Genomic DNA, 57,671 nt, shown 5'->3' on the forward strand with positions numbered 1-57,671 from the left:
CTTTATCGTATATAAACAAAAACTTTCGCGATTTATGCAGTTTGTCATTCAAAATGCATACGAAATGGAAGTTCGGGAGCGGCGCAAAGGAAAAAAACGGCAGCAGCTTATAACAATTCAAACGATAAATGCAAAGTTGGATTCGTTGGCTGCCGATATTTTATACAATCAAGCGGATCAGTTGAAGATTTTAGCAAAAATAGAAGAAATAAACGGCCTTTTGGTTGATTTTTTATCTTAACGGATCGGCTTACGGAGAAACGATATGTTTGAGGATGATATAGAAAAACTGAGCAACGAAGAACTTTTGGCACTGGAAGACGCCGTTGACAGCAATCAGCCGGAAACTGCGGATTTCGATTTCCCCGCCCCTCTTTACAGGCTTTTACTGGAATATTCGAGCGAAAGCTTGTATGCAACTGCCCCGGAAAACTGTACGCCGGAAAGCGGCGATTTTGTTATCGTTCCGACCAGATACGGTAAAGACTTGGCCAAAGTGTTGGGCATATCGAAAAAACCGCTGCGCACACGTCCGCAGGATATTGTTACAATCGAACGCAAAGCTGTTGCGGAAGATTTAGCCCGTGCCGAAGAGCTGCGGGAAAAAGAAAAAGAGGCGCTCCGTATTTTTAAAGAAAAAACGGCCGCCCATAAACTTGATATGAAACCTATCAGCGTTCATTTTTTGTCGGAGGAGCAAAAGGTTTTGTTTTTTTTCAGTTCCGAAAATCGCGTAGACTTCCGTGAATTGGTAAAAGACTTGGTTTCCGTATTTAAAATCCGCATCGAACTGCGCCAAATAGGGGTACGGGACGAATCTCGCTTAACCGGCGGTTTGGGCGTTTGCGGGCGGCCGTTTTGCTGTCATGCCGTTTCCGACAAACTGCGTCCGGTATCTATCCGTATGGCAAAGGAGCAAAACCTTTCCCTTAATTCCATGAAAATATCCGGCCAATGCGGCAGACTTTTATGCTGCTTAGCCTATGAATACGATTGGTATACCGAAGCACGGAAAAAAATGCCTTCGGAAGGCTTGCGAATCTTTTACGACAATACCAATTTTCGTATAAGCGAATCGACCCCGCTTACCGGTATGGTAAAAATGTCCGGAGAAGACGGGCGCGTTTTGGAGATTCAAGCATCCCGATTTAAATACATTGACGGGCGCTGGCGTTTAACGGATTGATTTGTTTAACGGATTGATTTTATGTAAGCACCCACACAGAAGCTTTTTGTGCGTTGCAGCCCTGTCCGCGCCAGTCCGAATAGAATAAAAAAGACGAAAACCCCGCCTCTTTTGCAAAATTCAATATGGTTTCGGCCGGCGGCATAAAAACGGGAGTTTTGCTGCGCACGGGAACAAGCTGCGCCGCGCCCCTTTCCAGATTTTGTGTAAGCAGGGTGCTGCCGCTGTGCTCGTCTTTTTCCAAAACGGAAACAAGTTTTATGCGGATACTTTCCCGCACGGCAGGAAAACCGGGTATATGCAAAACAAGGGCGCCGCCGAACGCCAAAACGGATCGGCAGTCGCAAAAAAACTTACGAAGTAAAATTTCATCGCCGATAAAGTATAGACTGTCTTCAAGAATATAAATACAGTTATAAAAGTCTTTTGCCAAAAACCGCCCTATTTCCACAGGGGCCATTTGAAAAAAACGTACACCGGCGTTCGGCGTTCGGCGGCGGCGCACTGCCGTATTAATAAATTCACGGGAAGCGTCGGTACCGGTTACATCAAAACCTTGACGGGCAAGGGTGTGCTCAAAAGCACCGCTCGCACAATCTATCCGCAATACTTTAACCGGAGAACTATACTGTTCCAAAAAACGATTGAAAAACGACACTTGTTCGTCCGATACGGGGTACAACTCATCATAGTATTCAACAAGATTTTCTAAGAATTCCATCCGTTCCATTATACTACAAATATGAAAAAAAAGCTTTATTTCCGGTGGTTTTTTTTATACTTTTCTGATATAATCGGCAACAGGACGATATAAAAACCGCACTTGACTATATCGATATTTTTTTATATATTTTCATAAGAGGTGCAAGGTGACGACAATCACAGTGTGTATGGGAAGTTCTTGCTTTAGCAGAGGAAATTCTTTAAACGCCGAATTTTTGCAAAAATTTTTGGCGGAAAAGGGCTTGGAAGACAAAGTGTCTATAAGGGGAAACCTGTGCGACGGAGAATGTAAAAACGGTCCCAATATACGCATAAACGGAAAGGCTTTTCATCATGTTTCTCCGGAAGCGCTCGAAGACCTGTTGCGGCATGAGTTGGGATCCGAATTATGAATTTTTTATATCCCGTATATACGGAAATTACCGAATGCCAAGACTGTTATAAGTGTGTGCGTCAATGTCCCGTAAAAGCCATACGTGTGGAAAACGGTCATGCGATGATTATACCGGAAATGTGTATTATTTGCGGAACCTGTGTTATAAAATGTCCGTCAAAGGCAAAACGGGTACGCAGCGACTTACAACGGGCTAAACAGCTGATTTCTTTGAAAAAAACGGTTATCGTATCCTTAGCGCCTTCGTTTGTTTCCGAATTTCCCGAATGTACGCCGTATCAATTGAGTGAAGCAATTAAAAAGCTGGGCTTCACCGGTGTTTCCGAAACGGCTATCGGCGCCGATCTCGTATCGGCTCAAGTTGCCGAAGATTTGCGCTTGTCAGCAGAAGGTAAAACCGCGCAAAAGCTGTTTTTATCGTCGGCATGTCCGGTCGTTGTGGAATACATTAAACATTTTATGCCCGATTTTACCCCCTTTATTACCGACCGTTCTTCGCCCCTGCTCGCCCATGCCCGATTTTTGCACGAACAGTACGGTCCGGAAAGCGCAATTGTTTTTATAGGTCCGTGTATGGCAAAAAAACGGGAATCGGATGTTTTTAAACAAATAGATTTGGCTCTTACCTTCGACGAATTGCGCCGCTGGTTTGCCGAAAAAAACATAGATCCTGCAAAAATACAAAATACGGCACAAACCGAACAGGCTTTTATTCCGTTTCGCGCCGCTCAGGGAGCTTTTTTCCCCATAGATGGGGGAATGATCCATGCCGTAAAACAGTACGATATCCCCGACAATATCCGTACTATGACGGTAACCGGCGTCGATGAGATACCTGCATCTCTTGCGGGCTTGCATAACGAAAAGCTTGAAAATCCCTTGTTTATAGAACTTTTATCTTGTACGGGGGGCTGTATAAACGGGCCGGCAAGTTCAAAAAAAAGATCGACGGCGATAAAACATGTCAACTTGGTCGATTATGCACAAACGGCTAAAAATCGGCTTCATAAAGCCGAAATGAAAAACGGTCTCGATTTATGCGGAACGCTTCCGGCAAACAGGGTGTTTGCAAGCAATGCGGACGAACAGGCAATCAGAACGGCGCTGCATTCGGTAGGAAAGTATTCGGCGGAAGACGAGTTAAATTGTGCAAGCTGCGGCTATGATACGTGCCGGGAATTTGCAAAAGCGATACTCGAAAATCGTGCCGAAAAAACGATGTGCGTGTCTTATATGCGTAAGTTGGCACAAAAAAAAGCAAACGGCTTAATTCAAGCCATCCCGAGCGGTGTCATTATTTGCGACACACATTTAAAAATTATCGAATGCAATAAAAATTTCGCACGTCTTATGGGACAGGATATTGCCGATATGTATGAAGCAAAACCGGGGTTGGAAGGCGCCGATTTAACGAAAATTATCGATTTTTCACGTTTTTTTGAAGACGTATTGGCAAAAAACGGTCCCGATGTTATAGAACGGGAAGTTCGGACGGGAAAAAATATTTTTCAAGTAACGATTTTTGCGATAGAAAAAGAAGCCTGTGCCGGAGGAGTTGTCGAAGACATTACCGCCCCTCAAGTCCAAAAAGACCGCATAGTCAATCAGGCAAAAAAAGTTATTACAAAAAATTTATCGGTTGTACAAAAAATCGCTTTTTTAATGGGCGAAAATGCGGCGGAAACGGAATCCATGCTGAATTCCATTATCGATTCGTTTTCGGATGATACGGAGAAAAAATAACGGACATGGAAACCTTTATTGAAGTCGGTCATTATCAAGTGTGTAAGTACAACCAGCTTGCGGAAGGAGATGTTTTTTTGTCGCATAAAAACCCTTCGGACGGCAGGGTTATTACCACTTTGTCCGACGGACTCGGTTCGGGCATAAAGGCCGGCGTTTTAGCGACATTAACCGCAACGATGGCCACCAAATTTATAGAATCGGACATACCCATGAGGCGGGCGGCAAACATCATTATGGATACGCTTCCCGTATGTAAAGAACGCGGCATAAGCTATGCAACCTTTACGCTGGTAGATATAGAGCCGAGCGCCGCCGTGCGTATTATGGAATACGACAACCCTCCCTATGTACTTATCCGTCAACAAACCATTATAGATCCGATAAAAGAGATGACGCCGATAGAACGGAAAAAAAAGTCCACTGCGCCCCGAAAGGATGCCGTATTGCAGTATTCTCGTTATGACGCCCGGCCGGGAGACCGTTTGATTTTTTTTTCCGACGGAGTTACGCAATCGGGAATGGGAACGGCCGCTCTTCCGTTCGGCTGGGGCTCGGTAAACGCACAAAGTTATATTTTACAAACCGTCCAAAAAAATCCGCTTATAAGCGCACGCGACCTCGCCCGTTCTGTAGTACAGCAAGCGCTTTTACATGACGGGCACACGCCGAAAGACGATATAACATGCGGTGTTATTTACTTCCGCAGTCCGCGCGATATGCTTGTGCTTACCGGCCCGCCGCTGCATCCGGAAAGCGATATCGAAATAGCGCGGCGCTTTACCGCGTTTGAAGGAAAACGGATTATTTGCGGAGGAACAACCGCAAACATTATATCGCGGGAACTGAATAAACCGGTAAAAGTTTTGTTAAAAAATTTCGACCCGAAGGTTCCCCCCGCTTCGGAAATGGAAGGAGCGGATATGGTAACCGAGGGTATTATTACAATGGGGGTTGTTTCCGAAATCCTTGAAAAAGGGGCGCGTACCGAACAAATGAAACCGAATCCGGCAACGCGGATTGTCGATATGTTTTTGGACAGCGACCGCATAAACTTTATTGTCGGAACGAAAATTAACGAAGCGCATCAGGATCCGAATATGCCTGTGGAACTGGAAATAAGGCGCAATGTGGTAAAAAAAATTGCATCCCTGCTTGAAAGCAAATACTTAAAAGAAGTGACCATAGATTATTTTTAGAAAAAAGGAGAGGGTATGAAAAAAACGACTCTTTCAATTTGTACGGGAACCGCCTGTTATGTTATGGGCGCCTCCGAATTTTTGGTTTTGGACGACCATTTGCCCGCCGATTTAAAGGATAAAGTGGAAATCACGGGCGTCACCTGCCTCGATAAATGCAAAGACGCTCAATGCGGAAAGCCGCCCTTTGTTTTAGTGGACGGAGAACTCATCGCCGAGGCGACGGTTCAAAATATTTTGGAAAAAATCAGGGAAAAACAATGCTGAACATCAACAACAACGCTGCAAATATAAAAAGAGAGATTCTTATACGTATTGCAAAATTACAGCTCGAAGGAAAACTGGAAGAAGGGGTACACTATATTCCGCGCGAAATGGTGCCGCGCAACAGCACTCCTATGCGCTGTTGTATTTTTCATGACCGCGAAATTATGCGCTTGCGCGTTATAGCGCGATTGGGCTGTTCCGTTGAAGATTACGACGAAGAAAAAAAACTTGCCGAATTTGCAAAGGAAGCTTTGGAACGCCAAAAGCCGACATGGCCGATGTTAACCGTTTTGGATGAAGCGTGCAATGCTTGTGTAAAAACCCGCTATATGGTAACAAACGCCTGTCAAGCTTGTTTGGCGCGCCCCTGTATGATGAACTGTCCCAAAAAAGCGATTGAAATAAAAAGCGGCCGTGCACACATAGAAGAAGAAAAATGTATAAACTGCGGACTGTGCCTTCAAAACTGTCCGTATCATGCGGTTATAAAAATTCCGGTGCCCTGTGAAGAGGCCTGCCCGGTAGGCGCCATTTCCAAAGACGAAAGCGGCAAAGAGCGTATCGACTACCATAAGTGCATTTTTTGCGGAAATTGTATGCGTGAATGTCCCTTCGGTGCTATGATGGATAAGGGACAGCTTGTAGATGTTATAAAACATATTATGAACGGAAAAAGAGTTGTCGCCCTGTATGCGCCGGCTGTCGCAGCCCAATTCCGCGCCGTACCCGGCCAGCTTGAAAGCGCTCTCAAAAAAGCCGGCTTTACACGTACTTGGGAAGTCGCCATCGGAGCCGATATAACCGCCGACCGCGAAGCCGTCGAATTTGAAGAACGCATGGAACACGGACACATTTTAATGACCACATCCTGCTGTCCCGCTTACGTCCGTGCGGTAAAAAAACACGTTCCGCAGCTTGTGCCCTGTATTTCCGATACGCGAAGTCCTATGCACTACACAGCCGAACTGGCAAAAAAAGCCGATCCCGATTGTATAAGTGTTTTTATCGGCCCCTGTTTGGCAAAGAGGCGAGAAGGCTTGGATGATGAATTTGTAGATTATGTGTTGTCGATAGAAGAAATCGGCGCCCTGCTTATTGCAAAAGGTATAGATATCGCAAAAGAAGAAGCGGCGCCCGGCACTATTATTCCGACCGCTTCGGGGCGCAGTTTCGCCGCTGCCGGAGGCGTTGCCGAGGCTGTGCGCATACGCTTAAAACATCCGGAAAAACTGCGTCCCGTCGTTATAAACGGTTTGGATAAAGCGGGAATGAAGCAATTGGCTTTATACGGTAAAATACAAAGCGGAGAAACGCCCCATAACGAAACGACGCCGAACCTCGTTGAGGTAATGAGCTGTGAAGGCGGCTGTATTGCAGGCCCCTCGGTTATTACAAATCCGAAAGTCGCCGCAGCACAGTTAAAAAAATATGTTGAAGACGGCGCCGCAAACACGCTGAAACCTCTTCAAAACCCGCAGGGAGACGAATAAAAAGCGTATAAGCCGAACCGCTGCCGCAAAACAATCCGCTTCTCATTGACCGTACAAGCGCATACACGTATAATGGGCATATGAAAGAAACGGAGATATGCCCCTGCGGTTCGGGGAAAACCTTCAGCACCTGCTGCGAACCGATTATAAGCGGTAAAACCGCCGCCCCCACCGCCGAACGCCTCATGCGTGCCCGTTATTCGGCTTATGCCGTACATAATATAGACTTTATCGTTTCAAGCTGTGTGCATGAAAAAGGTGAAAATTCCATTGATACCGAAGAAACGCGGCGATGGAGCGAAGAATCGGAATGGCTGGGTTTAACGATTTTACGCACGGAAAAAGGCGGTGAAAACGATACAAGCGGTATCGTCGAATTTAGTGCAGCCTATAAGCGCAAGGGATTAAAAGACGTCCATAAAGAAAGGGCCGAATTCATAAAAGAAAAAGGTACATGGTTGTATAAAAACGGATCGGTTACACCGGTTACGATTATGCGCGACGGTAAAAAGGTCGGACGCAACGAAAGCTGTCCGTGCGGCTCGGGAAAAAAATACAAGCACTGTTGCGGGCGTTAAACCGTAACGCTGCCCGCCTATGGGAACAAACGGAGAAAACAACCGCGCCGAACGCTGCGGACAATGAAAACATATGCAAATAAAAACGGGATTTCATGCAATAGAAGAATATCTTCGCAGTTTGGAAGCGCAAAAGCACACGGACGGCTTACAGGGAACCGAAATCCGGTATGCCAAAGCAGGCCCGCGTGTAAAAAAAATCATCGATTTTGCATACAAAACGGGCGTTCCCGTCGTCAAAACGGACAATGCGCATTTGGATGCATTGGTGCGCCCTTTAAGCGAACCGTCCCGCGATCATCGCGGCATTGTACTCGTAATCGGCGGCGAAAACCCGAAACAAAAAGCCATCGATTTTGACTCCTTTATCGCGGAGTTGAGTGCGGCTTGCGAACGCGAAAAAAGAGGCGCCTTGGTTATGATTTTGGACTCGGTAACCGACCCGCACAACGTGGGTGCGGTTATCCGCAGCTGCGACCAGCTCGGCGCGGAATTGCTTGTGCTTCCCGAAAAACGGGGAGCAAGCGATTCGGCGGTTATAGAACGCTCAAGCGCAGGGGCTTCGGCATGGGTACCGACGGCCGTTGTTACCAATTTGGTGCGTGCCGTCGAAAAGCTGCAAAAAGCGGGATTTTGGGTGTACGGCGCCGCCGCCGACGGAACGGCCGCACACAGCCTCGATTTAAAGGGAAAGATTGCTTTTATTATGGGAAGCGAAGGTTCGGGGATAAGCCGCCTTTTAGCAAAAAAATGCGACGGCTTTATATCGATTCCCTGCTGCGGCAAACTGGACAGTTTGAATGTTTCCGTAGCGGCGGGAATTTTACTGTACGAACGCCGTCGGCAATGTTTGACAAAGGGATAAAAACTGCGGCATATATGCAAATATACAAAACTCGGCGCGGCGGTACAAACTGCAACAAAAAAAATCAAAAAGTGTCTAAGCACATACCGGAGGAAAGATGAACAATACAGCGCACAAAGACCTTGAACTGACAATCCGTGAAGAAGCCGAATTGAAAATTCAGGAAATAAAACGCAAAGCGAAAGAAGATATTGAAAACATAAAATACGAAATGCAGCTTAAACTTTTGGCGGACAACAAAAAGGCTATAGACCGCGCATGCAAAAAAGAAAACAAAAGGCGTTACCGTGAAGCAAAGCGCGAAGAATACCGCAACAGGACAAAACGTTATTCAATCGGCGAAGAAATATTCAATTCAATTACGCACGGAATCGGCGCGGGCCTTGCAATCGCAGCCTTGGTTTTACTGATTGTAAAAGCGGCTCTTCGCTCCCCCGAAGGGCAAACGGCTTATTACGTAACAAGCTGGACGCTTTTCGGCGCCTCTTTGGTTATACTTTACCTGATGTCTACGCTTTACCATGCACTTACCCCGCCGAAAGCAAAAAGCATTTTTTCCGTATTCGACCACGCATCGATTTATATTTTAATTGCGGGAACCTACACACCCTTTTGCATTGCCTCTTTAAACGGAGCGCTCGGCTGGACCTTGTTCGGCATTATTTGGGCTTTGGCGATAACGGGTATTACCCTGTATTCGGTATTCGGCAGTAAACTGCGCGCAGCTTCGGTAATTACCTATATTCTTATGGGATGGCTTATCATTTTCGCATTTAAATCCATGTACGGCGTACTTCCGCGTATAAGCATTATATTTTTAATCGGCGGCGGCCTCGCATATACGGCGGGGGTTTTGTTTTATGCAATGAAAAACCGTAAGTGGATGCATTCGATTTGGCATTTGTTTGTTATGGCCGGAAGCGTTTTGCACTTTTTTTCGGTGTATTTTTCGATTTGACGTATAGTTGAGGTGTTATGAATAAAATAGTTGTACTTGACGGTTTTCCCGCAAACCCCGGAGATTTATCTTGGGACGAATTCAAAAAACTCGGCGATTTGACCGTATATGAAAAAACCGAAAAAGATAAAATTATCGCACACATTGCAGACGCAGCCTATATTTACACAAATAAAGTACCGATTACACGGGAAATAATGACAGCCTGTCCGCATTTGAAATTTATCGGTGTGCTTGCAACGGGCTATAACACCGTCGATGTGGAAGCCGCTGCGGAAAAAGGCATTACCGTAACGAATATACCCGCATACGGAACGCAAATCGTTGCTCAGCATGTTTTTGCCTTATTATTGGAAATTTGTCATCATGCGGCACATCACAGCGAACAAGTATATAAAGGGCGCTGGTCTTCATGCAACGATTGGTGTTTTTGGGACTATCCGCTTATAGAGCTTGCCGGAAAAACAATGGGAATAATCGGCTTCGGAAAAATCGGCCAAAACACGGCAAAACTGGCACAAGCGTTCGGAATGAACGTCCTTGCCTATAACCGAAGCCAAACGGAACAAGGCCGTGCAATAGCGCCCTACGTTTCCCTCGACGATCTGTATAAAAATGCCGATATTATTTCTTTACATCTCCCCCTGTTTTCTTCAACGGAGGGTATGATTAACCGCCAAAGCATTGAAAAAATGAAAGACGGCGTTATAATTATCAATACGGCACGCGGTGCGTTGGTAAATGAAGCGGACATGGCGCAGGCGCTGAACACCGGCAAGGTTTTATACTACGCAACGGACGTTGTTTCCGTCGAACCGATTTGTACGGACAATCCCCTGTTGCAGGCAAAAAACTGCATTATTACACCCCATATTGCATGGGCGGCAAAAGAAACCCGCCGGCGGTTACTTGCAATTGCAGCCGATAATTTAAAGCAGTTTTTAGCGGGAACACCGATAAACACGGTCGGTACGGGTTCTAAAAAAGACTAGTATACGGTGTGTGGTGTGTGCTACACACAAAAAAGCGTCGCTTCGGCATCGCCGGAAGCAAGTTTTTCAAGGATGCGCGGCCTGGCCCCGTTTGCCAAAATCATCGGGATACCGCACCGGGTTGCTTTTTCGGCGGCTTGCAGCTTTGTTTCCATTCCGCCCGTACCGAAAGCGTTTGTGTTTCCGATACTGATATGTTTTTTCAAATCGTTTATATCGGTGACGGTTTTTATCAATTGCGCATTAGGATTTTCTTTGGGGTTTGCCGTATACACGCCGTCGATATCGCTGAATAAAATCAATAAATCGGCCGCCCATAACTCGGCGGTAAGGGCGCTTAGATTATCGTTGTCTCCGATACGGATTTCTTCAACACAAATAGAATCGTTTTCGTTTATAACGGGAACAACGCCCTCATCCACGAGGGTAAACAGCGTATTGCGCATATTAAGCGTGCGGTAGCTGTCGGTAAAATCCTCTTTTGTAAACAAAAGCTGCCCGATATGCAGGCCGTGCTTAAAAAACGCCGTCCGCCATTGATGCATTAATTCCACTTGTCCTATCGCACACAGGGCTTGGCGGTAATGAATATCTTTTTTGCGCGTCCACCTGTTTAATGTGGACATACCGGCAACTTGAGCTCCCGAAGACACAAGAACCAGCTGTTTGCTCTTTGCCGTTAAATCGGCGCATTGAAAAGCAAACTCGTCCATAAAGGCGGTATTGATTGTACCGTCGGCTTTTGCCAAAGTATTGGAACCTATTTTTATAACGATTTTACGCGCATCGGCTATAACATCGGCGATATTCATCTGATTTGTCCTTCACCGTCTATGCAGTATTTTGTTGTTGTAAGCGCATTTAAGCCCATAGGGCCGCGTATATGCAGTTTTTGGGTACTGATTCCCCATTCGGCACCGAAGCCGAATTCGCCGCCGTCGGTAAAGCGGGTGGAAGCGTTTACATACACACAGGCGGCATCAACCTGCGTTTGAAAAAGCCGCGCATTGTTTCTGTTTTGTGTAACAATCGCTTCCGAGTGTCCGGTATTATATGTGTTGATATGAGCAATCGCTTCGCCGATCGAATCGACGATTTTAACGGCAAAAATATAGTCTAAAAATTCGCAGCCGAAATCTTCGGCTTGCGCATGCCGAATAACCGACGAACGGACGGCCGCATCCGGACTTTTTTCGGCGGCGCTTTGTACAATCGCAAACGAACGATTGCAGCAGCGCAGCTCGGCTTTTCCGGCAAAAAGGCCGACCATGCGCGGCAAAAACGTTTCGGCGCAGGATGTATGCACAAGCAGGGTTTCCGCTGCATTGCATACGCCGGGACGCTGCAATTTTGCATTTTCGGCGATTGCAAGCGCGGTTTCGATATCGGCACTTTCGTCTATAAACAAGTGGCAAACGCCGCTTCCCGTTTCGATAACCGGAACGCTTGCTTTTTCGCATACGGTTTTAATAAGCTCTTTTCCGCCGCGCGGAATTACAACGTCGATGCTGCCGCGGGCCTGAAGGATTTGTTCAACTTCATCGCGGCCGCCGACTGCCAATTCCAAGGCGCCGGGAAGGGGCAGCGCGCCCTTTAAGGCTTTTACCAAAGCTTTATTCGATTCCAGAGCGCTTGAACTTCCGCGCAGCAAAAGTGCATTGCCGCTTTTCCACGCAAGAGAAAAAGCTTCAACCGTCACGTTCGGCCGCGATTCGTAAATAATGGCGGCAACTCCTATGGGAACCCGCGTCTTTTTTATTTCAAGTCCGCAGGCGTTTTTCCAGCCTTCGGTTATTTCGCCGACGGGGTCGCTTTGTGCAATAACGGTATAAATGCTTTGAATCATTGCCGAAATGCGCTCATCCGTTAAAACAAGGCGGTCGACAAGGCTTTCGCTCATACCCGCATCGCGCGCTTTTTGAACATCGATTTTATTTGCGTTCAGGATTTCGGCACGGGCTGCATCTAAAGAAGCGGCGGCTTGCCGTAAAGCATTATTTTTTTGTATTGCGGAAAATGAAGCAAGTCGGACTGCGCTTTCACGCAGGGATTTAAAAAGAGATTCGGCAATCATAGGCTGCCCTTTATATCAATAATTGGCTAAAAAGCACATACCGAGCAAAATATACATTCTGCCGATATGCTCGGATTTAGGCATGGAAGGAGAAATCTTTTGCAAAAACTGCCAAAAGACACCGAAATCGGGATCTATACGCAGCGCATATTCACCGAAGTCGTCTTTTTTCGACTGAGGTCCGAACAGCAAATATACGGTATCGTGGAGCAAAAGCATGAATTTTTCATATACGGCCGCATATTTTTTTTCTTCCAAAGCCGCACACACGCCGTCGAGCTGAAAAAGCACTTGCTCTTTTAAAGCTTCATCGCATTTTTCAACCCAGGTTTTTTGCACAAGCAGGGTTAAATTTTTGTGAAAACTTTTAATAAGCTTTTTTTCGGTTTTATCGCGCATTTCCGAAGGGTTTTCGGTAAGCTGTTCGAATATGGAGGCGGAATCGAAAACTTCGGCAACAACAAAGGCGCTTTTTTTTACGGCTTCTTCACCGTGTTTTGAAAACAAATCTTCGATAGCACAGGCAGCTTCTTTGCCTATCATTTGAGCCAATAAATCTTTTTGCATATGCTGGGCGTTCGGCATACTTAAGGGTGCCCTTTTACGGCGTTTTTGTCAAGAGTGTAAAGCGTTTCATGTTCATAAAGCCGATTTATACGGAATGAGCAAGTTTTTTTGCACAAAGAGCACAACTTGATTTTACATACCGCGCGATTTTTCCATACATGCTTTTATCGCTTCCATAACGGCGCTTCTGAATCCCCCTTTTTCCAAAATGCGGACAGCCTCGATAGTTGTTCCGCCGGGGGAACATACCATGTCTTTTAATTCGCCCGGATGCTTGCCCGTTTCCAATACCATCTTTGCGCTGCCTAAAACCGCTTGGGAAGCAAAAACATAGGCTGCCTGTCTGGACATACCGCCGGCTACCGCAGCATCCGCCATAGCTTCGATAAGCATAAACACATAAGCGGGAGAACTTCCGCTTACACCGACGACCGCATCTATCATATATTCTTCGACACATTCGGTTTTTCCGAAGCTTTCGAATAAAGAACGGACAGTTTTAAGTTCTTCTTCGCCGACAGCCTTATTGCAGCATACGGCGGTCATTCCTTCACCCACCGTTGCAGGCGTATTCGGCATAGTACGGACAATTTTTACCGGTTTACCGAACCAAGATTCAATTTGCGCCAATGTTTTGCCCGGCGTAATCGTAACGATAATGCTGTTTTGCCGAACGTTGTTTTTTATTTGTGCAATAACCTTTTCGTAAACCTGCGGTTTTACCGCCAAAACAATAATATCGGCCGTTTCTACAAGGTGTATGTTATCGCGTGCCGCCGCAATCCCCAATTCTTTTTGCACGGCTAAAACGGCCTGTGTATGTATGTCATATGCATAAACGCAATCGGCTTGTAAAAGCCCGCTTTTTACAATACCGGCAATCATAGCACGCGCCATATTACCGCAGCCGATAAAACCAACCTTCATATTACCCTCCTGGCTTATCATAAAACACGTTATAAAGCATTATAACATAATTTATAAAATTACGGAACTTTCCTTCTTCTTGACCCGATTTTTATATTTGTATACTATATATATGTATGAAAGTTTTTACATTAGGCGAGCAAGTGCTTAGGGAAAAAGCGCTTCCCGTAGAACACATAAACGACGATATCCGCAGCCTTACCGAACGTATGTTCGTTACGATGAAAGAGCATAACGGTATCGGTTTGGCAGGCCCGCAGGTAGGAGAAAAACTGCGGCTTTTTGTTGTGGAAATCGACGACGGAATAAAGCGCGTTTTTATAAATCCGCAGATAATCGAAACGTCGGCCGCAACGTCTTTTTACGAAGAAGGCTGCTTATCCGTTCCGAAGGTGTACGAAAACATAGAGCGTCCGGAAAAAATACGGGTTCAAGCTTTTAACGAAAGCGGCCGCCCCTTTACCTTGGATGCCGACGGTCTTTTAGCGCGCGTCATTCAGCACGAATACGACCATTTGGAAGGAGTGCTTTTTATCGACCGCGGCGATCCCGAGTTTAAACAAAAAACAATTGAAAGTTTTCAAAAACGTGCCGAACGAAAAGCTAAAAAAGAAGCCGAAAAAAAAGCGCGCGAAGCGAAAATAGCGGCAAAACGTGCCGCAAAAGAGGGCACAGACAGCGGCGCACACAGCGCTCCGGAAAAGGCGGCCGTTTAGTGTTAAAAATCGTGTATGCGGGCAGCCCCGAAATATCGGCAATTTTATTGCAGGGACTCATCGATTCCAAACAAACACATATTGCGGCGGTTCTTACCAATGCGCCGGCACCGGCCGGACGCAGTAAAACCGCACGGCAGACTCCCGTCGCCGCCCTTGCCCGCGAACAGGGCTTATGCGTTTTGGAACCGGAAAAACTCGATGCTCACATACGGGCGCGCATAGAAGCGCTGAAGCCCGACCTTTTAGTGTGTTTTGCCTACGGAAAAATATTCGGACCGAAGTTTTTGTCGCTTTTTCCGAAGGGCGGCATAAATGTTCATCCGTCGCTTTTGCCCAAGTACCGCGGTTGCGCGCCCGTGCCGGCGGCAATCCTTGCAGGCGAAACAAAAACGGGTGTAACGATTCAGCGCTTGGCAAGGGAAATGGACTGCGGCGATATTTTGGCGCAAAAAGAAATAGCCCTTAACGGGACTGAAACGGCCGCCGAACTTTTAAGCGATGCGGCGGCTTTAAGCATTCCCCTTGTTTCGGATGTAATCGCTCAAATTGAAAAGGGGTGCGAAAAGCCGATTGCGCAAAACCCGAAAGACGCTTGTTATTGCAAAACCCTTGTAAAAACCGACGCCCGTATGGATTGGACAAAAAGCGCGCTGCAGTTGTGCGCCCAAGTGCGCGCCCTTCAACCTTGGCCGGGAACCTATACCTGTACAAGCGACGGTACAAAGCTGTATATCCATAAAGCCTGCGTCTATGAAGCAAGCGGCGCAAGCGATGTTTGTTCGTGTACGGCGGTACCGGGAACCGTTATCGGTATAGACAAAAACTGCGGAATTCTGGTACAAACAGGAAAAGGAATTCTTGCCGTACAAGTATTGCAAAAAGAAACAAAAAAGGCTATGAACTGGAAAGATTTTTTAAATGGCTGCCGCAATTTTACGGGAACACTGTGTACTCACCCTGCACAATAAGGAATAAAAGATGAAAGCAAATTGGTGGAAAAAATTGCATTCTTTCGGTATGGATATGCAAACAACCGAAGAAATAATACGGACAAATCGAAAATTGATTTTTACCGTCGTTGCCGTAACATGCGGTTTTATGATTTTAGCGGTTTTAGCGGCATTTTTTGTAAGCGTAAAAAGCCCCGAACGTGTTATGGTTCCGGATGTCGTCGGCAAAGAATTGACAAGCGCCCTGCAGGAAATGCAGGTAAAAGAATTATATCCTAAAATACTCTTACGCTATTCGAAAAGCCCCGAAGAAAAGGGAACAATCCTCGAACAGTCGCCGGCAGGAGGCTCTATCGTAAAAGCCGGCAGGCGTATCAATTTAACCGTCAGCCAGGGCGTCGTTCTCGATCGCGTAGAAGATTATATCGGCATGAACATCGATGAAGTCCGCATACGTCTTCAAACGCTTTTTGCATCTTCTTCCGTACCGATGATTAAGCTGCCGGACTTTCCGATTTATAAAAAGGATGCCGCCGAAGCCGGTACTATTTTGGAACAAATGCCGGCGGCAAACACCAGCTTAAGCAGCCCTATTACCTTGCAGCTTGTCGTTTCTTCCGGTCCCGGCCGCGAAGAAGTTCCGATTCCGAACATCAAAGGCCTTTCTTTAAACGACACCCTGCTGCAAATGAGCCGCAATAAAATTATTTTTGATTTTACGGCACAGATTCCCGAAGAAGGCCAAGAAGCGGGAACGGTCGTTTCGCAAAAATGGCCGGCAAACAAACAAACGCTGCCTGCATATTCGCGGGTGGAAGCGGTCATAGCCTTGCCGGATGCTCCGTACAAAAACCTGATATACGGCCTTATAGATGAAAATCTGCCGCCCTATCCGACTGCACTGAACGTCGAACTAAGGGCGGAACCGCAGCAAGGAAGCCCATATGTCATTATCGTATTTAAACATACGGGCAACCGATTAACCGTTCCTTATGCGGTACCGCGCAATACCCGTCTGATTCTCAGCGTATCGGGCAACGAAATAAAACGTTTTACGGCAGATTAAAAAGCGATTCAAAAGCAAAAAACGGCCTTTTCATGCGCTCCTTAAACCGCGGGGAACACCGATTCCGGTTCATGTCTACGCAGCGGCCGTTGAATCAACTCATATGTAATGCCGTATACTTCTTCCGTATCCAAATATGCAAAGTGCCCGTCGCCGTCAAGTCCGAAACCGCCTCCTTCCATGACAACGGAAAAACCGGCGGCGGCGGCGTCTTTTAAAGCCTTTTGTATATCTTCCACATAAATGCCTAAATGTTGTACGCCGTAACCATGCTTTTCGATAAAATCCGTATAAATCGTATGTCCTTCCAAATTTTGTATAAGCTCAATGCGCGTTTGTCCGAAATAGGTAAGCGCAACCTTCGCTTTGTACATAATAGGTTTATTTTTATAATTCATAAATTTTAAAAGAGGCGCTCCGTAAGTATAAATATTCCAGCCCCCGATTCCGAATTTTTCATAGTAGTTTTTAACGGTTTCATCCACATTTTCAACGACATATCCGATTTGACCTATGGATCGATTTAAAAAATCAGCTTGCATAATTCACTCCTTATATTTATGTGTTATACCTTACCGAATAATAAAAACATAAAAAAGGGAAAATGTACAGATTGACAGCTGAAATTTTCCATGCTAAAATACTCTGAAGTGTGCGCCTTTGAAATAAAACAAAGGTATAAAGGCCATACTTTATTAGGAGGTTAAAATGAAAAGAATCATCTCAGGCTTATTAATGATTCTCCTTGTCGGCGCCTGTCTTTTTGCGGGCGGAAAAAGTGAAAAAACGGCTTATACGATGGTCACAATTCCCAAACTAAAAGCTGCTTGGTTTGAACCCTATGATGCCGATGCAAGAAAAGCGGGAAAAGAATTTAATATTGAGGTTTATATGCAGGCTCCTGCCGCCGCAGACGAAGCTCAACAAGTTCGAATTATCGAAGATGCGGTAAACCAGGGCGTTAACGCCGTTCTCGTCGTGCCGAACGATGCGAATTCCTGTATACCCGCATTTAAGCGCGCCCGTGAAAAAGGCGTTGTCGTTCTTACCCACGAATCGCCCAATCAACCGGAAGCCGATTTTGACATTGAAATGATTGACAACGTAAAATTCGGTGAAAGAACGATTGAAGAATTGGTCCGCCTTTCGGGCGACAGCGGAAAATATGCCATTTATGTCGGTTCGTTAACCGTACCCGCACATAACATCTGGGCAGACGCTGCTATAGCCTTGGCAAAGAAGAAATATCCGAAATTGGTTATGGTTGACAGTAAATTTCCCGTTGCGGAAGACAGAAATGCGTCGCGCCAAAAAACTATGGAATTGTTGACCGTTTATCCGGATCTTAAAGGTATTATCGCCTTCGGAAGCCAGGGTGCGCCCGGAGCGGGACAGGCAGCCCGTGAAAAAGGTTTAACGGACAAGCTCTGCATTATCGGTACGACAAGCCCCTTGGAAATCGCTCCTTTCTTAAAGGACGGATCCGTTGATTTGGCGGTTTTGTGGTCATCCGGCGACGCTTCATATGCTATGGTTTATATCGCAAAAATGATTCTTGACGGAAAACGCGATGAAATCAAAACCGGCCTTGAAATTCCGGGACTTGGAAAACCTGTTATAAACGGTATGAATATTTTATTTGACAATCCGTTGATTGTAGATAAAAACAACTGCGATAAATATAACTTCTAACATCTAATCCGGCTTGCCCGTTAAACGCGGGCAAGCTTTTTATAATATCGTTGATATATTAAGGTTCATCCTCAAGCAATTTATATGCTTGTTTAATTAAAAAGGGAACGCTTGTGTTCCCTTTTTAACAATCTAAACGGAACTATACATGGATTTTATTAAAATAGAAAATGCATTTAAAACCTTTGACGGCGTACACGCATTAACGGATGTTTCCTTTTCCGTCAAAGCGGGAGAAATACACGGTCTTGTCGGTGAAAACGGTTCGGGCAAATCAACCTTAATGAAAATCATTGCAGGTTCTTTACAACCCGATTCCGCAAAGATTATGATTCAAAATCAAGCCGTTACCTCCTATGACCCCCTGGCCGGCATGACACACGGTATCAGTGTTATTTATCAGGACTTATCCCTGTTTCCGAATCTCAACGTTTTGGAAAATATTTGTTTGTGCACGCAAATTATAAAGCGTAAACAATTTTATTCAAATAAAAAATATATTGCAAAAGTAAAAAATATTTTAACGACCTTGGATGCGGACATCGGTTTGTACGACTTAGTGGAAGAACTGCCCATTGCAAAGCAGCAGCTTATCGCAATAGCCAGAGCCCTCAACAACGATGCCAAATTATTGATTTTTGACGAACCGACAACAGCCCTCACACGGGAAGAAATAAACAAACTTTTCAGCATTATCAATAAATTAAAAGAACAAAATACCGCAATTATTTTTATCAGCCACAAACTTGATGAAATTATGGAAATCTGTGACAGGGTTTCCGTGTTGCGTGACGGACATCTTATTGCCACAAAAAATATAGAAGAACTTTCAATTCCTCAAATAGAGCAGCTGATGGTCGGTCAGTCTTTGGTTTACACAAAAAATTCGGATGCGGGACTGGATAAAAATGCAGATATTGTTTTGGAAGTTAAAAACCTCGGTAAAAAAAATAATTTTAAAGACATAAGCTTTAAACTTCGTAAAAAAGAAATCCTCGGTATCACCGGATTGTTGGGCTCAGGCAGAACGGAGCTTGCCTCGGCATTATTCGGTATTGCGCCGTCTGATTGCGGTGAAATCTTTATCGACAATAAAGCCGTGCGCATAAAAAACGTTCGGCAAGCGGTAAAAAACGGCATCGCCTATGTTCCCGAAGACAGACTTACCCAAGGGCTTATTATGAATTATTCGCAGCGCGAAAACATCAGTGTGGCAATGCTCAATAATTTTAAAGCCGCAAACGGATTGGTTGATGAACAAAAAATCACGGAAACGGCCGAAAAATGGGTCGCTACTTTAAAAGTAAAAACCGATTCCATATATAAAACCGTCAAAACGCTTTCGGGCGGCAATCAGCAAAAAATAGTTCTGGGAAAATGGCTCGAAATGCAGCCGAAGGTATTAATCCTTGACGGTCCCACCGTCGGAGTCGATATCGGCGCCAAGGCCGGATTGTTTAAAACCATCAACGAAATGGTGGAAAAAACGGGAATGTCGGTTATTTTGATTTCAGACGAAATACGCGAAATAACGGCAAACTGCCATACCGTTTTAGTTTTACAAAACGGCCGAATTAAACACATATTGGAAAAGCCGGAAGAAATAGATGACGGCTACATACACGAGCTTTTGGAAAATCAAAAGCAGACAATTCGAAAGGTTGTAAAAGATGAATAAAATACTGTCTATTTTAAAAAAGCGGGAAGCAACATTATCTATTATCATTTTGCTTTTGGGTATTTTTGTATCAATTCGGGTTCCCAGTTTTTTTACATACGAAAATATTTGTAATGTTTTAAAGTCCTATTCGGTTGTCGGGATTTTTTCTTTAGGCGTTTTGTTGGTAATTATCGGCGGCGGATTTGACGTTTCATTCAGCGCAATAGCGCAAGTCAGCCAATATCTGGTGGTATGGTTGTTACTGAAGCATATACACGGCAACCTGTTTATCGCTTTTATTTTAGCGATAGCAATAGGCACCTTAATGGGTTTGTTTAACGGTTTTTTAATAGACCACTATAAAATGCCGGCGATTATAATTACCATTTCCACTCAAAACTTATTTTACGGCATTTTATATGTTGTGAGTAAGGGAAAACTCTTGTATGAAGTCCCCTCCTACATTTGGCCCCTAAGCAATACAAAGATATTCGCCGCAGCGGCGGAAAACGGCTCCATATACGGATTAAGTACGGTAACCGTTCTTTGGTTTGCTCTGTCCGTTTTGTTTGCGTTTATACTGCACAAAAGCGTAATCGGAAGAAGCGTATACCTTGTAGGAGGAAACGCTCTTGCCGCCCAGCGTGTCGGAATTAACGTGCGAAAAACAATTCTGTTCGTATACGGGCTTTCGGGAGCAATTGCAGGAGTTGCTTCAATTGCACATGTTTCAATAATCCAAACGGTTATTCCGAATTCAATTGTAGGAACCGAAATGTCCGTAATAGCGGCCGTTGTTTTAGGCGGTGCATCAATTACCGGAGGCAAAGGTTCCGTTTTGGGAACTTTTTTGGGAGTTTTGCTTTTTGCCATTCTCAGCAACAGCCTTACCTTATTGCGGATATCTTCATATTGGTATAATGTTTTTACCGGCGCAATTATCTTATTAAGTATTGCAGTGAACGCTTTACAGGAATTGGCGCAAGCACGCAGAAAAATCCGTGTAAAAGTTGATTAAAAGACAGGATAAATTATGAAACAGAATACTTTTTTTAGAAAATTATATGCAAAAGAATATTTTTCGCTTATTGTTACTTTTCTTTTACTTTTTACCGTCATGGCCCTTATTAACGGGAAAAAGTTTATATCGTACAATAACATAACGGCTATGGCATACCAAATGCCTATGATTGCTTTGCTTGCAATCGGAATGATGATTTCGGAATTATCCGGCGGCATCAATTTATCCATTGTTGCCAACGCCAATTTTAACGGGATAATGCTTTATGTGGTATTAAACAAACTGACTCAAGGGCATATGTCCGATTCAAACGGTATCCAAATAGCCCTAGCAATTGCAGCGGGGTTTGCCATTTGCGTGTGTATCGGCTTTTGTAACGGCTTGATGATTGCCAAGTTGAAAATCCCGGCTCTTTTGGTAACGTTGGGTATGATGACCCTTTTACAAGGCTTTAGCTTGGTTATTACCGAAGGATACACCATATCGGGATTCCCCGCAGCCCTTACCTTTATAGGAAACGGCAAAATACTCGGCATTCCGACTTCCCTTGTTTTACTTGCACTGGTTATTCTCGTTTCCCATTTTATTTTAAATCGTACGGTTTTCGGAAAACAATTGTATATGACCGGTGCAAACAACGTTGCCGCAAAATATTCAAACATCGATGTCGATAAAATTATTATCTGGGAATATATTTTTTCCGCAACGTTTGCCTTTTTTTGCTGTTTGGTAATGATAGGACAAATGAATTCGGTAAAAGCAAATTATTATGATTCGTATTTGCTGATAGCGGTTCTTGCCAGTTTTTTAGGGGGTGTAGATCCTGCCGGAGGATTCGGAAAGTTAATGGGAACCGTTTTGGCATCTGCAATATTGCAAGTTATTTCTACCGGTTTTAACTTAATGAGAATGGACCCTTTTGTCGTAACCGCAACATGGGGCGGTATAATCATAATAGTACTGTTCGGTAAAGAAATTACCCGAAAGCTGTTTTTAAAAAAAGCTTAAAATAAAGGAGGACTGCGATGCGAAAAATAGGTATTTACTATGCATTTTGGACGCATGAATGGGAAGCGGATTTTTTTCCGTTTATCGAAAAAGTTAAACGGCTCGGTTACGATCAACTTGAAATTCATGGAGGCGCAATTACCTCCTTATCCGATGAAAAACGAAAAGCACTCGTCGATGAAGCAAAACGGCATAATATTACCCTTTCGTACGGAATCGGCGTTCCCCCCGAATATAACGTATCGTCCCCCGACGAAAGCATACGTAAAAAAGGAATCGATTTTATGATTAAAGTAATCAAAACAATCGGTTCTATGGGCGGCGGAACCCTCGGCGGAACAGTTCACTGCTGCTGGCCGGCAACACTGCCGAAGGGAGAAGACAAGCGCAGATATATAGACCAAAGTTTAAAAAGCATGAACGAAATGGTCGGATATGCCCAAGACAATAACGTTGTTTTAAATGTTGAAGTTATCAACCGCTTTGAACAGTTTATTTTAAACACCTGCGAAGAAGCAATGGCTTATGTAAAAGCGGTTAATCATCCGAATTGCAAAATTCTTTTGGACACCTTTCATATGAATATTGAAGAAGACTCTTTCGGTGACGCTATTCGTATGGCCGGTCCCTATTTAAACGGACTTCATATCGGAGAAACAAACAGAAAACCGGCGGGCATGGGAAGAATCCCCTGGCAGGAAATAAAAGAGGCGCTGGACGATATAAACTATCAAGGCTCTTTGGTTCAAGAACCCTTTGTTATGCCCGGCGGTCAGGTAGGCCAAAATATCGGTGTATGGCGTGAAATAATCCCGAACCCCGACTTGGACAAACTTGCAGCCGACTCTGCGGCTTTTTTACGTAAGATTTTTTGCTAAAAACGCCGCTTTTGCATAAAGCAATACCGGCAAATAAAAAAGGGGCTGTCGAAAAAGCAAGAGATTCCTTTTTCGACAGCCCCCTGTGTTTGTCGGCCGTTTTCCGGCTTTTTTACTTTTTGCTTATAGCTTTTTTATTTTCGGTAATAAAATCATACCCGGAATAAAGACGGCCAAAACGGCAATCCATGCGGCAAAACCGTTCAAAAAGATACCGCCGAGTATAAAGCCCGCTAACGAACAAGCGGCGGCAAAAAGAGCGTACGGCATTTGCGTGGCAACGTGTTCCAAGTGCGGACAGGCGGCTCCCGTCGAAGATAAAATCGTCGTATCGGAAATGGGGGAAGCGTGATCGCCGAATACGGCGCCGCCTAAAACCGCTGCAATACACATAAACACCGCATTTAAAGCGGCGCTATCGGAAAGCCCGGCACCCTGAGTCAAGCCGACGGCAATCGGCATTACAAGCGGAATCATAATACCGAAGGTTCCCCAGCTTGTGCCGGTTGCAAAAGCGATAAGGGCGGACAAGGCGAATACAATTGCCGGAATAATCCACAAAGGAAAGCCGCTTCCGACAACAATTTCGGAAAGGTAGCGTCCCAATCCCAACCCGCCGTCTTCCGGAGAAGATTTAATAACGGTACCGATCGACCAGGCCATTGCCAAAATAATCAAAGCCGGAACCATCGACTTTATACCGTCGCGAACGGCTTCGCTGGCTTCTTTTAAATTCATAAGGCGGCGGAACAAATAGTACACATACGTCAATGCCAACGTAAAAATAATCGAATAAAAAAGCGCGTAAGAAGAATCGGTGTTGTTAAAGGCATCGCGCAAACTCATCGAAGCGGCAGCTTGCGAAAAGGTTTGTATGCTTTCTCCGTCCATTGCATTCAGCCATGATACTATCGGAAAAAAGGCGACTGCAAAAACAATGAGCAATAAAATAGGAACAAGCATATCGACAGGTTTTGCACGGGTATCCTGCTCTTGTCTTAAATCGCCGGAAATAATCCCGTATACCCCCTCGTTCCAAAGAGCGCCGGTTTCTTTTGCCAATTTTTCGGAAGACTTCATAGCACCGAAATCGGATTTAAAAAAGATAATGGCAAGTACCATAAGCAATGTGGTTAGGGCATATAAATTATACGGAATTGCACGAATAAAGAACTCAAAATCGCTTATGCCCAGGCTGTCAAAGCCTTCGGCGCCGCGTACGATGGACATAACCGTAACAACCCAGCTTGAAATCGGTGCGAGAATACATACGGGAGCCGCCGTCGAATCCAAAATATAAGCAAGTTTTGCACGTGCAACTTTGTGCTTATCGTTTATCGGCCGCATAACGGTTCCGACCGTCAACGAGTTAAAATAATCGTCTATAAAAACAATCAAACCGAAAATAAAGGTTGCAAACTGCGATGCGGTTCCGTTTTTTAATTTTTTCGACATCCACACCCCGAAAGCTTGCGCCGCTCCGGTTTTTGAAAGCATACCGACCAAAGCTCCCAGCAAGCCACAAAACAAAAAAATACGGATATTCCATCCGTCCGCCAGCGAACCGGCAATCAAATCGGTTAAATTCATAACGGCCGCACCCGGATTTCCGCCGGCCACGATAAGGCAGCCCGATAAAATTCCCAAAAACAGGGAAACGATAACATCCTTAGTAATAAAGGCCAGTACGATAGTCAAAAGGGGAGGTATAATTCCCCACATTCCGAAATGTTCCATAAAAAAACAAAAACCTCCTCGCTAAGAGCTTTTATAAAAATAAAAACTGGTGTAATATTAGCATATAATCGATATTTAATACAATGTAGTTGTAAACGTAAAATGTCGTTTTTTTGATTTTGTGCAATTTTTGATTTTGCACAGCAGGAGCGTGCATGCATCCGCCGAAAATATGTTTATGTTTAACCTGTTCCACCCTCGCCGAAGACCTTGCGGTTTTGAATACATACCGCCGGTGGATTGATATGGTCGAACTCAGGGCGGATTATTTAGCGGATGACGAGCGCTTATATATACGCCGCTTTCCGGCAATGGCGGGATTACCCGTTATTTTAACGATACGCAGAATTGCCGACGGCGGTGTGTATAAAGGGGGAGAAGCGGCGCGAACCGCTCTTATGGCACGCGGTCTTGCATTCGCATCCCAAGATACCCGCAAAAACTTTGCCTACATAGATTTGGAAGAAGATTTGGACGTTCCCAGCATTCAAGACGCCGCATTGGCGTTCGGAACCCGAATTATCCGCAGTTTGCATAACATGAAAGAAACGGTCGCCGATATTCCGGCAAAAATGGCACAGATACGTAAAACGGGTTATGAAATTCCCAAAATTGCCTGTATGCCGCAGCGTTTAACCGAGTTATCCGCATTATTTAAAGAAGCGGCGACTTTGAACTTTGAACATATTGTATGTACGATGGGAGCATTGAGCGTTCCGTCGCGTATTTTAGCGGAGCGAACCGGCTCTTTTTTAACCTATTGTTCGCCGCCGGGAGTTCATGTTGACGAGGCGCTGACCAAACTCGGTCATGTAGACCCCGTTCAGCTTAACACTATGTATAATTTTCGGGCAATAGACGAAAACACCGCTCTGTTCGGCATAACCGGCTATCCTTTAGCGCACACGCTCAGCCCGGAACTGCACAATACGGGATACCGAAAACACGGTATGAACGCGGTTTATATTCCGATAAAATCGGAATCGGTTGAAGATGCGCTTGAATTTGCCGAAACCTTGGGAATGAAGGGACTTTCCGTTACCGTTCCGCACAAAGAAACCGTTCTTTCCAAGCTGGAACACTTGTCCGAAGAAGCGGCCGAAATAAAAGCGTGCAATACCGTTGTGCGAACGCAAACCGGATGGACGGGATACAACACCGACATATACGGCATTACACAAGCGTTACTTGAATTTTTAAATGTAAAAAACCTGCGCGGAAAAAAAGTTGCAATTATCGGCGCAGGAGGGGCGGCAAAAGCCGTTGCACATGCCGTATATAAATTAAAAGGGAAAGCGTGTATCTTTAACCGCACGCTTTCAAGCGCACGAAACCTCGCACAAAAATACCGTTTTAAATATTCGGTTTTGGGAGTTGAAGGGCAAAAGCTTTTGGAAAAATATTCATGGCTCATTATCCAAACAACATCGGTAGGAATGGGGACGAATAAAAAAGACGAAGGTGCCGACCCGATTGACTTTTACGGATTTTGCGGAACGGAACAAGTGTACGATATTATTTACAGCCCTGAAAAAACGCCGCTTTTATACAGGGCGGAAAAAGCGGGCTGCCGCATTTGCAACGGATATTCGATGCTTAAGCATCAAGCATATAAACAATTCGAACTGTTTACGGGAGAACAATATGAATGCTAAAAAGAATTTATCGCAAAAAGAACAAAAGGTTCTTGTGGGAAAAACCGTCATAGACCGCTTGGTTGAACGGGGTTTTATAAAATCCGGAATGAAAATCGGTTTGGGAACAGGCTCAACGGCGATTATCGCGGTCGAACGCTTGGCATCGTATATTCGGGACGGAAAAATATCGGGTATAAAGGCCGTTGCAACCAGTTTTCAAACGCACATTGCCTGTGAAGAAAACGGCATTCCCGTATATACGCTTAACAGCAAAGAAATAGCGGGAAATCTTGACCTTACCGTAGACGGCGCCGACGAAATAGATCCCGCAAACAATCTTATAAAGGGCGGTGGAGCGGCACATGTTCAGGAAAAAATCGTGGAATACAATACAAAACGATTGGTTATTATCGCCGACGAAAGTAAACTTGTTGCGCATTTGGGAACAAAATTCCCGCTTCCCGTTGAAATTATTCCCGCCGCCCGCGGTCCGGTTATCCGCGAAATGGAAAAGCTGGGAGCATCCTGTGTGTTGCGCACCTGTGCGGGAAAAGACGGCCCGGTTATTACCGATAACGGCAATCAAATTCTTGACTGCACATGGCCCGCCCTTGCTGACGGTTCTTCTCCCGTCAATCCGGCAAAGATGGAAGACAGGGTAAATAAAATTACCGGCGTTGTGGAAAACGGTTTTTTTACCAAAAACCGCCCCCTTGTTTTTATTGCACATTCAGACGGCAGTGTTGAAGAGCGCTAAGCGGAGCGGTAAAAAAAGCGGCTACGATATCGCGGATGCACTGCGGTTTACGCATATTGTACATTCATTTTAGGAAAAATTTTGTTGTATGCAAAGTGTCAATCAAAACTTATTTCCAAATTAGGAAGGGCAAGTTTAACATCGCCTTTAAATTCTTTTTTTACCAAATCCAATGTTATTTCGGCATCATTTTGATCGGCAAGATGCGTTATAATAAGCTTTTTTACCCCCGTGCGTGCGGCAAGGCGGCCGACAAGAGAAGCGGTCATGTGTCCGTGTTCAAAAAGATTGTGCCCGGCTTCCGTTACATACGTTGCCTCCGATAAAAGAACCCTTGCCCCCTTACAAAACGCTTCAAATTCATCCGTAGCGGCGCCGTCGGCCGAAAACACAAAGCCGAAATCGACCGCCTTGAGCGCCATAGTATCGACAGGATGAACCGTTTTAATCGTTTGAAATGTATATTTGTCCGAAACGGAAAAATCTTCTCCCGTTACCACTACATGAAAATCAAAGCTTGTTGCAATAGGAGTACGCATTGTTTTTAAGGTAGGAATTCCAAAAACCTTATCATACTGCAGCAGCGTTTTTTTTGTTTCTTGATTGCAATAAAGCGGTATTTTTTTCTTTAAATGCGGGAACGTCAGCTTATAAGCCAAAGCCATAACATCAAGGCAGTGATCTGCATGTCTATGGGTTATAATAACAGCTATCAAATTGGCACATTCACAATCTTCCAACTGCGCTACAACCCCCGATCCGCAATCGATTAATATATTTCCGTCTTCCGTTTTTAATAAATAACCGGATGCCGGATTTCCTTTAATAGGAGAGCCCGCCCTCGAACCGATAATTTTTAAACAGGTTTTCATACTAATCCTCGATTATCGAAACAACCCCGTCCGTTTTAATATTTATAAGAACATTTTGACCGACCGCAATGTCCATAACCGAAGTGGCGGGAATAATTTCTCCGGTAACCGTTTTTGCCTTTATAAAAACGGTTCCGCCGCTGTATTCGCTGAATACAACCTGCGCTTTGACACCGTTCGGACTGATTTCAAAGCGGTTTTTCCGTAAAACGACTGTTACTTCCTTTACCCCTTCGGAAACGGGTTTTTTTGTTTTACATCGAATACCGCAGGGAAGCTTTACCGAATCCAGAGCGATTACTTGCCCTCGTGCAAAGAGGGCATTGCTGAGGAATTCGGCGACAAAGGGATTGGCCGGATAGTTCCATAAATCATCCGGACTTCCTATTTGCTCCACCTTGCCGCTGCGTAAAATCACCACCTTATCGGCAATCGCCAAAGCTTCGCTTTGATCATGTGTAACGAAAAGCGTGGTTATTCCGGTTTTCCGTAATAATTCTTCAAGATCCGCTCGAAGAGCGATTCTTAATTGGGGATCCAATGCTGCCAGAGGTTCGTCAAGAAGCATGACCCGCGGCTTCACGGCAAGCGCCCGCGCAATCGCAACCCTTTGCCGCTGACCGCCGGAAAGAGCTCCTACGGGTCTTTTAGCCATTTCTTTAATTCTGCACAATTCCAAAAGCTCATAAACCGTTTCCATTCTTTTTGCGCGCGGGATTTTTCGCATTTTTAAGCCGAACCCGACATTATCCTCTATGCTGTAATGTTCAAACAAAGCATAACTTTGCGGCACCCAACCGATTTGCCGTTTTTCGGGGGCAAGATTAATACTGTCCATGCCGTCGATTAAAAGGTGTCCGCTGTTCGGAATAATCAGCCCCGCAACCGTTTTAAGCAAGGTCGATTTTCCGCAGCCGGAAGGACCGACAAAAACAACGAGTTCGCCCGGATTAACGTCGATCGACACATCGTCTATTGCTCGGGATCCGGCTCCGGGATAGGAAAACACGATGTTTTGAAAATTAATCGACGCGGCTTGTTCCATAATTTTATCCGACATTTTTATTACCTACCTTTATCCCGCCGAGACGTTCCAATAAGATTCCCGCAGGTATTACAAAGCATAAAAAACAAAGCGTTATTGCAGCGGCAAATTCAATTCTACCCGTGATATAGGAAGAATACAGTTCAACCGGCAAGGGTTTTGTTTTCGGGTTAAAAAGAAAAAAAGCAACGTTAAATTCACCCAGAGAAAGCGTAACAACCAATATCGTAGCGGCAAGAATTGATGTTTTTATTTTGGGAATAATGATAAAAACAAATCTTTTTATAAAATTTGCACCGAGTGTTTGAGCAACGGTTTCAATATCCCTAAGACTTGCGTCGGCAAGCTGCGGGGTTATATTGCTGATAAAATACGGCAATGTGTATAAAAGATGTCCGACAACAAGCAGCGTTCCGTTTTTCCGCAGCATGGGATAGGTAATAATAAGAGCCAACCCCATAGCAATTCCGGGAATAGCGATAGGAACATTAGTCATTGAATACAAAAAAGTACGGCCGGGAAATCTGTGACGGGCAATAACCCAAGATGTCGGCAGCCCGATTATATAATTCAGCAGTAAAATCAAAAAAGCCAACCGTATACTGTAAAATGCATACGGACTTATCGTTTTCCATCCGTCAATCAGCCATTTTAGTGTAAAACCGCCCGACCAGGGGCCTTGCTGCCATACCTTTGTCGTCGCAACGGAAAACACTATTAACACAGGCAAAAGACACGTTAAAGCGGAAAACCACGCAAATATTCTTCCGGTGACTCTGATTCCGTCTCGTGTTTGACCGTTTTTCATTTTTTTACCTCTTTGAACTGTTTTCCGCCGAGATTGGAAAAACTGTTTATAAACATAAGCAATAAGGTTGTTATAAGAACCAAAATAATACTTAAAGCGCCGGCAAGTTTCGGTTGGAAATTTTCCGTAAACGATGTTGCAATTTCCAGCGGAATAACCCTATAGCCCCGGCTTAAAGTTGCCGCAGTTCCGAACGCACCGAAACCCGTTGCCATGCTCAAACTTGCCGCCATTACAATCGCCGGCCGCAAAGTCGGAAGAATAATATGGATATAAATCTGAAAAGTGGATGCGCCCAATATTTTTGCCGCAGCCAATACATCTTCGGATATGTTTACAACCGCCCCTCTTATTGACAATACAATACGCGGGATTTGAAAATAAACGTATCCGAGCAGCATTCCCCAAAACGTATAGGCAAAGCTTAGCCGGCGCTCTCCCCATATCAACTCTATAAGTTTAGGAATTACACCGGTAAACCCGACGGTAATGATTACAAAAAAACCGATAACAATACCGGGTAAGCTAAGAGGAATTGAAAGCACTACCGCTAAAAACTTTCTGTCTTTTCCGCCCTTGCTTTCTATGTATATCCCTGCCGGAATACATATAAATAAAGCTAACAGAGTAGACAATAAAGAAAGCAAAAAGGTATTTAAAAAAGATTCAAGATATTGACGTGTCGTAAAAACTTCTACATACCTTTCGAGCGTAAAGGCGCCGCTTTCTCCCTTAAAACTCTCTACTCCCAATGTAATAAAGGGCCATAATACAAACACAAAGAGTATTATCGGGAAAAAAGCGGCAGGCAAAACTGTTAAAAGGTTTTTCCCTGTCTTTTTGTTTAACATCACAGCCCCCTCTTATATCGGTAATACCCGTATTATCTTATGACCTCGGCTCTCCAGCGCTTTGTCGCTTCGTCTTGTGCCGCCCGCATTTTTGCAAAATCGGGATCCGAAACACGTTTATAATCGGAAGCGGGCAGTATCTTGGAAGCGATTTCGGGTGCAATTTTAATATTGCGCACCGGGCGAAGATAACTTTCGGTAAAAAGCCGCTGGCCCTCATCGGAAAGACTGAAATTAATCAAAGCTTGGCCGTTTTCACGATTGGGAGCACCTTTTACCAACGAAATCACATACGGAATGGAAATCGATCCTTCTTCGGGAATAACAACGTCTACCGGCGCATTGTCGATATATTTAAGCTTGTATCCGTTAAAATCGGCGTCTATCAGGATGGGAACTTCGCCCTGCTGCACCATAGCCGTTGCCGTTTGTGCGGGAAGGTTCAACCCGTTTTTGTACAGTTGTTTAAAGTATTCAACACCGGGAGTCCAATTTGTCAAAGTTCCGCCCATTGCCAAATTTCCTGCGGTATAAACCGAAAAACCGACGGCAGCCTGTGTCGGGTCTAAAAATCCTACCTTACCCTTATATATGGGTTTTAAAAGATCCTTCCATGATTTAGGAATCGGCAAACCTTTTAATTCCGCCGTGTTGACAATAAAGGCAATAGCCCCTTGATGGAGGGTATACCAGGATCCGTCTGCGGCTTTTAAATTATCCGGAATTTCATCGAAGTATTCGGGTTTCCAAGGCTCCAACAAGTCTTTTTTTGCAGCTTCCAATCCGAATACAATTCCGAAATAGGCCGTATCCGCTTGCGGAGCTTTTCTTTCCGCTTCCAAAGCGGCCATTGATTGTCCCGAATTTTTAGGATCCGACGGGGCGGCAATCCCTGTTTTCGCGGTAAAAGCTTCCAACACCGCCCCCCAGTTTGCCCATTGTGCGGGAGAATTATAAGATATAACCATTCCTTTTTCTTCGGTATCTTTTTTTCCGCCCGAAAACAACAAAACAGGTAAACATGCTGTCATTATCAGCATAATTGTTTTAAGATTTTTTCTCATTCCGGCCTCCTTTTAGTAAACAATAAGTATAAAGTTCAACACAAAACTTCAACACTTGTGTAATTGAATTTATAATAAGACAACATTTTTAATTTGTCAAATTCTTTTAATCATGATTTATTACGCGGTTTTTGCACATTACACGCAAAAAATCGATTGCTTTTTTGCTAAACTTTTGCTAAACTTTATAAAAAGGATTTTACTATGGCAAAAAAAATAACCTTACAAGACATAGCGAACGCAACGGGAACGTCGAAGTCGGCCGTTTCAATGATTCTTTCAAAAAAGCAAATAAACCGCTTTTCTTCGGCAACGATTGAAGCCGTTCAAGCGGCAGCGTTTAAGTTGGGATATTTTAAAGCAAAATTCAAAAAAAACATCCTCATTGTACAGCCGACCGGCGTAAACCCCTATTATGCCGGTCTTCGTCACGGTATGGATCAAAAAGCGATAGAACTTAATTATAATACGCTGTTATACAACACATACTGGGATAAAGAACGGGAAAAAGAAGTTATAAACCTTGTAAAAGGAAGTAACATAGATGCGGTAATTTTTTCCATGATTCCGCAAAATCATGAAATCGCCAATATGCTAAACGGCCTTCTTCCGATTGTTGTAGTAGGCGATCACCACAGTTCTCTTCAAATGGATACGGTTGAAATAGACAACTTTAATGCAGGCCAAATCGTTGCCGCTTATCTTGCAAAGCTGGGGCACAGAAAGCTTGCCTATCTTTCTACAAGTCTTAACTCCAATCACAGCGCAAGAACCAAAAGAATTGAAGGTATAAAAAATTATTTTATGCATCATCATGCACATTTTACGATTAAAGTATTCAGTAAAGATATTTTACCTGCCGAAGAATTGGAAAATATGGATATAGAATACGACACCGGATATATGCTTGCAAAAAGGTGTTTACAGGATTTTAAAGAAGTTACGGCAATTGTCGCCATTAACGATATGGTAGCATACGGCGTAATGGACGCACTAAACGATTCGCACCTTGTTATTCCCAAAAATTGCAGTATCTGCGCCTTTGACAACATATTCCCGTCAAAAACAAGGGCAATCGGCTTAACGACAACGGATCATAATATCGTTCAGCAAGGCAAACATGCCGTCAATTTAATACACCAAAAATTCTGCGAAAGCGATCAGTCTTCAAATCTTACCCGCGTGCAATATAAATGTACTTTAATGAAACGGTCTTCTACAGGGGTTGTTCCGACATAAAGACAAGCTTTGGCAAGAGGTTTTCTTTTCTTTTTTTCAATCACGGGAGAAAAATTTCAGATTGCAGCCAAAACGATTTTGGAGTATAATAATAAAGACAATAAATACATGCAGAAATTCCGTTCGGGAAAGGGCGAAAAAATGAAAAAAATCTTTTTTTTAGTATTTCTCAGCTTTTTCTTTATAAGCTGCGGAGGTGAAATAAAAATAAGCATTTATTTTAGAGACTTAACGGATGTTATGTCGGCTCAAGAAAATGTGATTTATACAAATGTAAATATGATTATAGAAAAAAGGAGGGCACTATGCAAAATTATTCGGGAGAAGCCGACCTGCAATATCACATACACACAAGACCGGGCGATGTGGGACGCTATGTTATTATGCCCGGAGATCCCAAGCGCTGCGAAAAAATAGCCGCGTATTTTGACAATGCGCGTTTAATCGCCGACAACCGCGAATACATCACTTATACCGGCACTTTGGACGGCGAAAAAGTGAGCGTTACTTCAACCGGTATCGGCGGACCTTCGGCATCCATCGCGATGGAAGAGCTGGTCCGCTGCGGAGCGGACACCTTTGTGCGTATCGGAACGTGCGGCGGCATGGATTTGAACGTAAAGGGCGGCGATATTGTCATTGCAACGGGGGCAATCCGTGCCGAAGGTACGAGTAAAGAATACGCGCCGATTGAATTTCCGGCCGTCGCCCACTTGGACGTTACAAACGCCTTGGTAAAGGCCGCCAAAACCCTGCAGTTTACCTATCACGCGGGAATCGTTCAGTGCAAAGACGCCTTTTACGGTCAGCACGAGCCTGAAACAAAGCCGGTAAGCTACGAACTGGAAAGCAAGTGGGAAGCATGGCTGCGTATGGGCTGCAAAGCTTCGGAAATGGAGTCGGCCGCCCTGTTTATCGTAGCCGATTACCTTAAAGTGCGCTGCGGTTCAACCTTTTCGGTTGTGGGCAATCAGGAACGCAATAAGGCGGGCATGGATAATCCCATCGTCCACGACACGGATTCGGCAATCCGCGTTGCCGTTCAAGCTTTACGTTTTTTAATCGCCGAAGATAAGGCGGAACGGTAAAAAAGCGGCACATAAAACGGGCTTGTTAAAAAGCCGGCAGCTTTTCGAACAAAGTCGCAATCAGGATAAGCATAATACGATAATGAGGTTAATCGAATATGGAATACAAACGGATTTTTATAGTTGTACTGGATTCTTTAGGCGTCGGCGCTATGAACGATGCGGCCGATTTCGGCGATACGGGGGCGGACACGCTCGGTCATATTTCACAAAGCGTTGAAAAACTGCACATTCCGAACCTTCAAAAACTCGGTTTGGCGAATCTTCATCCGCTTAAACAAGTCGCTCCCGTCACACAGCCTGCGGCCTTCCATATGAAAATAAACGAAGCGAGCAACGGCAAGGATACGATGACCGGCCACTGGGAAATGATGGGCATTCATACGACAAAGCCCTTTAAAACCTTTACGGACACGGGTTTTCCCCAAGCCCTTTTGGACGAGCTTTCTCAAAGAACCGGGCGGAAAATTATCGGCAACAAAAGCGCAAGCGGAACCGAAATTCTTGACGAACTTGCCGAAGAAGAAATTTCAAAGGGTCATTTGATTGTATATACATCGGCGGATTCGGTTTTGCAAATTTGCGGCAATGAAGAAACGATGGGCTTGGACAATCTCTATAAGTACTGCGAAATCGCCCGCGAATTGACTTTAAAAGACGAATGGAAGGTCGGCCGCGTTATTGCCCGCCCCTATGTAGGAAAAAAACGGGGCGAGTTTAAGCGTACCGCAAACCGCCACGACTATGCGCTTAAGCCGCCGACAAAAACGGTATTAAACGCTTTGCAGGAAGCGGGCTTCAGCGTTATTTCGGTCGGTAAAATCAAAGATATTTTCGCCGGCGAAGGAATAACGGAAACGCACAAATCGCAAAGCTCGGTTCACGGTATGGAACAGACAATCGGCCTTACACAAAAGGATTTTACGGGTTTGTGCTTTACGAATTTGGTGGATTTTGACGCGCTGTGGGGACACAGGCGCAATCCCGTAGGCTATGCCGAAGAACTTGAAAAATTCGATTTAAAACTGGGCGCTCTTATGGAAGTGTTAAACGAAGACGATTTATTGATTTTAAGCGCCGACCACGGAAACGATCCGACATATAAGGGCAGCGACCACACGCGCGAAAAAGTACCGTTTTTGGCGTGGTCTCCCCGTTTTGCCCTGCGTTACAAAAACGGTTTGCCGGAAAACGGTCTTTTGCCCGAAGGCGAAACCTTTGCCCTTATCGGGGCAACGGTTGCCGACAATTTCGGCGTTCCCATGCCCGCCGGTACCATCGGCCGTTCGATTTTGGAAAAAACAGTGTGAAAGTAATATAAAAAACAACTTCATATCAAGTCTTTTCTAGGCATCAACCCATAACCCTCTGACGATTTTATGCTATTGTTTGCTTTTTTTGTCAAGGCGTATTTCCTTAGCTGTCTATATCCTACAAAAAACAATACAATTGTGAAGGAAAAAGAATGAATATAAATACAGCTTATCAATGGGCAAAAGAAGAATATGCCGCTTTGGGAGTCGATACAGACAAAGCCCTTTTTCAATTAGTAAAAATTCCTATTTCATTGAATTGTTGGCAGGGTGATGATGTCGGAGGTTTTGAACATCCTAATTCAAAACTCGAAGGCGGTGGAATTCAAGTAACCGGTAGTTACCCTGGGAAAGCACGTAACATTCTTGAATTACAACAAGACATTGAAAAAACCCTTTCACTTATCCCGGGAACATATAGACTAAACCTTCATGCAAATTATGCTGATCTTAAGGGCAAAAAAATCGACCGAGATGCATTGTTGCCAGAACATTTTAAAACATGGTTAGACTGGGCACAGTCTAAAAATATAAATCTTGATTTTAATTCAACTTTTTTTTCCCATCCTAAAGCCAATGATTTGACATTATGTTCAAAAGATAAAGGTATCCGTGATTTTTGGATCGAACATGCAAAACGGTGTCGGGAAATCGGTGCGTATTTTGGCGAAAAGCAAAAAAACCCTTGTATTCATAATATTTGGATAGCAGACGGAATGAAGGATATCCCCGCAGATAGATTGATTTACCGTTCAATTCTATCAGATTCGTTGGATGAAATTCTAAAAAAAAAGATTTCTTCCCTATATTTAAAAGATTCCGTTGAATCTAAAGTTTTCGGAATAGGAACAGAATCCTATGTTGCCGGATCCCATGAATTCTATCTGGGATATGCCATCTCTCGCAATATTTTATTAACACTTGATTTAGGGCATTATCATCCGACAGAAAATGTAGCGGATAAACTTTCTGCAATAATGCTAACAATAGATGAAATTTTATTACATATTTCACGTCCTGTTCGATGGGATTCTGACCATGTCGTTATTTTTAACGACGATCTTAGAGTAACGGGAGAAGAAATTATTAAAAGCAAAAAAACAGAAAAAATTCATATCGGTCTTGACTTTTTTGACGGGTCTATCAACAGAATCGGTGCATGGACGCTCGGTTGCCGTTCTACACAAAAAGCATTATTGGCAGCACTCTTGCAACCGCAGCATACTCTTACAATATATGAGGACGAAAAAAACTTTTTCGGCCGCTTATTTTTATTTGAGCAAATGAAAACGTTCCCATTTTTTGGGTTTGTTTGGCAAAAATATTGCGAAGAAGCAGGTGTCCCTCAAGACTATGAAATAATAAAATATGTAAAAGAGTATGAAAAACTCGTTACAAATAAACGCGGTTAAAAAGGATACAGGGAATGAACCGATGCAGCATAGAAAAAGAACTTATTTCCTTATCGCAAAGGTTAGGATGCCCAGAAAAAGAAATGGCAATTATCGGAGAAGGAAACACATCGGCCTTGTTAGGGGACGGAACGTACCTTTTAAAAGCAAGCGGTTTTGAATTGTCTTCTATTGATGAAAGGGGTTTTGTCCTGATGTATCTCGATAAGATTTTGAAATTACTTGAAAAAGAAAGTATCTCTGAAAATGAGTTAAAATTATATTTTCAAGAAGCAAAAGTAGTCCCTTCGGATAAAAGACGTCCTTCCGTAGAAGCATTACTACATGCAGTTTGTTTAAGTTATGAAGGAATTACTTTTGTTGGACATACACATCCTGTTTATATTAATTCCTTAACTTGTGCAACCTCATTTCCCGAGAATTTACAGGGAAGAATGTATCCTGATGAAATTGTTTTGTTGGGAATCGACTCTGTCTATGTTCCTTATACCGATCCGGGGATTCCTCTGGCAAAAGAACTAAAACAAAAAATAGATACTTTTATTATAGAGCACAAATCGATTCCTAAAAGTATATATCTTCAAAATCATGGTTTCGTTGCAATCGGCGGTTCTGCAAAAGAAGTTGAACATATTACCTTAACAGCAGAAAAAGCAGCTCGAGTAAGATTAGGGGCCTGCTTAGCAGGTGGTATTCACGCCTTGGATAGGAAAACCGTAACACATATATGGGGCCGCCCTGATGAAAAATATCGTCAACAAATTTTTACTCAAGTAGCTAGCGAGGAAAATAATGACTGATTTTATTCTTGAATTAAAAAATATAACAAAGTTCTTCCCCGGCGTTAAAGCCCTGGAAAATGTTCATTTTGATCTAAAAAAAGGTGAAATTCATGCACTTATGGGTGAAAACGGAGCTGGCAAATCAACTTTTATAAAGATTATTACAGGTGTTCACCGCCCAGATGCAGGCGAAATCCTTTTTAACGGAATTTCTGTTCAAATGCGTACCCCTGCCGATGCACAAAATTTAGGTATTGCAGCAATATATCAACATGTAACATGTTATCCACATCTTTCCGTTGCCGAAAACATGTTTATCGGTCATGAATCTGTAACAGGATATTTTAAGCGCCTTGATTGGAAAAAAATGTATGCAGAAGCAGATAGCTGGCTTGCACGCCTTAACGCACCTTTTAATTCAAGGATACGAATGGGTTCTCTATCTGTCGCTGCCCAACAAATCGTTGAAATTGCTAAAGCTCTTTCTATGAATGCAAAAATTATCATCATGGATGAACCAACAGCATCCCTAACTCAACGGGAGAGTGAAGATTTATACAAAATAACAAAATCATTACGTGAAAAGGGTGTATCTGTTATTTTTATATCACACCGTATACAAGATATAGACCATCTTGCCGATCGCATAACAGTTTTTCGTGATGCCAAATATATCGGAACATGGCACGCAAATGAAATCTCTCACGAAACTTTAATACAGGCTATGGTAGGAAGAGAAATAACACAAATATTCCCCAAACGACAAATACAAATCGGCGAAACGATTCTTGAAGTAAAAGGGTTGGGACGACAGGGGTTTTTTAAGGATATTTCCTTTTCTGTTAAAAAAGGAGAGATCCTTGCTTTGACCGGCCTAGTTGGCTCCGGACGAACAGAAGTTTGTGAAAGTATTTTTGGGATATATCCTTTTAATGAAGGATCTGTATTGCTGTCAGGTAAAGAAGTACTGTTTTTACATCCGTGCGAAGCAATGTCGGCAGGATTGGGCTATTTACCCGAAGACAGACAAAGACAAGGGCTTGTTTTAAACTGGGATATTACTAAAAATATTTCTTTTTCCTCTTTAAAGGCTTTCAGCAAATTGGGTTGGATAAATGAAAAAAAAGAGCAAAAAACAGCTAGAAATGTTTTAAGAACCCTTTCAATAAAGGCCACAAGCATTTTTAACAAGGTTTCGAATTTGTCGGGCGGTAACCAACAAAAAGTTGTAGTTGCAAAACTTTTAACGAACGACCTCAAAGTTATTATTATGGATGAACCAACAAAAGGAGTAGATGTCGCTGCAAAAACCGCTATTTATAATATAATGGGAGATTTAGTTGAAGCCGGATATGCTATTATTTTAATTTCCTCGGAAATGCCGGAAGTTCTTGGTCTAAGCGATCGTATCATGGTTATGAGAGAAGGTCGGATCGCCGCGGAATTTGAAACAGGCCAAGCAGATCAAAATAAAATTTTACATGCAGCAATGGTGAAGGAGCCTTTTGACAATGAATAATTATCTGTCCATGAAAACAAAAAACATCCAGTATCGCGAGTTAGGTTTATTTATATTCATTGTATTTATTTGTATTTTTGTACAATTACGCAATCCTGAATTTTTAACGATAAGCAATATTAAAGATTTGTTGGTCAATACTGCAATCTTAAGTATTTTAGCAATGGGCATGATGCTTGTTTTACTGACTGGCGGCATAGACCTTTCTATAGGAGCAAATATTGCCTTTTCAGGTATGTTGGCGGCTTTGACGCTTCAACATAATCCAACCCTCCCAGTTGTTCTAGCTGTTCTGGAAGGAATGTCTGTCGGAGCTTTTTCCGGTTTGATTATAGGGATTCTTATTGCACAATTCAAAATTCTCCCGATTATCGCATCTTTGGGAATGATGAATATTTTACGCGGACTGACTTTTTTAATTTCGAGAGGAAAATGGGTTAGTGCATATCAAATGCCTCAATCATTTAAAAATATAGCTGTCGGAAACACCTGTGGCATAAACAATATGCTTTTAATCGCCGTAGGTATTTATATCATTTTTTGGTTTTTTATAAACCATACAAGAAACGGTCGCTGGCTTTACGCTGTTGGTTCAAATAGAGAAGCGGCGGAAATTTCCGGTATTCCTGCAAAAAAAACAACTGCTTTGGCATATGTCCTTATGGGTATTCTTGCCGGTTTAGGAGGTGTTTTATGGGTTGCAAAATTTGCTTCTGCACAGGGAGATACTGCAACAGGCTATGAAATGAATGTAATTGCCGCCTGCGTTTTAGGAGGTATCAGCGTTTCTGGAGGGAGCGGAAAGATAAGCGGGTTAATCTTAGGAACAATTCTTTTCGGCATTCTTAACAATGCACTTCCTCTTATCAATGTTTCACCTTTTTGGCAAACAGGGATTCAAGGGCTGGTTATTTTAACAGCAATAATAACCAATGTGTATGTGAAGCGCGAAACAGATAAAAATGTGCTTAAACGACGTATTATATAATTACGCTCAATATTGGGTGTTTTTTTTGCCGCAATTTTCCTTGTCGTGATATATTATTAGAATTAGGAGAAAAAATGAAACATTCTTTTACAAGAACGCACAATACAAAAGCATGTTTTTTCCAGTGGGAATGGCTTCTGGTTTTAGTTTTCATTCTTATTCATATAATCAATAGCATTATTTCTCCGTGGTATTTATCTTTAGATACATTTATCAGCACTCCTATGATGTTTTTAGATAAAGCGTTCATCGTTTTTCCGATGATGCTTATTCTATTGACAGGAAATATCGATATTTCCGTATCGTCTATTGTTGCTCTCTCCTCTGTTATGATGGGTGTAACATATAATGCAGGTGTTCCGATGATTTTAGCGATTGTGTTATGTTTGATAACTGGAACAATTTGCGGCTTTATTAACGGTTTTTTACTTATAAAATTTAAAGAATTACCGGCAATGATTATCACACTTTCAACAATGACTATATATCGAGGTTTAGCATATATCATATTGGAAGATCAAGCTGCAGGAAAATTTCCTACTTGGTTTAAATTTTTCGGCTGGGGATATGTCGGTCACATTCCCTTTATTATGCTTATTTTTGCTATTTGTGCCATTTTTTTCGGTATTTTAATACATAAAACGACATTCGGAAGAGCTGTTTACGGAATAGGAAACAATATGATTGCAAGTAAATATTCTGGGATAAAAACAGACACCGTCATGCTTATTGTCTATATACTGACAGGCCTTATGTCCGGTATTACGGCTCTGTTTCTAACATCCCGCATGGGAAGTACGCGTCCGAATATCGCAATCGGATATGAATTAGAAATTATCGCAATGACGGTCTTAGGAGGAGTAAGTACCGCAGGAGGACAAGGAAGAATTGCAGGACCCCTTTTGGCAATCGGCATCATTGGATATCTACAATATGGATTAGGTCTTATCAATATTTCTGCTCAAATAGTTATGATTATAACCGGCTTATTGCTTATCGTTTCTGTAATGATTCAAAACATACGCTTTGATGCAACTCGGATTATATCCGTTAAAAAATAAAAGGAATACTCGTTTAAGCATTATTTAAACGGTAAAAAGGAGGCAGTATGAAAAAAATTGTAGTTTCAGTATTATGCGTTTTGATGCTGACTGTTGTTCTATCCCCGATTTTTGCAGGAGGCACAAAAGAGGGTAGCAAAGAAAAACACGCCTTTGTATTTAAGAACACAGGCAACCCTTATGGGGAAAAACAGATGGAGGGATTTAAAGAAATTATTGAAGAACACGGCTTTGAAGCTATTTTACGAGCTCCGGAACAACCCACGGCAGAAGCCCAAATTCAAATAATCGAACAACTGATAGCCCAAAAAGTGAAGTCAATTTGTGTCACAGCAAATGACTATGATGCTTTACAACCGGTTTTAATCAAAGCTATGAATATGGGTATAAAAGTTACAGCAGCCGACTCCAATGTAAATCCTGCAAGCCGTATGACATTTATCAACCAAGCAGACCCGGAATTAATAGGACGAACTCTCGTTCGTGCTGCTTATGACCTATCCGGTGGAAGCGGTGATTTCGCAATTCTATCTGCGACCAGTCAAGCTTCGAATCAAAATCTCTGGATCGAATGGATGAAAAAAGAATTAACAGAAAACAGCGCAAAATACAGAAATCTGAAACTTGTCAAGGTCGCCTACGGCGATGATCTAAGAGACAAATCGGTTTCAGAAACGGAAGCATTGCTGAGAACGTTCCCCCAACTGAAATGCATTGTTGCTCCTACAACAGTAGGAATTGCTGCTGCAGCAAAAGTGATATCAGACAAAGGTCTTACAGGAAGGGTTGCAATCACAGGACTCGGTTTACCTTCGGAAATGGCGGAGTATATAGACAACGGTTCCTGTCCTTACATGTACTTATGGAATCCTATAGATGTCGGCAAACTTGCAGGTTATATAAGTATTGTTCTTTCATCGGGTAAAATAACCGGTAAAGTAGGAGAAAATTTCTCCGCAGGAAAATTAGGAAACTTCAGTGTAACAAAGGCTTCAGACGGGGGTACGGAAGTGTTGCTTGGTTCACCATTTAAATTTGATAAGGCAAATATCAATGAATGGAAAACGGTTTATTAGCGGTTAACGTTTTTACAAAGAGATACACTCTTTTTCAAAGATGTCTTTGCAACATTTCGTAAATATAACTATGCATAAAGACGGAGCCGGCTTGCATATATAAAAATAATTTTTGCAAGTCGGTTTCTTTTAGAAAACACGCAGGAGAATGTTTTATGTTACACACAGCCTTTAAAATGAAATTAAAACCGGGGTTTGCCGCCGAATATAAAAAACGCCATGATAAAATATGGCCAGAACTTAAAGATGCAATCACCAAAAGCGGCGTATATGATTATTCCATTTTTCTCGATGAAGACACTTTAACCCTCTTTGCTTACCAAAAATTAAAACCTGACAATACAGCTTTTTCTCAAAAGGATTTACCGATCGTTAAAGAGTGGTGGAATATGATGGCGGATATTATGGAAGTTAATTCTGATAATTCTCCGGTTTGTACAGAACTCAAAAATGTTTTTTATATGGAATAAAAAAATGACAAAGATAGGATTGTTCGGTATCGGACTCGATACTTATTGGAATCAATTTAATGGACTAAAAGAAAGACTAACGGAATATCAGAATAAAATTTTTACCCAAATGCAAACTGATGAAGTTGAAATAATAAACGGGGGACTAGTTGATAATCCTGCTTCGGCACAAAAAATTGGGTCTTTTTTTCAGCAAGAAGGTATAGATCTTATTTTCATATATATCTCAACCTATGCCCTTTCTCATACCGTTTTACCGGTTTTACAAACAGTAAAAGTTCCTGCTATAATTTTAAATATTCAACCGACCGCAGCGATTGATTATACGGCATTCAACAATTTGAATGATAGGGGGCTTATGACGGGAGAGTGGCTTGCTCATTGTTCCGCATGTTCGGTTCCCGAAATTGCTCACATCTGTAATAAAGCAAATCTCCCATATGATATTATTACTGGCTATCTTAATGAAGAATATGTTTGGACACAAATTAAAGAATGGATTCATGCATCCCGTACCGTAAAAGAGTTACAGCAGAGCCGGATCGGTATACTCGGACATTATTATTGTGGAATGTTGGATGTATATACCGATATTACAGAACTTGCCTCTGTTTTCGGATGTCACTTTGAATTGCTTGAAATAGATGAGCTGGCACAATATCACAAAGCTGTTTCTAAAAGAGACATTATGATAAAAAGACAACAGTTTGAAACAGAATTTAAAATTGATTCAGAATGTGAAGCCTTTGAACTGGATAGAGCGGCTCAAACATCCTGTGCATTGGACACACTCGTTGAAAAACGAAATTTACATGCAATGGCATATTATTATGAAGGCACTCCGGGAAGCACTCATGAAAACATTGTTACCTCTGTTATTGCGGGAAACACATTGTTGACGGCACATCATATTCCCGTTGCTGGAGAGTGTGAGGTAAAAAATGTTCTAGCAATGAAAATTATGGATATTCTCAAAGTCGGCGGTTCTTTTGCTGAATTATATGCGATGGATTTCAATGATGATATTATCCTCTGGGGACATGATGGTCCTGCACATCCTACTATCGCCGATGGACAGGTTGCACTTGTTCCTCTCCCCGTATATCACGGTAAACCCGGCAAAGGTCTTTCCATACAAATGACAGTAAAACAGGGTCCTGTAACTTTTTTAGCAGTTGTGCAAGGTAGAAGTGGAAAAACTCTGTTATTAATCGCAGAAGGAGAATCGGTTGTGGGTCCTGTGTTACAAATAGGCAATACTAATAGTCGGTATAAATTTCCTATTTCAGCTCGCGCCTTTGTTGACAAATGGTCAAAGCAAGGCCCCTCACATCATTGCGCTATTGGAATAGGCCATATACATACTATTATCGAAAAAATAGCCTTTTTACTTGGAATTGAGTGTATAAAAATCTGTTAATACTTCATACTCATAACAGATCATGCCGAAAGATTTGAAAAGCTTTCGCTTTTTTAATGTCTTTAGTTTTTATTTAACTTGACATAACGGCTAAAAAGCAGCACAATTTCGCCAGGGGTATGCCATGTACCAACTCTTTGCACAAAAATATTGGAAAGAAAGAGCCGTCCCTTTCCATTTTGAATTCAGAAACAATCAAGCCCCTTTTCCAATACACTGCCATGATTTTCATGAACTGGTGTATATCTATAGCGGAACGGCGATCCATTTAACAAATTATGGTAATTATGAAATAAAAGGCGGAGATATTTTAAGCATAAAACCCGGACAGTGTCACGGTTTTAAAAAAATAAATAATCTAGTTTTAATGAATATTTTAATACAGCCAAGCTTTTTAACACAAAACAACTTACATTTAAACTCTATTCCCGCTTATAACCTTCTATTTGAGCAATGCATGAAAAAAAAAGCTGAAAAAAACCCTCCCGTTCATTTTACCCTTTCCAATGCACAATCCTTTGAGGTCCGCGCTTTAATCGAATCTATGCAACAGGAGATACGAGGACAATATAGCGGTTATATAACACAGGCAATCACTTTTTTTTTGCAGCTTGTGGTTTTACTTGTCAGAATTTATGAAAATAAAGATTACTCCATCTGTTTATCAGACAATCCGTCTGTTAGATTAATTGATTATATAGAAACACATTTTCATAAAAACATAGAAACATCAAATTTGGTTGAAATAAGCGGTATGTCGCCAAGCAGTGTTTTGCGTACATGCAAAAGAATCACTGGCTATAGTCCTTCCGTATATCAAAAACGACTCCGTATGTTTTCGGCCATCAACGAATTAGTTCAAAGTAATAAATCTATTACACAAATAGCCCTGGACATTGGATATAACGACAGTAATTATTTTTCCCGCTTATTTAAAGATTTTATCAATCTTACGCCGTCCGAATATCGCTCACAGTTTCGTGAAAAATAAATTCGCCGGTACCATCGGCCGTTCGATTTTGGAAAAAACAGTGTGAAATTTGCCGAAAACACCTCCTTTTTAGTATATTTAGGAAAACGCCGATTAAAACATATCCGAAACAATCGGCGGGTTCTTAAATCATTCATCTTAATTAAAAAGGAGTGCTGTTGTGGCAACCCATCAATTTCAAACGGAAGTAAATCAGCTTCTCAAACTTATTATTCATTCGCTGTACTCGAACAAAGACATTTTTTTGCGCGAAATCGTATCAAACGCTTCGGATGCCTTGGATAAACTCAAATATCTAACGGTTTCCAAAGATGAATACAAGGAAGTCCAGTTTGAGCCGCGCATCGACATATATTTTGACGAAGAGAAAAAAACGCTGAGCGTTCAGGACAGCGGAATCGGTATGGACGAAGCCGATTTAAATGCGAATTTGGGAACGATTGCACGCTCCGGCACCAAAGCCTTTTTGGAGCAGCTTGAAAAAGATGCGCAAAAGGACTCGGCCCTTATCGGACAATTCGGCGTGGGCTTTTATTCGGCCTTTATGGCATCTTCGCACATCGATGTCATTACGCGCAAAGCGGGAAAAACCGCCGACGGAAAAGTCAACCCCCTGTACCGCTGGTCGAGTGCGGGCACCGAATCCTACGACTTGGAAACACCGGATGCTTCAAACGATGAAGTAAAGCGTTACGGCTTCGACAAAGAAGAAGCGCACGGTACGGTCGTCATTATGAAGCTCAACGATGAAAGCGGAGAGTACGCAAGCCGCTGGAAGGTTGAAGATTTGGTAAAACGCTATTCGGATCACATCGCCTTCCCCATTTACCTTCATTATGTGCAAAAAAAATACGACGATAAGGGTAAAGAAACCGGAAGCGAAAATAAAACCGAGCAAATAAACAGCGCGAGCGCTTTGTGGAAGCGGCCGAAAAGCGAATTGAAAAAAGCCGATTACGACGATTTTTACAAAACCATTTCGCACGATTCGTCCGATCCGCTTCTTTGTGTTCACACCCATGCCGAAGGAACGCAGGAATACACAACCCTCTTTTACGTTCCCGAACGCGCCCCCTTCGATATGTATCAGGCGGATTATAAAAGCGGCGTTAAGCTGTACGTAAAGCGCGTTTTTATCACCGACGACGAAAAAGAACTGCTTCCGCCCTACCTGCGTTTTGTGCGCGGTATTATCGATTCGGAAGATTTACCGCTGAACGTAAGCCGCGAAATTTTACAGCAAAACCGCATTTTAACGTCGATAAAAACCGCTTCGGTTAAAAAGCTTTTAAGCGAATTCAAAAAAACGGCGGAGGCGGCAAAAAAAGCAAAAGAGGACAGCGACGAAGCAAAAAAGTGGAACACCTTTGTGTCGCAGTTTAATCGCCCGCTTAAAGAAGGTTTATACTCCGACTTTGCAAACAAAGACGATTTATGCGAAATTATCCGTTTTAAAAGTACGGCCGAAGAAGGAACGGGCGAAAACAAGTGGACAAGCTTTGCCGATTATGTGCAGCGCATGAAAGAAGGCCAAAAAGCAATCTATTACATTACCGGAAACGACGAGCAAAACCTGCGCAATTCGCCGCTTTTGGAAGCCTACCGGGCAAAGGGCTTTGAAGTGCTCATTATGGCCGACGAAATAGACGATATCGTATTCCCCGCCTTGGGAAAATACAAGGACTTTGACTTAAAAGCGGTCAACCGTGCCGGAAGCGATGAAGAGCTCGGCGTGGATAAAAAAGAAGCGGAAAAAAAGGAAAAAGAATTTAAACCGCTGACCGAAAAAATCAAAAAAGCCCTCGGCGAGCGCGTAAAAGACGTACACCTTTCAAAGCGCCTGTCCGATTCTCCGAGCTGTATCGTTGTAGACGAAAACGATCCTTCGCTTCAGCTTGAGCGCATGATGAAAGCGATGGGACAATCCGGCATGGGAGAGGTAAAGCCGATTTTGGAAATCAACGGCGAACACCCCCTTGTCGCTTCTTTAAAAGACTGCGAGGACGAACAGCACATCGGCGACGTATCGGCCGTGCTTTTGGATCAAGCGCTTTTGGTAAGCGGTGCGGAATTAAAAGACCCCGCCGACTTCGTTAAAAAGCTGAACCGGCTTTTGACCCGCGCGTAAAATGCCGGCTTAAGGGTGCTGTTCAAAAAATTCAATTTTTGGACAGCACGGAAAACATCCGCGTAAAAATATTTCAGGAAATGAAGCTGCCGAAGAGCATCCGCTTTTCGACGGCTTACAAACGCTTTGCTGCTCATCGATAATAAATCTTTGACAATTAAAGGAGAAGAATTAATATGAATAAAAGAAAACCGATTGTATTATTTTTTCTTCTATTTCTATACTTCAACATATATGCAAATGCGGGTGTGCCGATGATAGCGGTTATTTTTCCCAAAACGGTACTGTCTCTTATTCCCGTAATTTTGATAGAAACCGCCGTGCTGATAAAGATTCTAAAAATGAATAAAAAGAAAACGGCTTGGGCTGTTGTTGCGGGAAACCTGTGTTCCACTTTATTCGGTATTCCCGCTACATGGAGAATTCTCGCCCTTCTCCAAATTTCCACCGGCGGAGACGGATTTATAGGCGGCGTTGGCAGGCTAACGGAAAATATCTTATCGGTTACCTATCAGGCGCCGTGGCTTTTGCCGTATGACGATTTGCATTGGCGGGTTCCGGTTGCCGCACTGTTTTTGCTTATACCGTTTTTCTTTGTTTCATGGCTTACGGAAACTTGGGTCGAGCGGCTTATGCTGAAAAAAGAGATTGCGGATAAAAAACGCTTTAGCCGCGCCGTTTTCATTGCCAACCTGTTCAGTTACGCATTTCTTGCGGCGGTTCTTGCCGTTTCTTTTGTTTTGGATTATCAACGCTGGGTGTTGTAAACGCCAAAGTGCAACCAAGCGCGGTTTCGCTTTTTTCCGGATGAAAATTTCTAACCGAATGCCGCCGAATCTAATACGGTTTTAGGGCGACGCCGTTTGTGCCCAGTTTTGCAGGATATATTTCGGTGTAGAGAATTTTTCCGCCGTAAATACCGAGCCGGACAATTTCACTGTCGGTTGCACCGGGCATTTCATTCATTCCGTTAAACAAAAAATTCCCGAGAGAATAGACAATCAAACTGCCGTTGTACCGTTCAATCGGCTGTAAAACGTGAGGGTGGCTGCCGAAAACGACATCGGCTCCCGCATCGCAAAACGATTCGTATAAGGCGCGCTGTTCTTTTGCGGGAAAAAAACGGTATTCTTCTCCGCCGTGCACATTGACAATAACAAAATTGCCGTCAGCTTTTTGCCGTGCAATACCCTCTAAAAGCGTTTCTCCCGCCCACAAAATACCCGCCCGCGTTTCGGTGGCGGTTGCCGTCGTTTTTCCGTTAAAGCCGCTCCGTTCAACGGGGAAAGCCCCGCACGAAATTATTGCAAAATTTTGTCCTTTTACTTGAGTATGATAAAATTGTGCGGCCTCTTTTGCATTTAAACCGGCGCCGGAAGTAGGAATATTACACTCGGCAAGGGCGGAAAGAGTATCTTTAAAACCGGCTTCCCCGAAATCGTAGCAGTGATTATTCGCCTGCATAAGATAGGTAAAACCGGCTTTTTGCAAAAACGGCAAAACGGCTTTTTTAAACTTAAACGTATACGTTTTAGTCGCCGCACGGGAAGAATCCGTAACCACTCCCTCAAGATTGCCGATTGTTATATCATTATTTTGTAAAACGGGAAGCGTTGTCGAAAAAACTTTTTTAAGCCCGTCCGGATTTTTAATCAAAACATCTTCTATACCGCGGGCAACCATAATATCCCCGACCGCTGCCGCAAAAGAGGTTTTCGGGCTTTCCGCACAAGTGAATGTTTGTTCACACCATTCCCGTATCACCGGAGCAAATTTTTCAATATAAACCGTGCAAACCGCATAAGAAGTAAGCGTCAGCGCATATTTTTCATCACCCGCATATAAACCGTCAACGGGAAGTGCGCGCTTTTTTTCGGGTAAATCTTCAGGTTTTGTAATACTTACGGAAAGTCCGGGGCTGAAAATTGAAGGTTGTGCCGGCCACTTATTCGAGCGCTTGTCAAACTCGGCTTCTACGGACGGCACCAACACAGTTTTTTGTATGGGGTACTTTGTTATGTTTGCCGGAGCTTGCTGCGATTCAAGCAATAAAAGGCTTTCTTCACGGGTGACGGTTGCGGCGCATACTTCGATTTTCCCTAAAAAAGGGATTTTTTTTGCAGTGCCGCTCAGTTTTTTAAACGTAAACGGAAGGCGCCGCTGCTGCGAATCTGTACCGTCAAAAACAAAAGGTTCCGGCCCTAAGGGTTGTATATACTGCTCAAAAAGAACATCGTCAACGCGTACCGTATAGCGTATCGGACGAAAAAAAGCGCGCAAAACAATCAATATAAAAGCCGCCGCAAAAAGAAAACCAATCACAATAAAAAATATACGCCGATTTTTATGCAGTATTTTATGCAGCATATGAAACATATCCGAATATTTTTGCGTTATAATTCAAATTCAAGGAGTTGACAATTATCGATGCGCAAACCGTACAACTCATCTTGTGAAGCGCTTTTAAAATAGGTCGTCATTAAAATCGTTATCATTCCATGGCACACAAACAAAACGTTTCCGCCTGCATTCAAATCACGCACTTCTTCTATCAAACTGTATGCCCGATGAGCGGCTTGTACAAGAGATTCTCCTTCGGGAAACCGCATAAAAGGATTGTCTTTTATATGCCAAAAATCGGGTGCCTTTTCCCAAAAAACATTTTCCATCTTACCGAAATGAACTTCCTTTATACGTTCGTCGGGAACGGCTTTTAGGCACAATGCCCGTTCGATGTAGGATGCCGTATCCCGCGCCCGTTTAAGCGGCGATACGTATATTTTTTGTATATCGTTTTGTTTTTGCATAAGTTCAAGCCGCTTCGCCAAAGCTTCCGCTTGCGCATGCCCGCGTTCGGTTAATTGCGATTCCGACCACCCGCAAGTGCGTTTTTGCACGTTCCAATCCGTTTCGCCGTGTCGAGTTATAAAAAGTTTCATAAACGTAAGTATATCCGCTTTATATAAAAAGGGGAAGCCCGGATTCGCATTCAAATCGTATAGCAATACTGTTGTATTTATGCTATGTTCTAGCGTATAGATTTAATTTAAAAGGAATACTATGTCACAAAAGATAAAATCGCACTTATTCGGTTTTTTTGCCGCATTTTTTTTTGCGTGGTCCTTTCCGCTTTCTCGAATCGCGCTGGAACAATTCAGCCCATACTCATTCAGCTTTTTGCGCTGTTTGTTTGCAAGTATTGTTCTTTTAGCAATCGGAAAATACAATCGCATACGGCTGCCGTTTAGAGCCTTTGATGTGTCGTTGTTTTTTTTCTCCGGAGCCATGGGCTTCGGCGTGTATCTTATAATATTGAACATCGGACTGAAAACGGTTTCGGCGGCTACATCGAGTATTATAATTTCCACAACTCCTATTATGACGGCCTTTGCCGCCTCATTTTTTTATAAAGAAAAAATAAGTGCCGTAGGAGTCGCGTCAATAATAAGCGCCTTTGTCGGCGTGTTGATTATCATTTTATGGACGGGTGTTTTTTCGTTTAACGCGGGCATTTTTTGGGTTGCGGCAGCCGCCGTCCTTTTTTGCGGTTATAACATCCTGAACAGACGACTTGCACAAAAAGGATATTCATCTATGGAAATCGTAACACACAGTATTTTTTGCGGTTCCCTTATGCTTATGTTTTTTTTGCCCCAGTCGTATCGGGAGCTGCGGCAGGCCGATACTCCACATATTGCCGTTCTTTTGTTTCTCAGTATTTTTACAACCGCCTTGGGATATTTTTTATTCAGCAAGGGTATTCAAATCGCAGAAAAAACGTCGGATGTTACGAATTATATGTTTATAATTCCCTTGTTTGCAAGTATTTTGGGTTATTTTATTTTAGATGAACGTTTAAATACGGGAACCGCAATCGGCGGTTCTATCATCGCAATCAGTATTATCATTTTTGCTTTGAAAGGCCGGCCGAAAAACCGTGAATAAGGTGCCGAACGCGGTCTTTTTTTTCGTTGTTTTAAATCCGGGGAAATATTAAAAAACCGAAGTTTTTAGATGTTCCCCTTGTATTTTTTAAACAAAAATGCTATGTATATTATCAGATTTAGGTTTTAAGGAGGTTCCATTGAGTAAATTAAAAGTACTGCTTCTTATGCTTTTTGTTTCTCTGTTTTTCGCATGTAAATCCGCACCGAAAAACCCGGCAGAGTCCAAACAACCGGAACAGGCTGCGGCAGAAGAAAAAATCGAAACAGCGGCAAAAGAGGAACCGGCACAGACTGCAACACCGGCAAAGCCCGTAGAGGTTACGGCAAAAGTCGATTATACCGTTTATTTTGCCCCGCAGTCTTATGTAATTGATCGCTTTACCGCTCAAAAGCTTGACACCATTGCACAAGCTCTTGCCGAACAAAAGGTAAAACGAATTATCATTTCGGGACACAGTGCAAGGCTGAATTCGGAAAAAGACGAAGAACGAATCGCATTACAGCGAGCTATAGCCGTCGCACAGCATTTTCAAGCAACAAAACTTTTTGATGCGGAAAGTATAACCGTTATAGGAAAAGGCGCGCGCGAGCCGGCCGGTCCTCATACGGAAATTACGGATCGTTTCAAAAATCGCAGAGTAGAAATTCAAAGTGCCGAGTAGCACTGTGGAATTTATAATTCATTTTGGAGGAAACAAATGATGAAAAAAGGACTTATAGCAGCTGCATGTGCACTGTTTTGTTTTGCAGCCTGGGCACAGGCCCCCGCAACGGTCGGAACGGATTATACAAGACCCCCCATCCATTTTTCGGACGGAGAAAAAAGTTTTGTAAACAGCGACGTGTTTTTTAAACTGCTTTCGGCAGACCGGGAAACGGGATTGAATTTTGTCGAATTTGCTTTAAACGGTTCGAATTTTATGAAATACAAAAGCCCCTTTCAAATTCTTGAAGAAGGAAACTATGATATTTCATACCGCGGTTACGACAACAGCGGCAACTTGGAAGTTCCTAAAACCCTTTCCGTAATTGTCGATAACACGCCTCCTAAAACGGCTGTTGAAACGACGGAACCGCTTTATACCGACGGGTCGAAAACATATTGTTCGGCAAACACAAAATGGTTTGTTTCCGCTTCTGACGCCTTAGGCGGAGCCGGTGTGGCCGCTGCATATGTCGGCACGGATTTAAATTCCCTCGATAAATACGGCAAAGGAAAAGATGCCGAAGAAGCATATTTTTCTTTAGGTCAAGAAGGTCCTGCATATTTGTATTACACAGCCATCGACAACGTAGGAAACCTTGCTCCTATTGAGCTTGTTTCCGTTACCGTCGATATGGAACCCCCTGTCGTGCGCCTTGAAAATTCAAACCGCCTTATCAACAAAGACGACGAATATATGGTTTTCCCGAATGAAGACCTTGTCGATCAGGAAGGACGTGTTATCGTTTCCGCAAACGAAAGCGTTGCTTTTGCCGCCGACGACGAACTTTCGGGTCTTGATGCGATTTACATTAAAATCAACGACGGCGAATATACCAAATATGTAGAGCCGGTTCGCTTTAACCAAAACGATGTATATACCATCGAAGTTAAAGCAATAGATAATGTAGGAAACGTATCCGAACCTGTTGTTTATACCTGCTATGTTGATAAGATTAATCCTGAATCCGAAATTGAAATTATCGACAGAGTTGAAAACGTTCTTCCGACCATAACGGCCGAAGACTAAACGTATTTAAAATCTTAACACAGACGGGGTGTCCGAAAGCACAGTTTTTCGGACACCCCATTTTTTTTATGCATTCTCCTGTATTCACACGAACAACGCCATCGCTCCTGCCCGAAGCCTCACAGCCAATAAACAAAAATTCATTAAAAATAAAGTTGACTGAAATAAATTTTAGCCCTATAATTTAGAATAAATAAACTGTTTTAAACAAGAGGAGTTTTACAGATGAAAAAAATCGATACAAAGGAAGCGCCGGCTGCAATAGGTCCGTATTCACAAGCCGTTGTTATCAACGGCATGGTTTATACTTCAGGACAAATTCCTATCGATCCGCAAACGGGAACGATCAAAGGAACGACGATAACGGAACAAGCCGAACAAGTTATGAAAAATCTTAAAGCCGTTTTGGAAGCTGCGGGAAGCGATTTTACAAAAGCGGTCAAAACGCTTTGTTTTCTTAAAACAATGGATGATTTCAATGCATTCAACGAAGTATATGCAAAGTATTTTACCGGTAAACCGGCACGTTCATGTATTGCGGCGGCACAACTTCCGAAAAACGTGCTTGTGGAAGTAGAAGTTGTTGCAAAAGCAGGGGAATAAAACTCTGTTTTAAGTATAAAAAAGGAGGATATAGTGAGCAATTTTACAAACGACAATATCGACTTGAAGATATTGCGTCAACGGGCTTTTAATATGCGCTGGGCGGAACAAGAGGCCGATGTTCTTCCGTTTACAGCGGCGGATCATGATTTTCCGGCAGCCCCTGAAATTATCGATGCCATTGTTACGTATTCACAGGCCGGATATTTTTCGTATACGCCGCCGCGCGGACTCAAAGAATTCAGAGAAGCGCTTTCAAAGGCATTTTTGAAGCGGAAAAACGAACAAGTGGATCCGGATTTGATTTTACCGATCGACAGCGCCGCCAGCGGTATGGCGGTTATTGCAAAAGCTTTTTTAAAGCCCGGAGATGAAGTAATTGTTTTTGATCCGGTCGATTTTTTGTTTAAAACGTCTATGGAGGCGGCAGGAGCAAAAAGTATTTTATTTCCGACCAAATTGAAAAACGACAGAATTTCGCTTGAAGGGCTTGAAGATTACATTACGCCGAAAACGAAAATGCTCGGCTTTTGCAATCCGCACAATCCGATGGGAATGCTTTATTCAAAAGAAGATTTGGACTATCTTCTTACCCTTTCCGAAAAATACGGATTTTACATTATGAACGATGAGATTTGGTCGGATATTATATATCCCGAATATAAATTCAAAAGCCTTATCGAATTCGGCCCCGAACGCAACGCACGAACACTTTCCGTATACGGTTTTTCAAAAAGCTTCGGTATTGCAGGCCTTCGCACCGGTTGTATTTATTGTATGAATCAAAAAACGTATGAAAAAGTCGTTTCCGCGTCATTGGTTGACACTACAATCGGCGGAATTTCCAGTTTATCGCAAATTGCCGGAATTGCCTGCTGTGAAAAAGCTTTTTACCGTGTCGATGAATTTATACAGCACATAACACAAAACAGGGATTATACGCTCGCAAGACTTGAAAAAATGCCCGGCATTAAGTGTCACAAGCCGCAAGCAACTTTTGTCGTATTCCCCGATATCAGCGAAACAAAAATGGATGCGCTCGAATTTGTAAACTTGGCACGGGAAAAATATAAGGTGGCCCTCGTTCCCGGCGGAGCACGATTTTTCGGTCCGGGTTCGGCGGGTCATATACGAATTACGATGGCGACAAGCCGTGAAATACTGGAGGAAGGTTTAAATCGCCTCGAAAAAACCCTTTGTGACGTTATGGGGAAAAAATAATTCAAAACAGCATAAAAAAGGAGGTTTTTATGGCAAAGATAATAGTAGCATTGTTGTACATTCTTGCAATTCTTATAATCGGAATTATCGGCGGGAGAAAGGTAAAAACGGCGGACGATTTTGCAACCGCAAACAGAAAAATTCCGTTTTGGACAAATGTGTATTCCATGTCTTCGGCATGGATCGGTGCCGGAGCCACGCTGGGATGTGCAAGTATGTGTTATGCCTTCGGAATACAGGGTTTTTACCTTGCAATCAGCGTAGGGATAGGCGCAATACTGGCTTCATTATTATTTTCAAAACGAATACGGGAAGCAAATGTTACGACAATACCGGAACTTATCAGAAAATATCTCGGAGCCCGTGTTGCCGATTGGATAAGCGTATTAACGATTTTTCAAATTTTCGGAATTGCCGCAAGTCAAATTCGTGCACTGGGAACAATCCTGCAAATGTTTATACCTTCGCTCGATCTCCTTGCCGCAATTGTTATTATGACCGGCGTAATGCTTGTGTATACCGTTGTCGGCGGAATCGTTTCTGCAACAAAAACAGACAAGCTGAATATTTCTCTTATGGTTTTATCCGTTATGGTGATTATTCCGATTATAGCTCTTTCGAAATCGGGCGGACTGGAAGGATTCGCGTCAAAGGTTGACGCCTCGTATTTAACCTTAAAACATATGAGCATCGGAGCTATGATTTCAAGCGGTTTATATTTTTGTACGTCAAACATGCTTAACAGTGAAAACTTTTTGCGTGTATGCGGGGCCCGTACCGCTGCGGAGGCAAGAAACGCATCCCTTACCGCAACACTGCTTATTTACATTCCGTATTTGCTTTTTGCAAGTCTTGCAGGTTTGCTCGGTTTAGTGCTTATTCCCCAGCTGGGAACATCGGATTCCATTCTTCCCGCAATGGTAAACACCCTGACAAATCCCATCCTCGGAGCATTTTTACTTGCAGCGCTTCTTGCAGCTGTAATGGGAACGGCGGCTTCCGTTACCATGCTCACAAGCATTACGGTGACCCGCGATGTTATAGCGCGTATAAAGCCGATTGAAGGAAGCACCATGCTTAATATTCAGCGTATAGTAACGGTTGCGGTTGCCGTACTCGGCATAATTGTAGGATACTTCGGTTCGTCAATCGTTTCAATTATGGAAAATGTCGGTGCTCCCTGCGGGGCGGCCCTTGTTCCTATTTTATGCGGTATATTTTTTTGGCAGGAAAAGATGAACGAAAAAGGAACGCTGATTACGATAATAGTTGCCGTCGTCACTACGCTCGGATATCTTGCTCTCGGCGCCCCTCTGGGTATCAGTCATTTTTTATTCGGCATTATATGCGCAACGATTACTATGTTTGTTGCAAACGGTATTTGTCATACGATTGCTAAAAAGAAATCTGCCGAAAAAGGAGTTTAACGATGGGTTTTATAGATTATTTTATTATTGCAGTCGGATGCGGCATCGCACTTTTTCTTTTAATTAACATAGCGCGTGAAGCATTTAAAAAATAATAATCTTTATGCGCTATAGAATTATGTTCTGAAAATATTGTAAAATAGGGGTTGTTTCCATAATCAGGCACTTTTACAGCCCCTATTTTAAATTTCAGGAGATTTGCACATGCCCGAAGAAAGCATTAAACTCAGTGAAGCGGACAAGGCAATTTTGGAGTCATATAAAACAACGGTAGACGGTCTGGCGGAATACCTCGGTGAAAACTATGAAATCGTTCTGCACAGTCTTGAAAACATCGATAAATCCATTATCAAAATAGTTAACGGATTTCATACGGGCAGAACGGAAGGCGGCCCTATTACGGACCTTGCTTTGTCCATGCTTTCGAAGATTTCTTCGGAAAAAGGTAAAAATTTTGAAAGCTATTTTTCAAAAAACAAAAAAGGGGAGTCGCTGAAATCGTCAACAATTGTTATTCGGGGAACAAGCGGTAAGCCCATCGGGCTTTTATGCATTAACTTTTACCTAAACGCATCCATTCTGTCGTGGGTTCGAAGCAATACCCCTCCTGCGCAAGCCTCAGACAACGCAACAATAAAAGAAAATTTTTCAAAAACAACGGAAGAATTGATTTTAAAATCGTTTGAAGAAACTCAAATGCAAATAACGGCGGACAACTCCATTCTTCCCTCGTTAAAAAACAAGCGTATTATAGAAATCTTAAACGAAAAAGAAATATTCAAAATTAAAAATTCCGTTACGGTTATAGCAAAACAAATGAATATTTCAAAAAACACCGTCTATCTTCATTTGCGGAGTTTAAAAAATACTAAAAAAAACTGAATCTTTCTACCTGCCGCTAAGGGGGTTGGGGGCCGCAGATTATATAAATCGTTGTGCAGCAGCCCCCTTTCTCCGTTTTTAAATTCGTTTACTTCTATCCGTCAATACACCCACTTTTCCGTCAAGCCCGATTTTTCAATCATGCTGCGGTACAGGGCGGATTTTTTCAAAAGCTCCGAATGTGTGCCTTCCGTTTCTATTTTACCTTCGTTCATCACGATGATTTTGTCGGCGTTTTCAACCGACTTTAAGCGGTGCGAAATGATGATAACGGTTTTATCCTTGATAAGTGTATTTAAGCTTTCCTGAATCTTCATTTCGTTTTCAACATCGAGCGAGGCGCTTATCTCATCCAAAATAATAATCGGGGCATTTTTCAAAAAAGCGCGGGCGATTGAAAGGCGCTGGCGTTCTCCGCCCGAAAGACGGCTGCCGTTTTCGCCGACAAAGGTATTCCAGCTTTCCGGCAAGGCTTCGATAAACTCTGTGCAATTTGCAAGGCGGGCCGCTTCCTTTACTTCCTCATCGCTTGCATTTTTATTTCCGACGCGGATGTTTTCCATAATCGACGTATTGAACAAGCCGACATCCTGAAACACTATCGAAATTTTTTCAAAAAGACTGTCGGTGTCGATTTTTGCAA

General features: G+C 43.0%; 57 protein-coding genes (2 of these 57 cut by a window edge). 42 read left to right on the forward strand and 15 right to left on the reverse strand.

Translation table 11 applies throughout. The annotated features are described in order from the left end of the window. Both H0R92_RS06775 and H0R92_RS06780 read left to right on the forward strand, forming a co-directional pair. Window positions 1–241: the 3' end of a DUF327 family protein gene (locus tag H0R92_RS06775; RefSeq protein WP_432962437.1), read on the forward strand. Its footprint begins 290 nt before the window's first position; the window shows 241 of its 531 coding nt (coding positions 291–531); its start codon lies beyond the left edge, outside the window; its stop codon occupies window positions 239–241. 24 nt (window positions 242–265) lie between these two features. Beyond that, the gene (locus H0R92_RS06780; protein ID WP_432962439.1) at window positions 266–1,186 is read left to right on the forward strand and encodes a PSP1 domain-containing protein; all 921 of its coding nucleotides are present in this window, start codon (window positions 266–268) and stop codon (window positions 1,184–1,186) included. Between the two features lie 19 nt (window positions 1,187–1,205). Here the strand turns inward: H0R92_RS06780 and H0R92_RS06785 are convergent, their stop codons facing one another. Further along, window positions 1,206–1,907 (reverse strand): class I SAM-dependent methyltransferase, encoded by a 702-nt coding sequence (locus tag H0R92_RS06785; RefSeq protein ID WP_432962441.1) that lies wholly within the window; start codon window positions 1,905–1,907, stop codon window positions 1,206–1,208. Window positions 1,908–2,031: 124 nt separating this feature from the next. Here H0R92_RS06785 and H0R92_RS06790 point away from each other — a divergent pair, with 124 nt between their 5' ends. The 9 genes from H0R92_RS06790 to H0R92_RS06830 all read left to right on the forward strand — a co-directional run bounded on the left by H0R92_RS06790 (window position 2,032) and on the right by H0R92_RS06830 (window position 10,395). Continuing rightward, window positions 2,032–2,301: a (2Fe-2S) ferredoxin domain-containing protein gene (locus H0R92_RS06790; protein ID WP_432962561.1), complete on the forward strand. Its 270-nt coding sequence runs from the start codon at window positions 2,032–2,034 to the stop codon at window positions 2,299–2,301. Continuing rightward, window positions 2,298–4,046, forward strand: coding sequence for a [Fe-Fe] hydrogenase large subunit C-terminal domain-containing protein (locus H0R92_RS06795; RefSeq protein ID WP_432962443.1), 1,749 nt, complete (start codon window positions 2,298–2,300; stop codon window positions 4,044–4,046). The genes H0R92_RS06790 and H0R92_RS06795 overlap by 4 nt, the downstream gene beginning before the upstream one ends. Before the next feature lie 5 nt (window positions 4,047–4,051). After that, complete coding sequence (locus H0R92_RS06800; RefSeq protein ID WP_432962445.1) at window positions 4,052–5,245, forward strand: SpoIIE family protein phosphatase; 1,194 nt, start codon at window positions 4,052–4,054, stop codon at window positions 5,243–5,245. Window positions 5,246–5,260: 15 nt separating this feature from the next. Then, window positions 5,261–5,512 (forward strand): NAD(P)H-dependent oxidoreductase subunit E, encoded by a 252-nt coding sequence (locus H0R92_RS06805; RefSeq protein WP_432962447.1) that lies wholly within the window; start codon window positions 5,261–5,263, stop codon window positions 5,510–5,512. After that, complete coding sequence (locus H0R92_RS06810; protein ID WP_432962449.1) at window positions 5,506–7,002, forward strand: monomeric [FeFe] hydrogenase; 1,497 nt, start codon at window positions 5,506–5,508, stop codon at window positions 7,000–7,002. The genes H0R92_RS06805 and H0R92_RS06810 overlap by 7 nt, the downstream gene beginning before the upstream one ends. An 80-nt stretch (window positions 7,003–7,082) precedes the next feature. Beyond that, on the forward strand, window positions 7,083–7,580 hold the full coding sequence (locus H0R92_RS06815) for a YchJ family protein (protein ID WP_432962451.1): 498 nt from the start codon (window positions 7,083–7,085) through the stop codon (window positions 7,578–7,580). 73 nt (window positions 7,581–7,653) lie between these two features. Then, window positions 7,654–8,445: a 23S rRNA (guanosine(2251)-2'-O)-methyltransferase RlmB gene (rlmB, locus tag H0R92_RS06820; RefSeq protein ID WP_432962453.1), complete on the forward strand. Its 792-nt coding sequence runs from the start codon at window positions 7,654–7,656 to the stop codon at window positions 8,443–8,445. Between the two features lie 211 nt (window positions 8,446–8,656). Continuing rightward, the gene (gene trhA, locus H0R92_RS06825; protein ID WP_432962563.1) at window positions 8,657–9,403 is read left to right on the forward strand and encodes a PAQR family membrane homeostasis protein TrhA; all 747 of its coding nucleotides are present in this window, start codon (window positions 8,657–8,659) and stop codon (window positions 9,401–9,403) included. 17 nt (window positions 9,404–9,420) lie between these two features. Continuing rightward, window positions 9,421–10,395, forward strand: a complete 975-nt coding sequence (locus H0R92_RS06830) for a D-2-hydroxyacid dehydrogenase (protein WP_432962455.1) — start codon at window positions 9,421–9,423, stop codon at window positions 10,393–10,395. Between the two features lie 20 nt (window positions 10,396–10,415). Here H0R92_RS06830 and proB read toward each other — a convergent pair whose 3' ends face one another. The 4 genes from proB to proC all read right to left on the reverse strand — a co-directional run bounded on the left by proB (window position 10,416) and on the right by proC (window position 13,963). Continuing rightward, on the reverse strand, window positions 10,416–11,207 hold the full coding sequence (proB, locus tag H0R92_RS06835; protein WP_432962457.1) for a glutamate 5-kinase: 792 nt from the start codon (window positions 11,205–11,207) through the stop codon (window positions 10,416–10,418). Beyond that, a complete protein-coding gene (locus H0R92_RS06840) occupies window positions 11,204–12,469 on the reverse strand; it encodes a glutamate-5-semialdehyde dehydrogenase (protein WP_432962459.1) in 1,266 nt (421 codons plus the stop codon). The genes proB and H0R92_RS06840 overlap by 4 nt, the downstream gene beginning before the upstream one ends. 15 nt (window positions 12,470–12,484) lie before the next feature. After that, complete coding sequence (locus H0R92_RS06845) at window positions 12,485–13,054, reverse strand: hypothetical protein (protein WP_432962461.1); 570 nt, start codon at window positions 13,052–13,054, stop codon at window positions 12,485–12,487. 114 nt (window positions 13,055–13,168) lie between these two features. Then, window positions 13,169–13,963 (reverse strand): pyrroline-5-carboxylate reductase, encoded by a 795-nt coding sequence (gene proC, locus H0R92_RS06850; protein WP_432962463.1) that lies wholly within the window; start codon window positions 13,961–13,963, stop codon window positions 13,169–13,171. Between the two features lie 116 nt (window positions 13,964–14,079). Between proC and def the strand changes: the two genes are divergently transcribed. The 3 genes from def to H0R92_RS06865 are packed head-to-tail and all read left to right on the forward strand — an operon-like array spanning window position 14,080 to window position 16,698. After that, entirely contained in the window at window positions 14,080–14,679 is a 600-nt protein-coding gene (gene def / locus H0R92_RS06855; RefSeq protein ID WP_432962465.1) for a peptide deformylase, read from the forward strand. Beyond that, window positions 14,679–15,650: a methionyl-tRNA formyltransferase gene (gene fmt, locus H0R92_RS06860; protein ID WP_432962467.1), complete on the forward strand. Its 972-nt coding sequence runs from the start codon at window positions 14,679–14,681 to the stop codon at window positions 15,648–15,650. The genes def and fmt overlap by 1 nt, the downstream gene beginning before the upstream one ends. Window positions 15,651–15,660: 10 nt before the next feature. After that, complete coding sequence (locus tag H0R92_RS06865; protein ID WP_432962469.1) at window positions 15,661–16,698, forward strand: PASTA domain-containing protein; 1,038 nt, start codon at window positions 15,661–15,663, stop codon at window positions 16,696–16,698. 41 nt (window positions 16,699–16,739) lie between these two features. On the opposite strand, the gene H0R92_RS06870 is transcribed toward H0R92_RS06865, so the two are convergent. Further along, window positions 16,740–17,240, reverse strand: coding sequence for a VOC family protein (locus H0R92_RS06870; protein WP_432962471.1), 501 nt, complete (start codon window positions 17,238–17,240; stop codon window positions 16,740–16,742). Window positions 17,241–17,406: 166 nt separating this feature from the next. On the opposite strand from H0R92_RS06870, the gene H0R92_RS06875 reads away from it, so the two are divergent. The 5 genes from H0R92_RS06875 to H0R92_RS06895 all read left to right on the forward strand — a co-directional run bounded on the left by H0R92_RS06875 (window position 17,407) and on the right by H0R92_RS06895 (window position 22,957). Beyond that, on the forward strand, window positions 17,407–18,390 hold the full coding sequence (locus H0R92_RS06875) for an autoinducer 2 ABC transporter substrate-binding protein (RefSeq protein WP_432962473.1): 984 nt from the start codon (window positions 17,407–17,409) through the stop codon (window positions 18,388–18,390). Between the two features lie 148 nt (window positions 18,391–18,538). Beyond that, window positions 18,539–20,068: a sugar ABC transporter ATP-binding protein gene (locus tag H0R92_RS06880; protein ID WP_432962475.1), complete on the forward strand. Its 1,530-nt coding sequence runs from the start codon at window positions 18,539–18,541 to the stop codon at window positions 20,066–20,068. After that, window positions 20,061–21,068, forward strand: a complete 1,008-nt coding sequence (locus H0R92_RS06885; RefSeq protein WP_432962477.1) for an ABC transporter permease — start codon at window positions 20,061–20,063, stop codon at window positions 21,066–21,068. The genes H0R92_RS06880 and H0R92_RS06885 overlap by 8 nt, the downstream gene beginning before the upstream one ends. A gap of 15 nt (window positions 21,069–21,083) precedes the next feature. Next, window positions 21,084–22,079: an ABC transporter permease gene (locus H0R92_RS06890; RefSeq protein WP_432962479.1), complete on the forward strand. Its 996-nt coding sequence runs from the start codon at window positions 21,084–21,086 to the stop codon at window positions 22,077–22,079. Window positions 22,080–22,096: 17 nt separating this feature from the next. Further along, a complete protein-coding gene (locus H0R92_RS06895) occupies window positions 22,097–22,957 on the forward strand; it encodes a sugar phosphate isomerase/epimerase family protein (protein WP_432962481.1) in 861 nt (286 codons plus the stop codon). 123 nt (window positions 22,958–23,080) lie between these two features. Here the strand turns inward: H0R92_RS06895 and H0R92_RS06900 are convergent, their stop codons facing one another. Next, window positions 23,081–24,694: a Na+/H+ antiporter NhaC family protein gene (locus H0R92_RS06900; protein ID WP_432962483.1), complete on the reverse strand. Its 1,614-nt coding sequence runs from the start codon at window positions 24,692–24,694 to the stop codon at window positions 23,081–23,083. A gap of 155 nt (window positions 24,695–24,849) precedes the next feature. On the opposite strand from H0R92_RS06900, the gene aroE reads away from it, so the two are divergent. Both aroE and rpiA read left to right on the forward strand, forming a co-directional pair. Beyond that, window positions 24,850–26,349 carry a shikimate dehydrogenase gene (gene aroE, locus H0R92_RS06905; RefSeq protein ID WP_432962485.1) on the forward strand — a complete coding sequence of 500 codons (1,500 nt, stop codon included), beginning with the start codon at window positions 24,850–24,852 and terminating at the stop codon, window positions 26,347–26,349. Then, complete coding sequence (gene rpiA, locus H0R92_RS06910; protein ID WP_432962487.1) at window positions 26,339–27,088, forward strand: ribose-5-phosphate isomerase RpiA; 750 nt, start codon at window positions 26,339–26,341, stop codon at window positions 27,086–27,088. Before aroE ends, rpiA begins: the two co-directional genes overlap by 11 nt. Before the next feature lie 98 nt (window positions 27,089–27,186). On the opposite strand, the gene H0R92_RS06915 is transcribed toward rpiA, so the two are convergent. Genes H0R92_RS06915 through H0R92_RS06935 form a run of 5 tightly spaced genes read right to left on the reverse strand, consistent with a single transcriptional unit; the run spans window position 27,187 to window position 31,728 of the window. After that, window positions 27,187–27,960: an MBL fold metallo-hydrolase gene (locus H0R92_RS06915; protein WP_432962489.1), complete on the reverse strand. Its 774-nt coding sequence runs from the start codon at window positions 27,958–27,960 to the stop codon at window positions 27,187–27,189. 1 nt (window position 27,961) lies between these two features. Further along, window positions 27,962–29,020 (reverse strand): ABC transporter ATP-binding protein, encoded by a 1,059-nt coding sequence (locus H0R92_RS06920; protein ID WP_432962491.1) that lies wholly within the window; start codon window positions 29,018–29,020, stop codon window positions 27,962–27,964. After that, a complete protein-coding gene (locus H0R92_RS06925) occupies window positions 29,010–29,813 on the reverse strand; it encodes an ABC transporter permease (protein ID WP_432962493.1) in 804 nt (267 codons plus the stop codon). Before H0R92_RS06925 ends, H0R92_RS06920 begins: the two co-directional genes overlap by 11 nt. After that, window positions 29,810–30,664 (reverse strand): ABC transporter permease, encoded by an 855-nt coding sequence (locus H0R92_RS06930; RefSeq protein ID WP_432962495.1) that lies wholly within the window; start codon window positions 30,662–30,664, stop codon window positions 29,810–29,812. The genes H0R92_RS06925 and H0R92_RS06930 overlap by 4 nt, the downstream gene beginning before the upstream one ends. A 32-nt stretch (window positions 30,665–30,696) precedes the next feature. Further along, window positions 30,697–31,728 (reverse strand): extracellular solute-binding protein, encoded by a 1,032-nt coding sequence (locus H0R92_RS06935; RefSeq protein ID WP_432962497.1) that lies wholly within the window; start codon window positions 31,726–31,728, stop codon window positions 30,697–30,699. A gap of 204 nt (window positions 31,729–31,932) precedes the next feature. On the opposite strand from H0R92_RS06935, the gene H0R92_RS06940 reads away from it, so the two are divergent. The 14 genes from H0R92_RS06940 (at window position 31,933) to H0R92_RS07005 (ending at window position 47,982) form a co-directional block, all read left to right on the forward strand. After that, on the forward strand, window positions 31,933–32,967 hold the full coding sequence (locus H0R92_RS06940) for a LacI family DNA-binding transcriptional regulator (protein WP_432962499.1): 1,035 nt from the start codon (window positions 31,933–31,935) through the stop codon (window positions 32,965–32,967). A gap of 305 nt (window positions 32,968–33,272) precedes the next feature. Beyond that, window positions 33,273–34,055 (forward strand): uridine phosphorylase, encoded by a 783-nt coding sequence (gene udp / locus H0R92_RS06945; protein WP_432962501.1) that lies wholly within the window; start codon window positions 33,273–33,275, stop codon window positions 34,053–34,055. 98 nt (window positions 34,056–34,153) lie between these two features. Then, complete coding sequence (locus H0R92_RS06950; protein WP_432962503.1) at window positions 34,154–35,365, forward strand: phosphopentomutase; 1,212 nt, start codon at window positions 34,154–34,156, stop codon at window positions 35,363–35,365. A 155-nt stretch (window positions 35,366–35,520) separates the two neighbouring features. Next, window positions 35,521–36,780 carry an L-rhamnose isomerase gene (locus H0R92_RS06955; protein ID WP_432962505.1) on the forward strand — a complete coding sequence of 420 codons (1,260 nt, stop codon included), beginning with the start codon at window positions 35,521–35,523 and terminating at the stop codon, window positions 36,778–36,780. A 14-nt stretch (window positions 36,781–36,794) separates the two neighbouring features. Beyond that, the gene (locus tag H0R92_RS06960; RefSeq protein WP_432962507.1) at window positions 36,795–37,580 is read left to right on the forward strand and encodes a class II aldolase/adducin family protein; all 786 of its coding nucleotides are present in this window, start codon (window positions 36,795–36,797) and stop codon (window positions 37,578–37,580) included. Next, the gene (locus tag H0R92_RS06965) at window positions 37,573–39,081 is read left to right on the forward strand and encodes a sugar ABC transporter ATP-binding protein (protein WP_432962509.1); all 1,509 of its coding nucleotides are present in this window, start codon (window positions 37,573–37,575) and stop codon (window positions 39,079–39,081) included. Before H0R92_RS06960 ends, H0R92_RS06965 begins: the two co-directional genes overlap by 8 nt. Beyond that, on the forward strand, window positions 39,074–40,069 hold the full coding sequence (locus H0R92_RS06970) for an ABC transporter permease (protein WP_432962511.1): 996 nt from the start codon (window positions 39,074–39,076) through the stop codon (window positions 40,067–40,069). Before H0R92_RS06965 ends, H0R92_RS06970 begins: the two co-directional genes overlap by 8 nt. Before the next feature lie 74 nt (window positions 40,070–40,143). Then, window positions 40,144–41,130 carry an ABC transporter permease gene (locus tag H0R92_RS06975; protein WP_432962513.1) on the forward strand — a complete coding sequence of 329 codons (987 nt, stop codon included), beginning with the start codon at window positions 40,144–40,146 and terminating at the stop codon, window positions 41,128–41,130. Between the two features lie 47 nt (window positions 41,131–41,177). After that, entirely contained in the window at window positions 41,178–42,206 is a 1,029-nt protein-coding gene (gene rhaS, locus H0R92_RS06980) for a rhamnose ABC transporter substrate-binding protein (RefSeq protein ID WP_432962515.1), read from the forward strand. Window positions 42,207–42,361: 155 nt separating this feature from the next. Continuing rightward, window positions 42,362–42,676 (forward strand): L-rhamnose mutarotase, encoded by a 315-nt coding sequence (rhaM, locus tag H0R92_RS06985; protein WP_432962517.1) that lies wholly within the window; start codon window positions 42,362–42,364, stop codon window positions 42,674–42,676. Window positions 42,677–42,680: 4 nt separating this feature from the next. Further along, complete coding sequence (locus H0R92_RS06990) at window positions 42,681–44,096, forward strand: arabinose isomerase (protein WP_432962519.1); 1,416 nt, start codon at window positions 42,681–42,683, stop codon at window positions 44,094–44,096. A gap of 124 nt (window positions 44,097–44,220) precedes the next feature. After that, window positions 44,221–45,087 (forward strand): helix-turn-helix domain-containing protein, encoded by an 867-nt coding sequence (locus H0R92_RS06995; protein WP_432962521.1) that lies wholly within the window; start codon window positions 44,221–44,223, stop codon window positions 45,085–45,087. 160 nt (window positions 45,088–45,247) lie between these two features. Continuing rightward, window positions 45,248–47,215: a molecular chaperone HtpG gene (htpG, locus tag H0R92_RS07000; protein WP_432962523.1), complete on the forward strand. Its 1,968-nt coding sequence runs from the start codon at window positions 45,248–45,250 to the stop codon at window positions 47,213–47,215. 176 nt (window positions 47,216–47,391) lie between these two features. Beyond that, window positions 47,392–47,982, forward strand: a complete 591-nt coding sequence (locus tag H0R92_RS07005) for a hypothetical protein (protein ID WP_432962525.1) — start codon at window positions 47,392–47,394, stop codon at window positions 47,980–47,982. A 70-nt stretch (window positions 47,983–48,052) separates the two neighbouring features. Here the strand turns inward: H0R92_RS07005 and H0R92_RS07010 are convergent, their stop codons facing one another. Both H0R92_RS07010 and H0R92_RS07015 read right to left on the reverse strand, forming a co-directional pair. Then, complete coding sequence (locus H0R92_RS07010) at window positions 48,053–49,537, reverse strand: CapA family protein (RefSeq protein ID WP_432962527.1); 1,485 nt, start codon at window positions 49,535–49,537, stop codon at window positions 48,053–48,055. Window positions 49,538–49,608: 71 nt separating this feature from the next. After that, window positions 49,609–50,154 (reverse strand): histidine phosphatase family protein, encoded by a 546-nt coding sequence (locus tag H0R92_RS07015; RefSeq protein WP_432962529.1) that lies wholly within the window; start codon window positions 50,152–50,154, stop codon window positions 49,609–49,611. Window positions 50,155–50,275: 121 nt separating this feature from the next. Between H0R92_RS07015 and H0R92_RS07020 the strand changes: the two genes are divergently transcribed. The 7 genes from H0R92_RS07020 to H0R92_RS07050 all read left to right on the forward strand — a co-directional run bounded on the left by H0R92_RS07020 (window position 50,276) and on the right by H0R92_RS07050 (window position 57,028). After that, window positions 50,276–51,160 carry a DMT family transporter gene (locus H0R92_RS07020; RefSeq protein WP_432962531.1) on the forward strand — a complete coding sequence of 295 codons (885 nt, stop codon included), beginning with the start codon at window positions 50,276–50,278 and terminating at the stop codon, window positions 51,158–51,160. Window positions 51,161–51,299: 139 nt separating this feature from the next. Next, complete coding sequence (locus H0R92_RS07025; RefSeq protein ID WP_432962533.1) at window positions 51,300–51,824, forward strand: OmpA family protein; 525 nt, start codon at window positions 51,300–51,302, stop codon at window positions 51,822–51,824. 36 nt (window positions 51,825–51,860) lie between these two features. Continuing rightward, window positions 51,861–52,895 carry an OmpL47-type beta-barrel domain-containing protein gene (locus H0R92_RS07030; protein WP_432962535.1) on the forward strand — a complete coding sequence of 345 codons (1,035 nt, stop codon included), beginning with the start codon at window positions 51,861–51,863 and terminating at the stop codon, window positions 52,893–52,895. A gap of 225 nt (window positions 52,896–53,120) precedes the next feature. After that, window positions 53,121–53,498, forward strand: coding sequence for a Rid family detoxifying hydrolase (locus H0R92_RS07035; protein WP_432962537.1), 378 nt, complete (start codon window positions 53,121–53,123; stop codon window positions 53,496–53,498). A 33-nt stretch (window positions 53,499–53,531) separates the two neighbouring features. Continuing rightward, entirely contained in the window at window positions 53,532–54,719 is a 1,188-nt protein-coding gene (locus tag H0R92_RS07040; RefSeq protein WP_432962539.1) for a pyridoxal phosphate-dependent aminotransferase, read from the forward strand. A gap of 29 nt (window positions 54,720–54,748) precedes the next feature. Continuing rightward, complete coding sequence (locus tag H0R92_RS07045; protein WP_432962541.1) at window positions 54,749–56,146, forward strand: sodium:solute symporter family protein; 1,398 nt, start codon at window positions 54,749–54,751, stop codon at window positions 56,144–56,146. A 204-nt stretch (window positions 56,147–56,350) separates the two neighbouring features. Next, window positions 56,351–57,028 carry a helix-turn-helix transcriptional regulator gene (locus H0R92_RS07050; protein ID WP_432962543.1) on the forward strand — a complete coding sequence of 226 codons (678 nt, stop codon included), beginning with the start codon at window positions 56,351–56,353 and terminating at the stop codon, window positions 57,026–57,028. Between the two features lie 101 nt (window positions 57,029–57,129). Here the strand turns inward: H0R92_RS07050 and H0R92_RS07055 are convergent, their stop codons facing one another. Then, window positions 57,130–57,671, reverse strand: partial view of an ABC transporter ATP-binding protein gene (locus tag H0R92_RS07055; protein WP_432962545.1) — the 3' end only. The gene runs 1,180 nt beyond the window's last position; only the last 542 of its 1,722 coding nucleotides appear in the window; its start codon lies beyond the right edge, outside the window — the gene reads right to left on this strand; the stop codon is at window positions 57,130–57,132.

It is taken from the genome of Treponema sp. OMZ 840, from assembly GCF_050937815.1.
GTDB lineage: Bacteria > Spirochaetota > Spirochaetia > Treponematales > Treponemataceae > Treponema_C.

Coding starts and splice junctions, on each gene's coding strand:
- H0R92_RS07045 (WP_432962541.1), top strand. CDS start 54,749: ATGGCAAAGATAATAGTAGCATTGTTGTACATTCTTGCAATTCTTATA.
- H0R92_RS06865 (WP_432962469.1), top strand. CDS start 15,661: ATGAAAGCAAATTGGTGGAAAAAATTGCATTCTTTCGGTATGGATATG.
- H0R92_RS06915 (WP_432962489.1), bottom strand. CDS start 27,960: ATGAAAACCTGTTTAAAAATTATCGGTTCGAGGGCGGGCTCTCCTATT.
- H0R92_RS07020 (WP_432962531.1), top strand. CDS start 50,276: ATGTCACAAAAGATAAAATCGCACTTATTCGGTTTTTTTGCCGCATTT.
- rlmB (WP_432962453.1), top strand. CDS start 7,654: ATGCAAATAAAAACGGGATTTCATGCAATAGAAGAATATCTTCGCAGT.
- rhaM (WP_432962517.1), top strand. CDS start 42,362: ATGTTACACACAGCCTTTAAAATGAAATTAAAACCGGGGTTTGCCGCC.
- H0R92_RS06890 (WP_432962479.1), top strand. CDS start 21,084: ATGAAACAGAATACTTTTTTTAGAAAATTATATGCAAAAGAATATTTT.
- H0R92_RS07030 (WP_432962535.1), top strand. CDS start 51,861: ATGATGAAAAAAGGACTTATAGCAGCTGCATGTGCACTGTTTTGTTTT.
- H0R92_RS06815 (WP_432962451.1), top strand. CDS start 7,083: ATGAAAGAAACGGAGATATGCCCCTGCGGTTCGGGGAAAACCTTCAGC.
- trhA (WP_432962563.1), top strand. CDS start 8,657: ATGCAGCTTAAACTTTTGGCGGACAACAAAAAGGCTATAGACCGCGCA.
- H0R92_RS06800 (WP_432962445.1), top strand. CDS start 4,052: ATGGAAACCTTTATTGAAGTCGGTCATTATCAAGTGTGTAAGTACAAC.
- H0R92_RS06965 (WP_432962509.1), top strand. CDS start 37,573: ATGACTGATTTTATTCTTGAATTAAAAAATATAACAAAGTTCTTCCCC.
- rhaS (WP_432962515.1), top strand. CDS start 41,178: ATGAAAAAAATTGTAGTTTCAGTATTATGCGTTTTGATGCTGACTGTT.
- H0R92_RS06995 (WP_432962521.1), top strand. CDS start 44,221: ATGTACCAACTCTTTGCACAAAAATATTGGAAAGAAAGAGCCGTCCCT.
- rpiA (WP_432962487.1), top strand. CDS start 26,339: ATGAATGCTAAAAAGAATTTATCGCAAAAAGAACAAAAGGTTCTTGTG.
- H0R92_RS06895 (WP_432962481.1), top strand. CDS start 22,097: ATGCGAAAAATAGGTATTTACTATGCATTTTGGACGCATGAATGGGAA.
- H0R92_RS06920 (WP_432962491.1), bottom strand. CDS start 29,020: ATGTCGGATAAAATTATGGAACAAGCCGCGTCGATTAATTTTCAAAAC.
- H0R92_RS06875 (WP_432962473.1), top strand. CDS start 17,407: ATGAAAAGAATCATCTCAGGCTTATTAATGATTCTCCTTGTCGGCGCC.
- H0R92_RS06885 (WP_432962477.1), top strand. CDS start 20,061: ATGAATAAAATACTGTCTATTTTAAAAAAGCGGGAAGCAACATTATCT.
- H0R92_RS06925 (WP_432962493.1), bottom strand. CDS start 29,813: ATGAAAAACGGTCAAACACGAGACGGAATCAGAGTCACCGGAAGAATA.
- H0R92_RS06840 (WP_432962459.1), bottom strand. CDS start 12,469: ATGATTGCCGAATCTCTTTTTAAATCCCTGCGTGAAAGCGCAGTCCGA.
- H0R92_RS06970 (WP_432962511.1), top strand. CDS start 39,074: ATGAATAATTATCTGTCCATGAAAACAAAAAACATCCAGTATCGCGAG.
- H0R92_RS06785 (WP_432962441.1), bottom strand. CDS start 1,907: ATGGAATTCTTAGAAAATCTTGTTGAATACTATGATGAGTTGTACCCC.
- H0R92_RS06975 (WP_432962513.1), top strand. CDS start 40,144: ATGAAACATTCTTTTACAAGAACGCACAATACAAAAGCATGTTTTTTC.
- H0R92_RS07050 (WP_432962543.1), top strand. CDS start 56,351: ATGCCCGAAGAAAGCATTAAACTCAGTGAAGCGGACAAGGCAATTTTG.
- H0R92_RS06955 (WP_432962505.1), top strand. CDS start 35,521: ATGAATATAAATACAGCTTATCAATGGGCAAAAGAAGAATATGCCGCT.
- aroE (WP_432962485.1), top strand. CDS start 24,850: ATGCATCCGCCGAAAATATGTTTATGTTTAACCTGTTCCACCCTCGCC.
- H0R92_RS06930 (WP_432962495.1), bottom strand. CDS start 30,664: ATGTTAAACAAAAAGACAGGGAAAAACCTTTTAACAGTTTTGCCTGCC.
- H0R92_RS06935 (WP_432962497.1), bottom strand. CDS start 31,728: ATGAGAAAAAATCTTAAAACAATTATGCTGATAATGACAGCATGTTTA.
- H0R92_RS06880 (WP_432962475.1), top strand. CDS start 18,539: ATGGATTTTATTAAAATAGAAAATGCATTTAAAACCTTTGACGGCGTA.
- udp (WP_432962501.1), top strand. CDS start 33,273: ATGCAAAATTATTCGGGAGAAGCCGACCTGCAATATCACATACACACA.
- H0R92_RS06870 (WP_432962471.1), bottom strand. CDS start 17,240: ATGCAAGCTGATTTTTTAAATCGATCCATAGGTCAAATCGGATATGTC.
- def (WP_432962465.1), top strand. CDS start 14,080: ATGAAAGTTTTTACATTAGGCGAGCAAGTGCTTAGGGAAAAAGCGCTT.
- H0R92_RS07035 (WP_432962537.1), top strand. CDS start 53,121: ATGAAAAAAATCGATACAAAGGAAGCGCCGGCTGCAATAGGTCCGTAT.
- H0R92_RS06950 (WP_432962503.1), top strand. CDS start 34,154: ATGGAATACAAACGGATTTTTATAGTTGTACTGGATTCTTTAGGCGTC.
- H0R92_RS06810 (WP_432962449.1), top strand. CDS start 5,506: ATGCTGAACATCAACAACAACGCTGCAAATATAAAAAGAGAGATTCTT.
- H0R92_RS06900 (WP_432962483.1), bottom strand. CDS start 24,694: ATGGAACATTTCGGAATGTGGGGAATTATACCTCCCCTTTTGACTATC.
- H0R92_RS06990 (WP_432962519.1), top strand. CDS start 42,681: ATGACAAAGATAGGATTGTTCGGTATCGGACTCGATACTTATTGGAAT.
- proB (WP_432962457.1), bottom strand. CDS start 11,207: ATGAATATCGCCGATGTTATAGCCGATGCGCGTAAAATCGTTATAAAA.
- H0R92_RS06805 (WP_432962447.1), top strand. CDS start 5,261: ATGAAAAAAACGACTCTTTCAATTTGTACGGGAACCGCCTGTTATGTT.
- proC (WP_432962463.1), bottom strand. CDS start 13,963: ATGAAGGTTGGTTTTATCGGCTGCGGTAATATGGCGCGTGCTATGATT.
- H0R92_RS07005 (WP_432962525.1), top strand. CDS start 47,392: ATGAATAAAAGAAAACCGATTGTATTATTTTTTCTTCTATTTCTATAC.
- H0R92_RS06960 (WP_432962507.1), top strand. CDS start 36,795: ATGAACCGATGCAGCATAGAAAAAGAACTTATTTCCTTATCGCAAAGG.
- H0R92_RS06940 (WP_432962499.1), top strand. CDS start 31,933: ATGGCAAAAAAAATAACCTTACAAGACATAGCGAACGCAACGGGAACG.
- H0R92_RS06795 (WP_432962443.1), top strand. CDS start 2,298: ATGAATTTTTTATATCCCGTATATACGGAAATTACCGAATGCCAAGAC.
- H0R92_RS07015 (WP_432962529.1), bottom strand. CDS start 50,154: ATGAAACTTTTTATAACTCGACACGGCGAAACGGATTGGAACGTGCAA.
- H0R92_RS06830 (WP_432962455.1), top strand. CDS start 9,421: ATGAATAAAATAGTTGTACTTGACGGTTTTCCCGCAAACCCCGGAGAT.
- H0R92_RS06845 (WP_432962461.1), bottom strand. CDS start 13,054: ATGCCGAACGCCCAGCATATGCAAAAAGATTTATTGGCTCAAATGATA.
- H0R92_RS06780 (WP_432962439.1), top strand. CDS start 266: ATGTTTGAGGATGATATAGAAAAACTGAGCAACGAAGAACTTTTGGCA.